This is a genomic window from Variovorax paradoxus NBRC 15149, from assembly GCF_001591365.1.
Classification (GTDB): domain Bacteria; phylum Pseudomonadota; class Gammaproteobacteria; order Burkholderiales; family Burkholderiaceae_C; genus Variovorax; species Variovorax paradoxus.
This window is the reverse complement of record NZ_BCUT01000001.1, coordinates 1,002,700-1,058,041: the sequence shown is the minus strand read 5'-3', so window position 1 is coordinate 1,058,041 and position 55,342 is coordinate 1,002,700. Positions and strand designations below refer to the sequence as shown.

54 protein-coding genes (2 of these 54 running past the window's edge) are annotated in these 55,342 nt (G+C 68.0%); 25 read left to right on the top strand and 29 right to left on the bottom strand.

Translation table 11 applies throughout. From position 1 onward, the window contains the following. Positions 1–493, bottom strand: partial view of an aromatic ring-hydroxylating oxygenase subunit alpha gene (locus tag VPA02S_RS05005; protein ID WP_062362491.1) — the 5' portion only. The gene continues 650 nt to the left of window position 1, outside the view; only the first 493 of its 1,143 coding nucleotides appear in the window; its start codon is at positions 491–493; its stop codon lies beyond the left edge, outside the window. Positions 494–705: 212 nt separating this feature from the next. On the opposite strand from VPA02S_RS05005, the gene VPA02S_RS05000 reads away from it, so the two are divergent. The 4 genes from VPA02S_RS05000 (at position 706) to VPA02S_RS04985 (ending at position 4,979) form a co-directional block, all read left to right on the top strand. After that, positions 706–972 carry an exodeoxyribonuclease VII small subunit gene (locus VPA02S_RS05000; protein ID WP_012746712.1) on the top strand — a complete coding sequence of 89 codons (267 nt, stop codon included), beginning with the start codon at positions 706–708 and terminating at the stop codon, positions 970–972. Further along, on the top strand, positions 969–1,886 hold the full coding sequence (locus VPA02S_RS04995) for a polyprenyl synthetase family protein (RefSeq protein ID WP_012746713.1): 918 nt from the start codon (positions 969–971) through the stop codon (positions 1,884–1,886). The genes VPA02S_RS05000 and VPA02S_RS04995 overlap by 4 nt, the downstream gene beginning before the upstream one ends. A gap of 38 nt (positions 1,887–1,924) precedes the next feature. After that, entirely contained in the window at positions 1,925–3,784 is a 1,860-nt protein-coding gene (gene dxs / locus VPA02S_RS04990; protein WP_062364423.1) for a 1-deoxy-D-xylulose-5-phosphate synthase, read from the top strand. Positions 3,785–3,896: 112 nt separating this feature from the next. Continuing rightward, positions 3,897–4,979 carry a TRAP transporter substrate-binding protein gene (locus VPA02S_RS04985; RefSeq protein ID WP_012746715.1) on the top strand — a complete coding sequence of 361 codons (1,083 nt, stop codon included), beginning with the start codon at positions 3,897–3,899 and terminating at the stop codon, positions 4,977–4,979. 115 nt (positions 4,980–5,094) lie between these two features. Here the strand turns inward: VPA02S_RS04985 and VPA02S_RS04980 are convergent, their stop codons facing one another. Beyond that, entirely contained in the window at positions 5,095–6,879 is a 1,785-nt protein-coding gene (locus tag VPA02S_RS04980) for a TRAP transporter large permease (protein ID WP_012746716.1), read from the bottom strand. A 13-nt stretch (positions 6,880–6,892) separates the two neighbouring features. Continuing rightward, positions 6,893–7,489, bottom strand: a complete 597-nt coding sequence (locus VPA02S_RS04975) for a TRAP transporter small permease subunit (RefSeq protein WP_012746717.1) — start codon at positions 7,487–7,489, stop codon at positions 6,893–6,895. Positions 7,490–7,687: 198 nt separating this feature from the next. On the opposite strand from VPA02S_RS04975, the gene VPA02S_RS04970 reads away from it, so the two are divergent. Further along, entirely contained in the window at positions 7,688–8,980 is a 1,293-nt protein-coding gene (locus VPA02S_RS04970) for an SUMF1/EgtB/PvdO family nonheme iron enzyme (RefSeq protein ID WP_018903115.1), read from the top strand. An 18-nt stretch (positions 8,981–8,998) separates the two neighbouring features. On the opposite strand, the gene VPA02S_RS04965 is transcribed toward VPA02S_RS04970, so the two are convergent. The 3 genes from VPA02S_RS04965 to aptA all read right to left on the bottom strand — a co-directional run bounded on the left by VPA02S_RS04965 (position 8,999) and on the right by aptA (position 13,018). Beyond that, positions 8,999–10,450: an MFS transporter gene (locus VPA02S_RS04965; RefSeq protein WP_062362488.1), complete on the bottom strand. Its 1,452-nt coding sequence runs from the start codon at positions 10,448–10,450 to the stop codon at positions 8,999–9,001. Positions 10,451–10,486: 36 nt separating this feature from the next. Then, positions 10,487–11,596: a substrate-binding domain-containing protein gene (locus tag VPA02S_RS04960; protein ID WP_012746720.1), complete on the bottom strand. Its 1,110-nt coding sequence runs from the start codon at positions 11,594–11,596 to the stop codon at positions 10,487–10,489. 66 nt (positions 11,597–11,662) lie between these two features. Then, on the bottom strand, positions 11,663–13,018 hold the full coding sequence (gene aptA / locus VPA02S_RS04955; RefSeq protein WP_062362485.1) for an omega-aminotransferase AptA: 1,356 nt from the start codon (positions 13,016–13,018) through the stop codon (positions 11,663–11,665). Between the two features lie 107 nt (positions 13,019–13,125). Here aptA and VPA02S_RS04950 point away from each other — a divergent pair, with 107 nt between their 5' ends. After that, positions 13,126–14,073: a LysR family transcriptional regulator gene (locus VPA02S_RS04950; RefSeq protein ID WP_062362482.1), complete on the top strand. Its 948-nt coding sequence runs from the start codon at positions 13,126–13,128 to the stop codon at positions 14,071–14,073. A 71-nt stretch (positions 14,074–14,144) separates the two neighbouring features. Here the strand turns inward: VPA02S_RS04950 and VPA02S_RS04945 are convergent, their stop codons facing one another. Next, a complete protein-coding gene (locus VPA02S_RS04945) occupies positions 14,145–14,930 on the bottom strand; it encodes a FadR/GntR family transcriptional regulator (protein ID WP_018903110.1) in 786 nt (261 codons plus the stop codon). 188 nt (positions 14,931–15,118) lie between these two features. On the opposite strand from VPA02S_RS04945, the gene VPA02S_RS04940 reads away from it, so the two are divergent. From VPA02S_RS04940 to VPA02S_RS04890, 11 genes are all read left to right on the top strand, one after another. Continuing rightward, entirely contained in the window at positions 15,119–16,324 is a 1,206-nt protein-coding gene (locus tag VPA02S_RS04940; RefSeq protein ID WP_062362480.1) for an ABC transporter substrate-binding protein, read from the top strand. 25 nt (positions 16,325–16,349) lie between these two features. Next, complete coding sequence (locus VPA02S_RS04935) at positions 16,350–17,210, top strand: branched-chain amino acid ABC transporter permease (RefSeq protein WP_062362478.1); 861 nt, start codon at positions 16,350–16,352, stop codon at positions 17,208–17,210. 8 nt (positions 17,211–17,218) lie between these two features. Beyond that, positions 17,219–18,178: a branched-chain amino acid ABC transporter permease gene (locus tag VPA02S_RS04930; protein WP_012746726.1), complete on the top strand. Its 960-nt coding sequence runs from the start codon at positions 17,219–17,221 to the stop codon at positions 18,176–18,178. After that, entirely contained in the window at positions 18,175–18,942 is a 768-nt protein-coding gene (locus VPA02S_RS04925; protein ID WP_018903107.1) for an ABC transporter ATP-binding protein, read from the top strand. Before VPA02S_RS04930 ends, VPA02S_RS04925 begins: the two co-directional genes overlap by 4 nt. Next, entirely contained in the window at positions 18,939–19,649 is a 711-nt protein-coding gene (locus VPA02S_RS04920) for an ABC transporter ATP-binding protein (RefSeq protein WP_018903106.1), read from the top strand. The genes VPA02S_RS04925 and VPA02S_RS04920 overlap by 4 nt, the downstream gene beginning before the upstream one ends. 34 nt (positions 19,650–19,683) lie before the next feature. After that, a complete protein-coding gene (locus VPA02S_RS04915) occupies positions 19,684–20,940 on the top strand; it encodes a Zn-dependent hydrolase (RefSeq protein WP_062362475.1) in 1,257 nt (418 codons plus the stop codon). Continuing rightward, positions 20,937–22,409: a M81 family metallopeptidase gene (locus VPA02S_RS04910; protein ID WP_062362474.1), complete on the top strand. Its 1,473-nt coding sequence runs from the start codon at positions 20,937–20,939 to the stop codon at positions 22,407–22,409. Before VPA02S_RS04915 ends, VPA02S_RS04910 begins: the two co-directional genes overlap by 4 nt. A 95-nt stretch (positions 22,410–22,504) precedes the next feature. Next, positions 22,505–23,260, top strand: coding sequence for an ABC transporter permease (locus tag VPA02S_RS04905; RefSeq protein WP_012746731.1), 756 nt, complete (start codon positions 22,505–22,507; stop codon positions 23,258–23,260). Further along, a complete protein-coding gene (locus VPA02S_RS04900) occupies positions 23,257–23,976 on the top strand; it encodes an ABC transporter ATP-binding protein (RefSeq protein WP_012746732.1) in 720 nt (239 codons plus the stop codon). Before VPA02S_RS04905 ends, VPA02S_RS04900 begins: the two co-directional genes overlap by 4 nt. Continuing rightward, a complete protein-coding gene (locus tag VPA02S_RS04895; protein WP_012746733.1) occupies positions 23,973–24,833 on the top strand; it encodes an ABC transporter substrate-binding protein in 861 nt (286 codons plus the stop codon). The genes VPA02S_RS04900 and VPA02S_RS04895 overlap by 4 nt, the downstream gene beginning before the upstream one ends. Positions 24,834–24,939: 106 nt before the next feature. Beyond that, on the top strand, positions 24,940–25,317 hold the full coding sequence (locus VPA02S_RS04890) for a nuclear transport factor 2 family protein (RefSeq protein ID WP_012746734.1): 378 nt from the start codon (positions 24,940–24,942) through the stop codon (positions 25,315–25,317). A 9-nt stretch (positions 25,318–25,326) separates the two neighbouring features. On the opposite strand, the gene VPA02S_RS04885 is transcribed toward VPA02S_RS04890, so the two are convergent. Next, positions 25,327–26,463, bottom strand: coding sequence for a helix-turn-helix domain-containing protein (locus tag VPA02S_RS04885; RefSeq protein WP_244883380.1), 1,137 nt, complete (start codon positions 26,461–26,463; stop codon positions 25,327–25,329). Positions 26,464–26,644: 181 nt separating this feature from the next. Here VPA02S_RS04885 and VPA02S_RS04880 point away from each other — a divergent pair, with 181 nt between their 5' ends. The 7 genes from VPA02S_RS04880 (at position 26,645) to VPA02S_RS04850 (ending at position 34,346) form a co-directional block, all read left to right on the top strand. Beyond that, positions 26,645–27,142, top strand: a complete 498-nt coding sequence (locus VPA02S_RS04880; protein ID WP_012746736.1) for a (2Fe-2S)-binding protein — start codon at positions 26,645–26,647, stop codon at positions 27,140–27,142. 13 nt (positions 27,143–27,155) lie between these two features. Next, positions 27,156–29,540, top strand: a complete 2,385-nt coding sequence (locus tag VPA02S_RS04875) for a xanthine dehydrogenase family protein molybdopterin-binding subunit (RefSeq protein WP_012746737.1) — start codon at positions 27,156–27,158, stop codon at positions 29,538–29,540. A 31-nt stretch (positions 29,541–29,571) separates the two neighbouring features. Continuing rightward, on the top strand, positions 29,572–30,363 hold the full coding sequence (locus VPA02S_RS04870) for an FAD binding domain-containing protein (RefSeq protein WP_018903097.1): 792 nt from the start codon (positions 29,572–29,574) through the stop codon (positions 30,361–30,363). Between the two features lie 70 nt (positions 30,364–30,433). Next, complete coding sequence (locus tag VPA02S_RS04865) at positions 30,434–31,420, top strand: AAA family ATPase (RefSeq protein WP_012746739.1); 987 nt, start codon at positions 30,434–30,436, stop codon at positions 31,418–31,420. 27 nt (positions 31,421–31,447) lie between these two features. Next, on the top strand, positions 31,448–32,662 hold the full coding sequence (locus tag VPA02S_RS04860; protein ID WP_012746740.1) for a vWA domain-containing protein: 1,215 nt from the start codon (positions 31,448–31,450) through the stop codon (positions 32,660–32,662). Between the two features lie 32 nt (positions 32,663–32,694). Continuing rightward, a complete protein-coding gene (locus tag VPA02S_RS04855; protein ID WP_062362470.1) occupies positions 32,695–33,309 on the top strand; it encodes an SRPBCC family protein in 615 nt (204 codons plus the stop codon). 14 nt (positions 33,310–33,323) lie between these two features. Further along, positions 33,324–34,346, top strand: a complete 1,023-nt coding sequence (locus VPA02S_RS04850) for an XdhC family protein (protein ID WP_018903096.1) — start codon at positions 33,324–33,326, stop codon at positions 34,344–34,346. 15 nt (positions 34,347–34,361) lie between these two features. Here the strand turns inward: VPA02S_RS04850 and mnhG are convergent, their stop codons facing one another. The 15 genes from mnhG to rpsA form a co-directional block, all read right to left on the bottom strand. Then, complete coding sequence (gene mnhG / locus VPA02S_RS04845) at positions 34,362–34,718, bottom strand: monovalent cation/H(+) antiporter subunit G (RefSeq protein ID WP_012746743.1); 357 nt, start codon at positions 34,716–34,718, stop codon at positions 34,362–34,364. Continuing rightward, entirely contained in the window at positions 34,715–34,993 is a 279-nt protein-coding gene (locus tag VPA02S_RS04840; RefSeq protein ID WP_012746744.1) for a K+/H+ antiporter subunit F, read from the bottom strand. The genes mnhG and VPA02S_RS04840 overlap by 4 nt, the downstream gene beginning before the upstream one ends. After that, the gene (locus VPA02S_RS04835; RefSeq protein WP_012746745.1) at positions 34,990–35,481 is read right to left on the bottom strand and encodes a Na+/H+ antiporter subunit E; all 492 of its coding nucleotides are present in this window, start codon (positions 35,479–35,481) and stop codon (positions 34,990–34,992) included. Before VPA02S_RS04835 ends, VPA02S_RS04840 begins: the two co-directional genes overlap by 4 nt. Beyond that, positions 35,478–37,136 carry a monovalent cation/H+ antiporter subunit D gene (locus VPA02S_RS04830; protein ID WP_174545070.1) on the bottom strand — a complete coding sequence of 553 codons (1,659 nt, stop codon included), beginning with the start codon at positions 37,134–37,136 and terminating at the stop codon, positions 35,478–35,480. Before VPA02S_RS04830 ends, VPA02S_RS04835 begins: the two co-directional genes overlap by 4 nt. A gap of 44 nt (positions 37,137–37,180) precedes the next feature. After that, a complete protein-coding gene (locus VPA02S_RS04825; protein ID WP_012746747.1) occupies positions 37,181–37,534 on the bottom strand; it encodes a Na+/H+ antiporter subunit C in 354 nt (117 codons plus the stop codon). Then, positions 37,534–40,491: a monovalent cation/H+ antiporter subunit A gene (locus tag VPA02S_RS04820; protein WP_062362467.1), complete on the bottom strand. Its 2,958-nt coding sequence runs from the start codon at positions 40,489–40,491 to the stop codon at positions 37,534–37,536. Before VPA02S_RS04820 ends, VPA02S_RS04825 begins: the two co-directional genes overlap by 1 nt. 91 nt (positions 40,492–40,582) lie before the next feature. Then, positions 40,583–40,960, bottom strand: coding sequence for a fluoride efflux transporter CrcB (gene crcB / locus VPA02S_RS04815; RefSeq protein WP_018903093.1), 378 nt, complete (start codon positions 40,958–40,960; stop codon positions 40,583–40,585). A 31-nt stretch (positions 40,961–40,991) separates the two neighbouring features. Then, positions 40,992–42,293 (bottom strand): TRAP transporter large permease, encoded by a 1,302-nt coding sequence (locus tag VPA02S_RS04810; protein ID WP_018903092.1) that lies wholly within the window; start codon positions 42,291–42,293, stop codon positions 40,992–40,994. Continuing rightward, the gene (locus tag VPA02S_RS04805) at positions 42,286–42,795 is read right to left on the bottom strand and encodes a TRAP transporter small permease (protein WP_018903091.1); all 510 of its coding nucleotides are present in this window, start codon (positions 42,793–42,795) and stop codon (positions 42,286–42,288) included. The genes VPA02S_RS04810 and VPA02S_RS04805 overlap by 8 nt, the downstream gene beginning before the upstream one ends. Positions 42,796–42,816: 21 nt before the next feature. Then, the gene (locus VPA02S_RS04800; RefSeq protein WP_012746752.1) at positions 42,817–43,785 is read right to left on the bottom strand and encodes a TRAP transporter substrate-binding protein; all 969 of its coding nucleotides are present in this window, start codon (positions 43,783–43,785) and stop codon (positions 42,817–42,819) included. Positions 43,786–43,997: 212 nt separating this feature from the next. Then, positions 43,998–44,339: a ComEA family DNA-binding protein gene (locus tag VPA02S_RS04795; RefSeq protein WP_012746753.1), complete on the bottom strand. Its 342-nt coding sequence runs from the start codon at positions 44,337–44,339 to the stop codon at positions 43,998–44,000. A gap of 149 nt (positions 44,340–44,488) precedes the next feature. Continuing rightward, a complete protein-coding gene (gene lapB / locus VPA02S_RS04790; protein ID WP_012746754.1) occupies positions 44,489–45,667 on the bottom strand; it encodes a lipopolysaccharide assembly protein LapB in 1,179 nt (392 codons plus the stop codon). Then, positions 45,657–45,995, bottom strand: a complete 339-nt coding sequence (locus VPA02S_RS04785; RefSeq protein ID WP_062362464.1) for a LapA family protein — start codon at positions 45,993–45,995, stop codon at positions 45,657–45,659. The genes lapB and VPA02S_RS04785 overlap by 11 nt, the downstream gene beginning before the upstream one ends. A gap of 45 nt (positions 45,996–46,040) precedes the next feature. After that, a complete protein-coding gene (locus VPA02S_RS04780; protein ID WP_012746756.1) occupies positions 46,041–46,355 on the bottom strand; it encodes an integration host factor subunit beta in 315 nt (104 codons plus the stop codon). Positions 46,356–46,426: 71 nt separating this feature from the next. After that, a complete protein-coding gene (gene rpsA, locus VPA02S_RS04775; RefSeq protein WP_012746757.1) occupies positions 46,427–48,115 on the bottom strand; it encodes a 30S ribosomal protein S1 in 1,689 nt (562 codons plus the stop codon). Between the two features lie 2 nt (positions 48,116–48,117). Here rpsA and VPA02S_RS31680 point away from each other — a divergent pair, with 2 nt between their 5' ends. Continuing rightward, positions 48,118–48,357: a hypothetical protein gene (locus tag VPA02S_RS31680; RefSeq protein WP_155736558.1), complete on the top strand. Its 240-nt coding sequence runs from the start codon at positions 48,118–48,120 to the stop codon at positions 48,355–48,357. Here the strand turns inward: VPA02S_RS31680 and VPA02S_RS04770 are convergent. The 6 genes in view from VPA02S_RS04770 to gyrA are tightly spaced (at most 24 nt apart) and all read right to left on the bottom strand, a layout consistent with a single transcriptional unit that may run on beyond the window. Next, a complete protein-coding gene (locus VPA02S_RS04770) occupies positions 48,344–50,356 on the bottom strand; it encodes a bifunctional 3-phosphoshikimate 1-carboxyvinyltransferase/cytidylate kinase (protein ID WP_027729745.1) in 2,013 nt (670 codons plus the stop codon). The two genes, VPA02S_RS31680 and VPA02S_RS04770, sit on opposite strands and share 14 nt — an antisense overlap. Position 50,357: 1 nt before the next feature. Then, complete coding sequence (locus VPA02S_RS04765) at positions 50,358–51,239, bottom strand: prephenate dehydrogenase (protein WP_062362462.1); 882 nt, start codon at positions 51,237–51,239, stop codon at positions 50,358–50,360. A gap of 14 nt (positions 51,240–51,253) precedes the next feature. Beyond that, on the bottom strand, positions 51,254–52,375 hold the full coding sequence (pheA, locus tag VPA02S_RS04760; RefSeq protein WP_062362458.1) for a prephenate dehydratase: 1,122 nt from the start codon (positions 52,373–52,375) through the stop codon (positions 51,254–51,256). A gap of 24 nt (positions 52,376–52,399) precedes the next feature. Further along, positions 52,400–53,533 carry a 3-phosphoserine/phosphohydroxythreonine transaminase gene (gene serC, locus VPA02S_RS04755; RefSeq protein WP_012746761.1) on the bottom strand — a complete coding sequence of 378 codons (1,134 nt, stop codon included), beginning with the start codon at positions 53,531–53,533 and terminating at the stop codon, positions 52,400–52,402. A 1-nt stretch (position 53,534) separates the two neighbouring features. After that, the gene (locus VPA02S_RS04750; protein WP_012746762.1) at positions 53,535–54,125 is read right to left on the bottom strand and encodes a DUF2059 domain-containing protein; all 591 of its coding nucleotides are present in this window, start codon (positions 54,123–54,125) and stop codon (positions 53,535–53,537) included. Next, positions 54,122–55,342: the 3' end of a DNA gyrase subunit A gene (gyrA, locus tag VPA02S_RS04745; RefSeq protein WP_012746763.1), read on the bottom strand. 1,425 nt of this gene lie beyond the right edge of the window; only the last 1,221 of its 2,646 coding nucleotides appear in the window; its start codon lies off the right edge, out of view; the stop codon is at positions 54,122–54,124. Before gyrA ends, VPA02S_RS04750 begins: the two co-directional genes overlap by 4 nt.

Genomic DNA, 55,342 nt, shown 5'->3' with positions numbered 1-55,342 from the left:
CGGCCATGTCGGCCGCCACGTCGCGCCCTGCGCCATCGGGACCGCGCTCGAACAGCAGGCCGTTCCACTCGGTGAGCGGGTAGTTGTGCAGGTTGAGGCAGGGGTCCTGCTGGAAGTGCGGCGCGCCGATCAGCGTGCCGGTGGTGCGCGCATCGCTGGCCGCATAGGTCCAGCGGTGCAGCGGGCAGACGATGTTGCCGCCGGCCTGGCTGTCGAGCTGGCCGCGGCCCTGGAGAATGAGCGCCTGGCGGTGGCGGCACACGTTGGAGATGAGTTCCACGCCCTTGGGCGTGTGCACCAGCGCGCGGCCCTGGTGCTCCTGCGGCAGGGTGTGGAAGTTGCCGGGCTCGGGCACGGCCAGGCGGTGGCCCACATAGCGCGGGCCCTGCGCGAACAGCGTTTGCATCTCGCGCGCATAGAGCGACTCGTCGAAGTACGCGGAAACTGGAAGTTGGCTCGTGGCCTGCTGCAGTTGAAGACTTAAATCAGACATGGAGGACCTGACCAAGCTCCCCACAGGGAGAAAAAAGAAAAGACGGAAGGCGCCGTCTGGAGGGCGACGGCCCGAAGAGTTGTGCCGGGTCGGCCGGCTTGGGAAGCTCGGATTGTACCCAAGGGGGCAGTGCAGTGCCGTTGGCTTGCCGCATGCCGGCGCCCGTTTGCTTCCCCGTCCTAAAATGCGCGGTTTCACACTCGTTCGCTCGCATGCCCAAGGTCCCTTCTTCCGCCACGTCCAGCCCGGCCGCCACGCCCGACACGGGGCCGCTGCCGGCCAGCTACGAAGCCGGGCTCCAGGAGTTGGAACAATTGGTTGCAGAACTCGAGTCGGGCCAATTGCCGCTCGACCAGCTGCTCGGCAGCTACCAGCGCGGCGCCGCGCTGCTCGCCTTCTGCCGCGAAAAGCTCCAGGCGGTCGAAGACCAGATCAAGGTGCTCGACGCCGGGAGCCTCAAGCCCTGGACTGCCGAATGAGCGCGGTTCAAGCGGTGGAATGGGATGCCGCGCGCCTGGCCAGCTGGAGCGACCCGCACCTGGCGCGCGTCGAGGCGGCGCTGTCGCGCTGGGTCGGCGTCGATGCGCCGGTGCTGCTCGGCGATGCCATGCGCTATGCCGTGCTCGACGGCGGCAAGCGGCTGCGGCCGCTCCTGGTGCTGGCCGCGAGCGAAGCGGTCGGCGGCAATGCGGCTGCGGCGCTGCGTGCGGCCTGCGCAACCGAGCTGATCCACGCCTACTCGCTGGTGCACGACGACCTGCCGAGCATGGACAACGACGTGCTGCGGCGTGGCAAGCCCACGGTGCACGTGAAGTTCGGCGAAGCCGACGCGCTGCTGGCCGGCGACGCCCTGCAGGCGCTGGCCTTCGAGCTGCTCACGCCCGAGGGCGACGAGATTCCCGCATCGATCCAGGCCGCGCTGTGCCGTCTGCTCGCGCGCGCCGCGGGCAGCCAGGGCATGGCGGGCGGGCAGGCGATCGACCTGGCCAGCGTGGGCCTCGCGCTGGACGAAGCACAGCTGCGCGAAATGCACCGCCTGAAGACCGGCGCGCTGCTGCAGGGCAGCGTCGAGATGGGCGCGGCCTGCGCCGGCGCCGTGGCGCCCGCGGCGCTCTCTGCCCTGCGCGACTACGGCGCCGCCATCGGCCTGGCGTTCCAGGTGGTCGACGACATCCTCGACGTCACGGCCGATTCGCAGACCCTCGGCAAGACCGCCGGCAAGGATGCGGCCGCCGACAAGCCCACCTATGTTTCGCTGTGGGGCCTGGACGGTGCGCGTGCGCAGGCAAGGCAGCTGCTGGCCGAATCGCTCGCGGCGCTGGACCGCAGCGGCCTGGCCGACACCGCGGCCTTGCGCGCGCTGGCCCACATGGTCGTCGACCGCGACCGATGAACAACTCACAGATGGACAAGAAGACCCACGACGATCCCATGGCTGCGCTGCTTCCCACGCTTCACGATCCATCGCCGATCCGCCAGTTCGACCGCGCCCAGCTCAGGCAGCTGGCGGCCGAGGTGCGCGCCTGCGTGCTCGACAACGTCTCGCGCACCGGCGGCCACCTGAGCTCGAACCTTGGCACGGTCGAGCTCACGGTCGCGCTGCACCATGTGTTCAACACGCCGCACGACCGCCTGGTGTGGGACGTGGGCCACCAGACCTATCCGCACAAGATCCTCACGGGCCGGCGCGAGCGCATGCCCACGCTGCGGCAGATCGGCGGCATCTCGGGCTTTCCGCAGAGGAGCGAGAGCGAATACGACACCTTCGGCACCGCGCACTCGTCGACCAGCATCTCGGCCGCGCTCGGCATGGCGATGGCGGCCAAGCAGAAGGGCGAGGACCGCCATTCCGTGGCCATCATCGGCGACGGCGCGCTCACGGCCGGCATGGCCTTCGAGGCGCTCAACAACGCCGGCGTGTGCGACTGCAAGCTGCTGGTGATCCTGAACGACAACGACATGTCGATCAGCCCGCCCGTGGGCGCTCTCAACCGCTACCTCGCGCAGCTGATGAGCGGCAACTTCTACGCCGCGGCCAAGAACGTCGGCAAGAGCGTGCTGCGCGCGGCGCCGCCGCTGTTCGAGCTGGCCAAGCGCTTCGAGCAGCATGCCAAGGGCATGGTGGTGCCGGCCACGCTGTTCGAGCAGTTCGGCTTCAACTACGTCGGCCCCATCGACGGCCACGACCTCGATTCGCTGGTGCCCACGCTCGAGAACCTCAAGCACCTGGACGGCCCGCAGTTCCTGCACGTGGTCACCAAGAAGGGCCAGGGCTACAAGCTGGCCGAGGCCGACCCGGTGGCCTACCACGGGCCTGGCAAGTTCGATCCGCAGGTGGGGCTGGTCAAGCCCACCGCGGTGGCCAAGCAGACCTTCACGCAGGTCTTCGGCCAATGGCTCTGCGACATGGCCGCGCACGACGGCCGGCTGGTGGGCATCACGCCGGCCATGCGCGAAGGCTCGGGGCTGGTCGAGTTCGAGCAGCGCTTTCCCGACCGCTACTACGACGTCGGCATTGCCGAGCAGCATGCCGTCACCTTTGCGGCGGGCCTTGCCTGCGAGGGCCTGAAGCCGGTGGTGGCGATCTATTCGACCTTTTTGCAGCGCGCCTACGACCAGCTGATCCACGACGTCGCGATCCAGAACCTGCCGGTGGTGTTCGCACTCGACCGCGCCGGCCTTGTGGGTGCCGACGGCGCCACGCACGCGGGCGCCTACGACATCCCGTTCCTGCGCTGCATTCCCAACATGAGCATTGCCTGCCCGGCCGACGAGCGCGAGTGCCGGCAGCTCCTGTCGAGCGCCTACGAGCAGAACCATCCGGTGGCGGTGCGCTATCCGCGCGGGGCCGGTGCGGGCGTGGTGCCGCACCTCGCACTCGACGCGCTGCCGTTCGGCAAGGGCGAAGTGCGCCGCGAGGGCAAGCGCATCGCCATCCTGGCCTTCGGCACTTTGCTGTACCCGGCGCTCACGGCGGCCGAATCGCTCGATGCCACGGTGGTCAACATGCGCTGGGCCAAGCCGCTGGACGTCGAGCTGCTGCTGAAGGTGGCGGGCACGCATGACGCCATCGTCACGCTCGAAGAGGGCGCCGTCATGGGCGGCGCGGGCAGCGCGGTGCTCGAGGCGCTGCAGGCGGCCCATGTGCAAAGGCCGGTGCTGCAGCTGGGCCTGCCCGACCGCTTCATCGAGCATGGCGACCCTGGCAAATTGCTCGCATCGATCGGTCTCGATGCGCCCGGCATTGCCGCTTCGATTGCGCAGCGCTTCGGCGCGGCCGCCGCAGGGTAAACCCCCGCCGGGCGGGTGTAAGTGCGTTTTTACAATATCCGGGACTTACAAAAGTCCTCGACGCGGCCACAAGCCGCGTTTCGTTTTTTCCAATGCACTCGGAGTGAATTCAATGGATCGTCGTTCCCTCATTAAAAACGCCGGCATTGCGGGCGTTCTGGCCGCCGGCATTGCGCCCGCAGTTCATGCGCAGGCGGCCGTCCGCTGGCGCCTGGCGTCGAGCTTTCCCAAGTCGCTCGACACCATCTACGGCGGCGCGGAAGTCTTCGCCAAGGCGGTCAAGGCCATGTCGGGCGGCAAGTTCGAAATCTCGGTCCATGCCGGCGGCGAGCTGATGCCTCCCTTCGGTGTGGTGGACGGCGTGCAGAACGGTTCGGTCGAGATGTGCCACACCGTGCCCTACTACTTCTACGGCAAGAACCCCGCGTTCGCGCTGGGTTCGGCCATTCCGTTCGGCCTGAACTCACGCCAGATGACCGCGTGGATGATGCACGGCAACGGCCGCAAGCTCATGAACGAGTTCTACGCCAAATACAGCATGGTGAGCTTCGCCGGCGGCAACACGGGCTGCCAGATGGGCGGCTGGTTCCGCAAGGAAATCAAGTCCGTGGCGGACTTCAAGGGCATGAAGATGCGCCTGGGCGGCGGCCTGATCGGCGAGGTCATGCAGAAGATGGGCGCGGTGCCGCAAAGCCTGCCGGGCGGCGAGATCTACCAGGCACTCGAAAAGGGCACCATCGATGCCGCCGAATGGGTGGGACCGTACGACGACCAGAAGCTCGGCTTCAACAAGGTGGCGCCGTTCTACTACTACCCCGGCTGGTGGGAAGGCGGTCCGGAAGTGGACTTCTTCATCAACCAGAAGGCCATGGACGGCCTCTCGGCCGAGAACAAGGCCATCGTGGAAGCCGCCGCGGCCGTGGCCTCGTCGGACATGCTGGCCAAGTACGACGCGCTCAACCCGATCGCGCTCAAGCAGCTCGTGGCCGCCAAGACCAAGGTGCTGCCGTTCTCGCAAGCCATGATGGACGCCGCCTACAAGGCTTCGCTCGAGGTCTATGCCGAGAACGACGCCAAGAGCCCCGAGTGGAAGAAGATCTACGCCGACTTCCGCAGCTTCCAGCGCGACCAGGTGCTCTGGTTCCGTTTTGCGGAATCGCGCTTCGACTCGTTCATGTCCACGCTCAAGCTCTGATCCGGGTTCGTTCCGGCCAGCAAAAAGCCCCGCATCGCGGGGCTTTTTTTTGGGGCTTCGGGGAAGGCCCGCGGCCGCCGCGTGCCCCGGAGGGCCTGCAGCGGCTTTCTTCGAACTACTTCTTGCCCGCGTCCCGGTCCAGCTGTTCCTGCATGGCCTTCATCGGGTCTTCTTCCGCGCCCGCAGGCGCTTCGCCGCCGGCCGGTGCCGAGGCGCCGGGTGCCGGCTCGGGAGCGGGCTGGGAGTCGTCCTTCGGCATGTTGGCCTGCATCTCGGCGCCGATCTTGTCGAGGTCGACTGCCACCTCCTTGTCGAGCCCGCTCGAGACGATGGCCGGGAACGCGATGATCAGGCCGACCATGATGATCTGGATCAGCACGAAGGGCACCGCCCCCCAGTAGATCTGCATGGTGGTGACGGGCTCGATGCGTTCGTTCGTGACCTTGTCGTTGTAGGCCTTGGTCGGCGCCACGCTGCGCAGGTAGAACAGCGCGAAACCGAAAGGCGGATGCATGAACGAGGTCTGCATGTTCACAGCCAGCAGCACGCCGAACCAGATCAGGTCGATGCCGAGCTTGTGCGCCACGGGTGCCAGGAGCGGCACCACGATGAACGAGAGCTCGAAGAAGTCCAGGAAGAACGCCAGGAAGAAGATCAGCACGTTCACCAGGATCAGGAAGCCGAGCTGGCCGCCGGGCATGCCGGTCAGCAGGTGCTCGACCCAGCGCGGTCCGTCCACGCCCTGGAACACCAGGCTGAAGATGGTCGAACCGATCAGGATGAACACCACGAAGCACGACAGCTTGGTGGTGGTGTTGAGCGCCTGCTTGAGCAGGCTCATGCTGAGCCGTCCGCGCACCATGGCCATGATGAAGGCGCCCAGGGCACCCATGGCGCCGCCTTCGGTGGGGGTGGCCACGCCGAGGAAAATCGTGCCCAGCACCAGGAAGATCAGCAGCAGCGGCGGGATCAGCACGAAGGTCACGCGCTCGGCGATGCGCGACAGCAGGCGCAGCCGCAGCAGGCGGTTGGCCACCGCGATCAGGAAGGCCAGCATCACGCCGACGCACATCGACACCACGATGGTTTCGTCGGTGGCCACGCTGGTCACGGGCTGGCCGGTCCACCAGGTGTGGACATCGGCAATGTGCTCGGCAAAGAACACGGCCGCCGCGGTGGCAACGGTGGTCAGCACCAGCAGCGAGGGCAGGCCGCTGCTGCCGCTCGGCTCGCGGAAGGTGCGTGCCTCGAGCGGCAGGGCCGGAACCCACTTGGGCTTGAAGATGGCCAGCAGGATCACGTAGCCCGCGTACATGGCCGTGAGCATGAAGCCCGGCACGAACGCGCCCTTGTACATGTCGCCCACGCTGCGGCCGAGCTGGTCGGCCATGATGATCAGCACCAGCGAAGGCGGAATGATCTGCGCCAGCGTACCCGAGGCCGCAATCACGCCCGAGGCGATGCGCCGGTCATAGCCGTAGCGCAGCATGATCGGCAGGGAGATCAGGCCCATCGAGATGACCGAGGCCGCGACCACGCCGGTGGTGGCCGCAAGCAGCGCACCCACGAAGATCACGGCCAGCGCGAGGCCGCCGCGCACGGGGCCGAAGAGCTGGCCGATCGAGTCGAGCAGGTCTTCGGCCATGCCGCTTCGCTCGAGGATCAGCCCCATGAGCGTGAAGAACGGAATGGCCAGCAGCGTGTCGTTCTGCATGATGCCGAACACCCGCAGCGGCAGCGCCTGCAGCAGCGCCTCGGGCAGGAGGCCGAGCTCCACGCCGACGAAGCCGAAGAACAGGCCGCAGGCGCCGAGGCTGAACGCCACCGGGAAGCCGAACAGCAGGAACACGATCAGCCCCGCGAACATGATCGGGGCGAAGTTTTGCGTAATGAATTCCATGGGGTGCTACCGCTCAGCCTTTGGCGTTGGATTCGGCGAGCCGGCGGATCGACTCGGCCAGTTCTTCTTCGGCGGTCTTTTCGTCGCGCTTCTGCGTGGGATCGTCGATGCGGCCCTGCAGGAACGCGATGCGCTTGATGAGTTCGGACCAGCCCTGGAGCATCAGCAGCGAGAAGCCCAGCGGGATCATGGCGTAGATCGGCCAGCGGATCAGGCCGCCGGCGTTGTTCGACATCTCGCCCGAGCGATAGCCCTGCAGGAAGAACGGAATGCCATACCAGAGGATGGCGAGGCAGACCGGCGTGAGGAAGAAGCTGAAGCCGATGATGTCGACCCAGATCTGGCCGCGCTTGGACAGGCGGCTGAGGATCACGTCGATCTTCACGTGCTCCTGGTTCAGGAGGGTATAGCCCGCGGCAATCAGGAAGGATGCGGCGAACAGGTACCACTGCACTTCGAGATAGGCGTTGGAGCTGACGTTGAACACCTTCCGGACCACGGCATTGACGCCGCTGATCACGGTGGATGCAAGGATGAGCCAGATCACGTACTTGCCGATCTGGCCATTGAGCCAATCGACCGCGCGCGAAAATCTGAGCAGGAAATTCATGCTCTTCTCCAGAGAGGAAATGGATGCTTGGATGCAGAAGCGGGCCGGGCTCCGCCGGCGGGCGGCGGTCCGGGGGCTTTCGGCGGACGCGCGATTTTATCGGCGCGCAAAGCCGTTTTCGGACGGGCGCGGGCGGTGTATTCCCGTAGGCGCGGCCGCCATGCGCCGCACTGGTGCGCCGGCTCGCGATAATGAAACATGCCCTCGTCGTCGCCGCCTCCGCTGCCCACGGGCTTGCCGCACTCCATCGACTCGCCCGACATGCAGCGCGCCGGCCGCGAGCTGCTCTCGCTGGCCCTGATCGATGCGCGCAACCACACGCTTCATCTGCTCTCGCTCTACGAGGAGGCACTGGGCTCGCCCGCGCTCGCGGTGGAGCGCACGGGCGATGCGGGCGTGGTGCCGCCGCTCTGGCTGGCGGGGCACATCGGCTGGTTCGCCGAATGGTGGATCGGGCGCAACACCCAGCGCGCCTTCGGCGCCGATTGCCCGGTGCGGCCGACCCGCCTGGCCGCCATCGAGCCCGCGGCCGACGACTGGTGGAACCCGGCCCAGGTCTCGCCCGCGCAGCGCTGGTCGCCCGGCCTGCCGGACCTCGCCCAGACCAAGGCCTACCTGCTCGAAACGCTGGAGAGCACGCTCGAACTGCTCGAGCATGCGGCCGAGACCGATCCGGGGCTTTACTTCTACCGCCTCGCGCTCTTCCATGAAGACCTGCGCGGCGAGCAGTTCATCGTGATGGCGCAGACGCTGGGGCTGCCTTTGGGCATCGATCCGATGCCCACGGCCGTCACGCGCGAGCCGCTGCTGCTGCCGGCCACGCAATGGGAGCTCGGCCTGCCCGAGGGCTGCGGCTTCGCCTTCGCGCAGGAGCAGGGCGCGCACCGCGTCGAGGTGCCCGAATTCGAGATCGACGCCCAGCCCGTGACCTGGAGCCAGTTCATCGAATTCGTCGACGAGGGCGGCTACGACCGCGAGGAGCTCTGGCATCCGCAGGGCTGGCGCTGGCTGGCCTCGCAGATCGAAGGGCGCCGCGGGCCGCGCCATATCGAGCAGATCGGTGTCGCGCGCAACGGCACCGGCGGCTCGGTGCTGCAGCACCGTTTTGGTGCCACCGTGCGTGCGGCCGGCCACCACAGCGCGGTGCACCTGAGCTGGTGGGAGGCCGATGCCTGGGCGCGCTGGGCCGGCCGGCGCATCGCGACCGAGGTCGAATGGGAGATTGCGGCGCACACGGCGGCGCGGCGCGGATTCCGCTGGGCCGACGTGCACGAGTGGACCGCGGGCACGCTGCGGCCCTGGCCCGGCTTTCGCGCCGATCCCTGGAGCGCGGGCAGCGAGTTCGATCCCGTGGCCGCATTCGGCGAGGCGCGCGTGCTGCGCGGCGCTTCGTTCGCGACCCGCTCGCGCCTGCGTTCGCCGCGGCGCCGCAGCTTTGCGCTGCCCGGGCGCGACGATGGTTTCTTCGGCTTCAGGACCTGTGCACTTTGAGCCTGCGCCGGGGCCTGCCTAGTCGCCGATCCCGGTGCTCCCGATCTCCGACGACAGCGGCGGCGCCACTTCCTCCAGCGGCTTGCACTCCGCATCGGCCGCATAGCGCAGCGCCAGCAGTCCCGCAATGATGACCAGCGTGGCGCCGATCGCGTAGCCCACCATCACCGCGCCGCGGCTGCCGGTCTCGATCAGCACGCCGAACAGCACCGGCGCCACGAAGCCGCCCGCGCCCATGCCGATGGCGTAGAAGATCGCGATGGCCATGGCGCGCATCTCGAGCGGGAACACTTCGCTGACCGTGAGGTAGGCCGAGCTCGCCGCGGCCGAGGCCAGGAAGAACACCGCCGACCAGCACAGCGCCTGGCTGCGCGCGTCGAGCCAGCCCATCATGAAGGCCCAGCCGGTGAACGCGAGCCCGACGCCCGCGAGCACGTAGGTCAGCGCGATCATCTTGCGCCGCCCCACGCTGTCGAACAGCGGGCCCAGCAGCAGCGGCCCGAGCACATTGCCAAGCGCGAACGGAAAGATGTAGAGCGCCACGTTGTCCTCGGCCACGCCGTAGAAGCGCGTGAGCACCAGCGCATAGGTGAAGAAGATCGCGTTGTAGAAGAAGGCCTGCGAGACCATCAGCGCCACCGCGACCACGCTGCGCGCGCGGTAGCGGCGCAGCAGCACGTGCGCCACCTCGCGCATCGACGGGCTGCGGTGGTGCCCGCCGCCGTAGGCCACGCGGCCCTCGGCCAGCGCCAGCGGGCCGTGCTGCGCGCGGACCTCGGCCTCGATGGTCTCGACGATGCGCAGCGCCTCGTCGGCGCGGCCATGCGCCATCAGCCAGCGCGGGCTTTCGGGCACGTGGCGCCGCACCAGCAGGATGGCCACCGCCAGCACCGCGCCCAGCGCGAAACCCGCGCGCCAGCCCCACACCGGACCGATCACGCGCGGATCGAGCAGCACCAGGCTGAGCCCGGCCCCCAGCGCCGCGCCGATCCAGAAGCTGCCGTTGATCGCGAGGTTGACGCGGCCGCGCACGCGCGCCGGAATGAGCTCGTCGATGGCCGAGTTGATGGCCGCGTATTCGCCGCCGATGCCCAGGCCCGTGATGAAGCGGCACAGCGCAAAGAAGGCGAAGTTCGGCGAGAACGCGGTGGCCAGCGTGCCCAGGGTGTAGACCACCAGCGTGACCAGGAACAGCTTCTTGCGCCCGAGCCGGTCGGTCAGGCGGCCGAAGAGCAGGGCGCCGATCACCGCGCCCGCGATGTAGATCGAGCCCGACCAGCCGATCTCGCCGGCGCTGAGCCCGAGCGTGTCGGGCCGCTCGAGCACGGCGCCGATCGAGCCGACAAGCGTCACCTCGAGGCCGTCGAGCACCCAGGCCACGCCGAGCGCAACCACCACGCGCCAGTGCCAGCGCGACCACGGCAGGCGGTCGAGACGGGCGGGAATATCGCTATGCACCGCAGCTGTCATGGGCACAACCTTAACCCATGTGCCCGGACCGCCTCTTCAATGCCCGTGAGCCTTCTTCTCGCGCGCGAAGGTCCACCACGGCAGCAGCGCGCGCAGCGACTGCACCTCGCCGCTGGCCGCGGCTTCGTAGCCGGGCAGCGTCTCCAGCAGGTGCTGCCAGCTTGCGCTCTGCAGCACCGCCACCAGCGCCTGCATGGCGGGCTGGTCGAGCGCCGACTTGAGGCAGGCCAGGTGGTAGCGCTCCCGCACCAGCGGCACGAAGTCGAGCCCCTCGGCGTGCGCGGCCGATTCGAGCCCGAGCCCCGCATCGGCCTGCCCGGACGCCACGGCATGCGCGACCGCCGCATGCGAGGTTTCGCAGCGTTCGTAGCCCGCGAGCGCTGAGGCGTCGAGCCCGGCTTCTGCCAGTAGTTCGTCCAGCAGCAGGCGCGTGCCGGTGCCGATGGCCCGGTTGACGTAGCGCGCGCGCAGCCGCGCCGCGTCGGCCAGCGAGCGCAGGTTGAGCGGGTTGCCCGGCGCCACGAGCAGGCCCTGTGTGCGCCGCGCGAATCCGATCAGCTTGTGCTGACCGGGCTTGAGCAGCGGCTGGTAGGTGCGCTGCGCCAGCGAGCCGCGCGGCGGGTGCTCCAGCGTATGGAAGCCCGCCATCACGCAGCGGCCCTGGTTGAGCGCGCGGATCGCATCGACGCTGCCGGTGAAGTGGATGTCCAGGTGCAGCTGCGCGGTGCCCGCCGCATGCGTGCGCAGCAGCGCGAGCGCGTCGTCGTGGCTCGCCTGCAGGCTCAGCACATGGGTGCGGTCATCGAAGGCGAGGGCGAAGGCGCGCTCGAGTTCGGCATGCAGCGCCTCGATCTGCGGCGCGAGCCGGGCCTGGGCCTGGCGCTCGGCCCACAGCAGCTTGTCGCCGAATTCGGAGAGCTGCGCACGCTGGCCCTGCTCGCCCTGTATCAGCGGATGGCCGAGCGCCTGCTCCCAGTGCTTGAGCTCGCCCCACACATGGCGGTAGGACAGGTCGAGCGCGCGCGACGCGGCCGAGATGGAGCCGTGCTCGCGCACCGCCTGCAGGATCTGCATCAGCGGATTGCGGATCTGCCGCGATCCGCTGCGGCGGGGCCGGATCGCGTAGGAAAGGTCGATCTGTTGCACGGGAGCTGGCGGGGAAATGGAGGCCGGCTCATTATGCAGAGCCGTCCATTGCCCGCCCGCCGTGCGTCAGGCTGTTTCGGCCAGCGCGTCGCCCAGCGCGTTGACGAGGCGGTCGATCTCGGCCTTCTCGGAAATGAAGGGCGGCGCGAGCTGGATCGTGTCGCCGCCGTAGCGCACGTAGAAGCCCTTCTTCCAGCAGTTCATCGCGATCTCGTACGGGCGGCGCGCCGGCTCGCCCGGCAGCGCGGCAATCGTCAGGCCCGCGGCCAGGCCGTAGTTGCGGATGTCCGTCACGTGCTTGCTGCCCTTGAGGCTGTGCACCGCGTTCTCGAAGTGCGGCGCGAGCGCCTGCACGCGGCCGATCATGTCTTCCTTCTGCAGCACGTCGAGCGCCGCGATGCCGGCGGCGCAGGCCACCGGGTGCGCGCCGTAGGTGTAGCCGTGCGGGAATTCGAGCATGTAGTCGGGACCGCCGGCCGCCATGAAGGTGTCGTAGATCTCCTTGCTGGCGATCACCGCGCCCAGCGGCTGCGCGCCGTTGGTCACCTGCTTGGCGATGTTCATGATGTCGGGCGTCACGCCGAAGGCATCGGCGCCCGTGAGCGCGCCGCAGCGGCCGAAGCCGGTGATGACCTCGTCGAAGATCAGGAGGATGTTGTTGGCCGTGCAGATGTCGCGCAGGCGCTTCAGGTAGCCCTTGGGCGGGATCACCACGCCGGCCGAGCCCGCGAAGGGCTCCACGATCACGGCCGCGATGTTCGAGGCGTCGTGCAGTGCGATCAGGTCGAGCAGGCGGTCGGCCAGCTCGGCGCCGTTCTCGGACATGCCGCGCGTGAAGGCGTTGGCCGCGATCTGCGTGTGCGGCAGGTGGTCCGCTTCCACGGCCTGGCCGAACAGCTTGCGGTTCGCCGCGATGCCGCCCACCGAAATGCCGCCGAAGTTGACGCCGTGGTAGCCCTTCTCGCGGCCGATCAGGCGCGTCTTGCTCGCGAGGCCCTTGGTGCGCCAGTAGGCGCGCGCCATCTTGAGCGAGGTGTCGGCCGCTTCGGAGCCCGAGCCGGTGAAGAACACGTAGTCCAGCCCCGCGGGCGTCAGCTCCTTGATCCTGTTGGCCAGCTCGAACGAAAGTGGGTGGCCGAACTGGAAGGCGGGCGAGTAGTCGAGCTTGGCGATCTGGCGGCTCACCGCTTCAGTGATTTCGGGGCGGCCGTGGCCCAGGCCCGAGCACCACAGGCCCGAGAGGCCGTCGAAGATCTTGCGGCCGTCGCCATCGGTGAAGTAGGCGCCCCTGGCCTCCACGATCATGCGCGGATCGGCCTTGAAGTTGCGGTTGCCGGTGTAGGGCATCCAGTGCGCGTCGAGCCAGGCGGCGTCAGTGCGCAGGGCGGGCGTCGGTTCGATGGCGGGCGTTGCAAGGGTCATGGCGCTTCCCGCGCAAGCGGGCTCCAAAAGGGTAATGAGGTGTGCCGATTGTTGGCAGAGCCTTCAGTGTGGAGAATGGCGCGATATCAATGTTCACTTGACACTTCATGCAAGTAAAGGCGAAGGCCCAAAACAGTGCCCGCAACCGCGCCGTCCTGGGGCAGCTCAGCGACATGGACCTGCGCCTGCTCAAGGTGTTCAAGAGCGTGGTCGACTGCGGCGGCATGGCGGCGGCCGAGCTGGAGCTGAACATCGGCACCTCCACCGTGAGTCGGCACGTGAAGGACCTGGAAACGAGGCTCGGCCTGGTGCTGTGCCGGCGCGGCCGCGCGGGCTTTGCGCTCACGGCCGAGGGCCAGCGCGTGTACGACGAGACGCTGCGCCTGCTGGCCTCGGTCGACGCCTTTCGCGGCAGCATCGACGACATCCACAACCGCATGGGCGGCCAGCTCGACGTGGCGCTGTTCGACAAGACGGCGACCAATCCGAAGGCGCGCATCGGCGATGCCATTGCGCACTTCACCGAACTTGCGCCCGAGGTGAACCTGGCGGTGCATGTGGGTTCGATCAACGCCATCGAGCAGGGCGTGCTGGAAGGCAATTTCCAGATCGGCATCATCCCGGCGCACCGCGCCTCGAAGAGCCTGGTGTACGCCGACCTGTTCGACGAGACGATGCTGCTTTACTGCGGCAATGGGCATCCGCTCTTCGAGAGCAACAACGCAAAGCTCACGTGGGCCAGGCTGCGCGAGCATCACTTTGCGGGCCTGGGCTACCACTCGCCCAACATGGAACTGAGCCATCGCGCGAAGCTGTCGCGCAAGGCGACGGGCTTCGACCAGGAGGCGATTGCCACGCTGATTCTTTCGGGGCGGTTCCTGGGCTTCCTGCCCGACCACTACGCGCAGGTGTTCGAGGAGCGCGGACTCATGAAGCCTGTGCTGCCGGCGCGGTTCAACTACGCGTGCCGGTTCGTGAGTTTGCTGCGGCGGTCGCCGAAGCCGTCACGGGCTGTGCTGGCGTTTCAGGAGTGCCTGGAGAAGGCGCACAAGTAACGCTTGTGCGCGAGTTCCCTCTCCCCAAGGGGAGAGGGGACAAGAAAAACGGCCTGCTCTCAACCCACCGGTCAACGCTGCCCACTAGGCAGCAACAGATGCTTCGCCCCGATGTGCGCCTCCATCTCATGCATGTGCGCCTCGGCATCGACCATGTGCTCGGCCATCAGCCGGCGCACCTCGTTCGCATCTTCCCGGCGATAGGCCGCCAGCAGCTGCGTGTGATAGTCGACATTGGCCTCGCCGAAGTGGTGGTGGTCCAGCGCCTTCTTGTAGACCACGAGGTCGCGCAGCAGGTCGTTCAGGAAGCGGCACATGAAGGACAGCACCGGATTGGGGCAGGCCTCGGCCAGCATGGTGTGAAACGCAAGCTCGGCCTCGCGTTGCGTGCGCAGCTCGTCCTCGTTGGTGGGCTCGAGCGTGCAAAGGCGCACGTTGGCTTCGAGCCGCTCGAACTGCTCGGGCGAGAGCTTGCCGACCACGCTCACGGCCAGCTCGGGCTCCAGCACCTTGCGCAGCTGGTAGATGTGGTGCCCGTCCAGGTGATGGAAGTGCAGGAAGTTGCGCAGCGGCTCCGACGCATGGTCGACCGACACCTGCTGCAGGTAGGCGCCGCCGCCCGGCCCGGTGCGGATGGAGACCAGCCCGCGCACCTCCAGCGCCTTCAACGCCTCGCGCACCGTGCTCTTCGAGTAGCCGAAGAGCTCGATCAGCTCCTTCTCGTTCGGCAGCCGGTCGCCCGGCTGCTTGCGCTCGGCCACGATCCAGCGCTTGACGTCCTCGACGATGACGTCGGAGAGCTTCTGCCGCTTGGCGCGGGTGTGGCCGAAGGTCATGGCGTCCTGCGTCGGTTTCATGCGTAGAGGGTCGTTTCGGGTGATTTAAGGGCGCTGGAGCAGGTATCGGGCCCGGGCCTTCCCGGATTTTGGCACGGGCATTGCTAGCGGGTTTTTACCAGCATATTAATCATATTTATCCGCTTAAATTCGTTGCCGACTTCAGGCAGCACCTTTCTCTTACCTCCCACCCACGTCCGGAGAATTCCATGCAACGCAGACACCTTCTTCAGCTCGCCGCCCTGTCGGCCGCTCCCGCTTCCCTGCTGGCCGGCCGCGCCGCCTTCGCCCAGTCGGCCGACGCGATCCGCTTCGGCTGCCCGGTGCCGATGTCGGGCGCCTTCGCGGCCAACGGCAAGTTCGCCGACCTGGGCATGAAGCTGGCCATCGAGCAGTACGGCAGCGTGCTCAAGCGCCCGCTGGCCTACACGGTGCTCGATACCGAAGGCAAGCCGGCGACCGCGGTGCGCAAGGTGCAGGAAGCCTCGCAGCAGCAGGGCGCCAAGTTCTTCGCGGGCGGCATCCTGTCGTCCGAAGCGCTGGCCATGGGCAAGGAGGCCGAGAAGGCCGGCGGCGTCTTCATCACCACCGCGGGTGCCGACGAGATCACCGGCAAGGACTGCAACCCGGCCACCTTCCGCTGGTCGGTGCCCACCTTCGGCGCGATCGAGCAGACGGTGCGCCCGCTGATCGCCAGCATGCCGAAGGCCAAGCGCTGGTACACCATCACGCCGCAGTACGTGTTCGGCGAAGGGCTCCTGGGCGCGGCCAAGAACATCTTCCAGGAGAAGGGCATCGAGCACGTGGGCAACAGCTACCACTCGCTCAACGAGAAGGAGTTCAGCGGCTACCTCACCAATGCGATGGCCGCGAAGCCCGACGTGCTGCTGCTCCTGAACTTCGGCGCGCAGTCGTCGGCCGCGCTGCGCCAGGCGGTGAGCTTCGGCATGCACAAGAACATGACGATCCTCATGGCCTGGGCCTCGGGCCTGGAGCAGTTCGACGAGCTCGGCGCGGACCTGTGCGACGGCGTCTACTTCGGCGCGCAGTACTGGCACACGGCCGACACCGCCCTCAACAAGGACCTGGTGAAGCTCACGGCCGACAAGCTCAAGATCGTGCCCAACTACAGCCTCGCGGGCTCGTATGTCTGCACCAAGATCCTGATCGACGGTATCGTCAAGGCGGGCACCGTGGACCAGAAGGCCGTGATCGCGGCGCTCGAAGGCATGAAGTACGAGGGGCTCACGGGCACGGAAGAAATCCGCAAGGCCGACCACCAGGTCATCAAGGACTACTACCTGCTCAAGGGCAAGGCCAAGTCGAAGATGAAGAACCCGGCCGACTATGTGGACGTGGTGAGTTCGGGCAAGTCCTTCCTTCCGCTCGACAAGACCGGCTGCAAGCTGGCCTGAGCACGCCAAGGACACCGACGCGCCCATGACCGTCTACCTGCTCCAGACCATCAACGGAATCGGCATCGGCATGCTGTATTTCCTGCTGGCCGTTGGCTTGTCCATCGTGTTCGGCCTGCTGCGCTTCGTGAACTTTGCGCACGGGGCCTTCTACCTGCTGGGCGCGTACCTGTGCTTCCAGGCCATGCAGTGGGGGCTCGACTTCTGGGCCGCGCTGGTGCTGGTGCCGCTGTTCGTGGGCGCGCTCGGCTGGCTGGCCGAGAAGCTGCTGCTGCGCCGCGTCTATGCCAAGGCGCACGAGTTCCACATTCTCGTGACCGTGGGCCTTGCGCTCGCGGTGCAGGAGATCGTCATCGTGTTCTGGGGGCCGCTGGGCAACAGCGTGCCGACGCCCGACCTGCTGCAGGGCGTGGTGATGTGGGGCAGCTTCATCTATCCCAAGTACCGCCTCTTCGTGATCGGCTTCACCGCCGTGCTCGCGGTGCTGCTGTGGTGGGTGCTCGAAGGCACGCGCCTCGGTAGCGCGGTGCGCGCTGGCAGCGAATCGACCGAGATGGTGTCGCTGCTCGGCATCAACGTGTTCCGCGTGTTCAGCCTGGTGTTCGCGCTGGGTGCGGCCACCGCGGCACTGGCCGGCGTGCTGGCCGCGCCGATCCGGGGTGCGGAGCCCTTCATGGGCGTGGAGGCGCTCAGCGTGGCTTTCGTGGTGGTGGTGATCGGCGGGCTCGGCAGCTTCGGCGGTGCGCTGGTCGGCGGCCTCTTGATCGGCATCGTGCAGAGCCTCATGAGCACCATCTGGCCGCCGGGCGCGAGCCTGATGATCTACGTGGCGATGGGGGCGGTGCTGCTGCTGCGCCCGCATGGCCTGCTCGGCCGCAGAGGATGAACATCGCCATGCCCAAAAAAATCACTTTCCTTTTGGCGCTCGTCGTTGCGCTGGTCCTGCCGCTGGTGCTGCGCTCGGGTTCGCTCGCGAGCGAGGTGCTGATCTACGCGCTGGCGGCCCTGGGCTGCAACCTGCTGCTGGGCTACACGGGACTGCTCTCGTTCGGTCAGGGCATCTTCTTCGGCCTCGGCAGCTACACCATCGCGATCCTGCTCACGCGGCTTTCGCTGCCGATGCCGCTTGCCTTGCTCGCGGCCGTTGCCATGGGCGCATTGGGCGCGGCGGTGGTCGGCTGGGTCGCGATCCGCCAGCGCGGCACCTACTTCGTGATGCTCACGCTGGCCTTCGCGCAGATGTTCTACTTTGTGGCGTACACCGCGTCGGGGCTCACGGGCGGCGACAACGGCCTGCTCGACGTGCCACGCCCCGCCTTCATGGACACGCCCTGGAAGTACTACGCCTTCGTGGCCGTGATGTTCCTCATCGCCTTCGGCCTGCTGCTGCGCGTGACCGATTCGGTGTTCGGCCGCACGCTGCTGGCCATCCGCGACAACGAGGACCGCGCCGCCGCAGTGGGCTACGACCTCAAGCGCTTCAAGCTGTTGGCCTTCGTGATCTCGGGCGCCGTCACCGGCCTCGCGGGTGGGCTGCACGCGATGATGACCGGCATCGCGCCGCTGTCGAATGCCGAGTACCACACGAGCGAGATGATCCTGGTCATCACGGTGATCGGCGGCACCGGCAACCTGTTTGCCTCGGTGCTGGGCTCGGCCTTCTATGTGCTGCTGGCCGACTGGCTCTCCACGCTGTGGCCGCGATGGCTGCTGCTGCTGGGGCTGATGCTGATTGCAGTGAGCATCGGCATGCAGCGCGGCCTCTGGGGCTTGGGCGAAAGCGCATGGCGCCGCGTATTCCGCAAGGTGCCGGCCGCCGCCAAGGCACCGGCCGTGCAGGGAGAACAGGCATGAGCGATATCCTCATCGAAGCCATTGGCGTCACCAAGCACTACGGCAAGTTCGCCGCGCTCGGCGGGGTCGACCTGAAGATCAAGCGCAATACCGTGCACTCGGTGATCGGTCCGAACGGCGCCGGCAAGACCACGCTGTTCCACATGCTCACGGGCACCGGCACCACCACGGGCGGCCGCATCCTGTTCGACGGCCACGACGTGACGCACGAGCCCGACCACAAGCGCGTGCAGCGCGGCATGGCGCGCTCGTTCCAGGTGACCAGCCTGTTCGCGAGCCTTTCGGTGCGCGAGAACCTGCGCGTGGCGGCGCAGGGCATCGCGCCGCGCCAGGCCATGAACTGCTGGCGCGCGCCGGTCGGCGAACGCGCCTGCGCCGAGACGGTGGCCGAGGTGCTGGAACGCGTGGGCCTGCAGCGGCTGGCCGACGTGCCCGCCAGCGAGCTGTCGCACGGCCAGCAGCGCCGCCTCGAAGTGGGCATGGCACTGGCCGCCAAGCCCAAGGCCATCTTCCTGGACGAGCCGACTTCGGGCATGGGCATCGACGACCTCGACGACATGAAGCGGCTGATCCGCGGCCTGCGCGATGCGCACACCGTGGTGCTGATCGAGCACAACATGAACATCGTGATGGACATCTCCGACACCGTGACCGTGATGCAGCTGGGCCGCGTGCTGGCCGAGGGGCTGCCGGGCGACATCCGGGCCGATGCGCGCGTGCGCACGGCCTACCTGGGCAACATGATCACCGGGGGCAAGGCATGAGCGGCAATATCCTCGAGGTCGAGGCGCTGCATGCCCACTACGGGAAGAGCCACGTGCTGCAGGGCGTGTCGATGACGGTCGGCGAGGCCGAACTGGTCACGCTGCTGGGCCGCAACGGCGCAGGCAAGTCGACCACGCTCAAGGGCATTGCCGGTGCGGTCACGCCCACCGGCGGCCGCGTGCGCTTCCGGGGCGCGGACATCGCGGGCCTGCCGCCGCACCGCATTGCCACGCGCGGCGTGTGCCTGGTGCCCGAGCACCGCGGGGTCTTCAAGCTGCTCACGGTGGAAGAAAACCTGCTGCTCGGCCAGCGCCGCGATTCGCCCTGGCAGCTGGACGACATCTACCGCATCTTCCCGCGCCTGAAGGAGCGGCGCCGCAATGGCGGCGGCCAGCTCTCGGGCGGCGAGCAGCAGATGCTGGCGATCGGCCGCGCGCTCATGAACCACCCGCGGCTGTTGATCCTCGACGAGCCGGTCGAAGGCCTCGCGCCGGTGATCGTGGAAGAAATCGTCGCGCAGCTCAAGCTCATCAAGGCGGCCGGCGTGGCCATCCTGCTGGTCGAGCAGAACCTGGAAGTCTGCGTGCAGCTGGCCGACCGCCACTACATCCTGGAGCAAGGCGTGATCGTGCACGAGGCGGGCAACGCCGCCTTCATGGCCGACCACGATGTGAAAGACCGATATTTGGGCGTGGGCCTTGCTTGAGGCTTCGCGCATCCCTTCTTCTTTTTGCAAAGCCATGAACTCACCCACCCCACTGCGCATCAACGGCGACCGTCTCTGGAATTCGCTGATGGAACTGGCGAAGCTCGGCGCCACCGAGAAGGGCGGCGTCTGCCGCATCGCGCTGACCGACCTCGACCGCCAGGGCCGCGACCTCTTCACCCGCTGGGCGCGCGAAGCCGGCTGCGAGGTGCGCGTCGACCGGATCGGCAACATCTTTGCGCGTCGCGCCGGCCGCGACAACACGCGGCCGCCGGTGGTCACCGGCAGCCACATCGACACCCAGCCCACGGGCGGCAAGTTCGACGGCAACTATGGCGTGCTGGCCGGGCTGGAGGTGATCCGCAGCCTCAACGATGCGAAGGTCGTGACCGAAGCGCCGCTGGAAATTGCGGTGTGGACCAATGAGGAAGGCTCGCGCTTCGTGCCCGTGATGATGGGCTCGGGCGTGTTCGCCGATGCCTTCACGCTCGAGCATGCCCTCGCGCAGCGCGACAACGACGGCATCAGCGTGGCCGAGGCGCTGGCTTCCATCGGCTATGCGGGCAGCGCGCCGGCTTCGGCCGCGGCCTCGCCCGTGGGCGCGTATTTCGAGGCGCACATCGAGCAGGGACCGGTGCTCGAGGCCAACGAGCGCGTGATCGGCGTGGTCGAGGGCGCGCTCGGCCAGCGCTGGTACGACGTGGTGGTGCAGGGCATGGAAGCGCATGCCGGCCCCACGCCCATGGAGCTGCGCAAGGACGCGCTGCTCGCGGCCTCCGAACTGGTGATCGAGGTCAACCGCATCGCGCTGGCCCATGCGCCGCATGCGCGCGGCACGGTGGGCTGGATCGACAACTATCCGAATTCGCGCAACGTGATCCCGGGCCGCGTGAAGCTCAGCGTCGACCTGCGCGCAGCCGACGACGTGGTGCTGTCGGCCATGGACGCCGAGCTGAAGGAGGCGGTACAGCGCATCGCCGCCAAGGGCAAGGTCGAGGCCACGGTGGAGCAGGTCGTCTACTTTCCGCCGCAGCCCTTCACGCCTGCGCTGGTGTCGGCCATTCGAGAGGCCGCGCAGCAGCAGGGCATGACCTGGATGAACGTGATCAGCGGCGCGGGCCACGATGCGGTGTACCTTGCGCGCGTGTGCCCCACGGCGATGATCTTCGTGCCCTGTCTCGACGGCATCAGCCACAACGAGATCGAGGATGCGCAGCCCGGCCACCTCGAGGCCGGCTGCAATGTGCTGCTGCAGGCGATGCTGCAAAGCGCGGGAGTGGCGTCGTCATGAAGGTGCTGGTCGCAAGGCTCAACCACGAGACCAACACCTTCTCGCCGGTGCCCACGCCGCTCGCGGCCTTCGGGCCCGACGGCCCCACGTTCGGAGCGCAGGCCTACAGGGACAACAAGGGCATGCGCACGGCGATGTCGGCCTTCATCGACCTGGCCGAGCAGGCCGGCGCCACGCTGGTCACGCCGGTGTCGGCCTCGGCCAATCCGAGCGGGCCTGTCGATGCCGGGGCCTACAGCACGCTCACCCAATGCATCGTCGATGCGGCGCCGGGCTGCGATGCCATCCTGCTCGACCTGCACGGCGCGATGGTGGCGCAGAACAGCGCCGACGGCGAAGGCGACCTGCTCGTGCGGCTGCGCGCCGCGGCGCCCGGCGTGCCCATTGGCGTGGCGCTCGACCTGCATGCCAATGTCACGCCCGCGATGGTCGGCAATGCCGATGTGATCGTCGGCTTCAAGACCTATCCGCACATCGACATGTACGAGACCGGCGCGCATGCCGGCCGCCTGCTGTTCGACCTGCTCGAAGGGCGCAGCAGGCCCGCGATGCGCTGGCATCCGCTGCCGCTGATGGCGCACACGCTGCGCAGCGCCTCGTTCACCGGCGCGATGCAGCGGGCCATCGAGGCAGCGCGCGAAGCCGAAAAATCGGAATCGCTCGCGGTGTCGATCTTTGCGGGCTTCTCGCTGTCGGACATCGAGGCGCCCTGCATGAGCGTGGTGGTGGTCGATGCAGAAGCGCCCGAACGCGCGCAGGCCACGGCCGACCGGATCGCCAGGCAGATGTGGGACGAGCGCGAGGCCTTCATCTACCGCAGCGAGCCGCTGGCCGAGTCGATTGCGCGCGCCAAGGCCATCGCCGAGGGCGCGACGCGCCCGGTGCTGCTGCTCGACCATGGCGACAACTGCATGTCGGGCGGCAGCTGCGACACCATGGACGTGCTGCAGGAGGCGCTGGCGCAGGGGCTCGATGGCATCGGTGTCGGTCCGCTGTGCGATCCGGAGGCCGTGGCCGCGCTGATCGCGGCGGGCGAGGGCGCAGAGGTGACGGTGGCCCTTGGCAACAAGGTGTCGCTCGAAGGCATCGGGCTGTCGAAGAAGCCCATGACGCTGACCGGCACGGTGCGCACCATCGGCAACGGCGAATACGTGATCACCGGCCCCACCTACACCGGCCAGCGCAGCAGCATGGGCCGCACGGTGCTGTTCGACATCGGCGCAGCGCGCATCGTGGTGACCGAGCGCACGCAGGAGCCCTGGGACATCGGCGTCTTCGAATGCGCGGGGCTCGATCCGCGCAGGGAACGTTTCCTGCTGCTCAAGTCGCGCATGTACTGCCGGCCGGTGTTCGAGCCGCTCTCGGCTGCGCTGGTGGAGTGCGACAGCCCGGGCGTGACCAGTTCGGACTACGGCCTGTTCCCTTTTTCCAAGGTGCGCAGGCCGGTCTTTCCGCTCGACCCGATCTGAGCCGGAGGGGGCTGGGCCTACCTATGCAAAATCCTGCATAGGTAATTGGAAGTACACCCCGATACTGCGGCGCTTCCACCCATGAAGCCCACCGCGTGAACACCTTTGCACAGAGCGCCGTCGCGGCCTGGCAACTGCTCGTGTCCGGCGATCCGGTGCTGCTGGCCATCGTCGGACGCTCGCTCGCGGTCAGCGCGAGCGCCTGCGTGCTGGCCTGCGGCCTGGGCCTGCTGCTGGGCGCCTGGCTGGGCGTGGCGCGCTTTCGCGGCCGCGCCGGCTTGCTCACGCTGCTGAACACGCTGCTGGCACTGCCGTCGGTGGTGGTGGGGCTGGTCATCTACCTGCTGCTGTCGCGCTCGGGCCCGCTCGGCTTCCTGGGCTGGCTGTTTTCGTTCAAGGCCATGGTGCTGGCGCAGACGGTGCTGGTGCTGCCGGTGGTGACGGCGCTCACGCGCCAGGCCATCGAGGACGCCGAGCGTGCGCATGGCGAGCAGCTGAGCTCGCTCGGCGCGGGGCCTCTGGCGCGCGCGCTGCTGCTGGTGTGGGACGAGCGCTATGCGCTGCTCACGGTGCTGATCGCCGCGTTCGGACGCGCGGTATCGGAGGTGGGCGCGGTGATGGTGGTGGGCGGCAACATCGACGGCTTCACGCGCGTGATGACCACCGCCATCGCGCTCGAAACCAGCAAGGGCGACCTGCCGCTGGCGCTGGCCCTGGGCATCGTGCTGCTGGGCGTGGTGCTGGTGCTCAATCTTGCGATTGCCGCCGTGCGGGGCTGGCGCGAGCGGGTCGACGGCGGCGGCGGCGCAGGCGGCATGGCGGCCTGGTGGCGGCCGGAGGCGCGCCCGTGAACGAACACGCGCAGCTCGCGAGCGCGGATGCCACCGTCTTTGCGCTCTACGGCGTCGACGTGCGCCTGGGGCGGGTGGCGGCGCTGCACGGCGCAACCCTGACCATCGCGGCCGGCGAGCGCGTGGCGCTCATCGGCGCCAACGGCAGCGGCAAGACCACGCTGCTGCGGCTGCTGCACGGCCTGGTGCCGCATGCGGCGGGGAGCTTCACCAGCGCCGCGCCGCGCCGGCAGCAGGCCATGCTGTTCCAGCGCCCGCACATGCTGCGCGCCTCGGTGACGGTCAATGTGGCCCTGGCGCTGTGGCTGCGCGGCATGCGCTGGCGCGATGCCCGCCGCGCCGCCATTCCGGCGCTGGCGCGCGTGGGCCTGGAAGACCTGGCCGAGCGCAACGCGCGTGCGCTGTCGGGCGGCCAGCAGCAGCGGGTGGCGCTGGCGCGCGCCTGGGCGCTGCATCCGGCGGTGCTGCTGCTCGACGAGCCCACGGCCAGCCTCGACCCCACTGCCAAGCGCGAGGTCGAGACGCTCATCGCCGAAGCCGCCGCCGGCCGCACGCTGGTGTTCGCGAGCCACAACCTCGGGCAGGTGAAGCGGCTCGCGAGCCGCGTGGTCTATCTCGAGCACGGCCGCGTGCTGGCCGACCTGCCGGTCCACGATTTCTTCCATGGGCCCCTGCCGGAGGAGGCCCGCCTGTTCGTCAAAGGAGAGTTGGCATGAATCCGTTCCTCAAGCAGCACCGCGCAGGCGCGGGCATCCGCGCCTCGCTGGCCGTGGCCGTTTTCTTCCTGGCCGCGGGCGCGGCGCGCGCCGAGACCATCACCATGGCCTCGACCACGTCCACCGAGCAGTCGGGCCTGTTCTCGCACCTGCTGCCGGCTTTCAAGAAGGCGAGCGACATCGACATCAAGGTGGTGGCGGTGGGCACCGGCCAGGCCATCGACATGGCCAAGCGCGGCGATGCCGACGTGCTGTTCGTGCACGACACCGCGGCCGAGGAAAAATTCGTGGCCGAAGGCTTCAGCGCCAAGCGCTACCCTGTGATGTACAACGACTTCGTGCTGGTGGGCCCGCAGGCCGACCCGGTCGGCGCGAAGGGCGGCGACATCGTCGCGGCGCTCAAGAAGATCGCAGCCGCCAATGCGCCTTTTGTGTCGCGCGGCGACAAGAGCGGCACCGACGCGGCCGAGCGCCGCCTCTGGACGCAGACCGGCGTGGCCGAGGCCGGGCAGCCGGTGCCCAACGAGCGCAAGGGCACGGGCTACAAGGAATGCGGCTGCGGCATGGGGCCGGCGCTGAACATCGCGGCCTCGTCCGGCGCCTATGTGCTGGCCGACCGCGGCACCTGGCTCAGCTTCAAGAACCGCGCCGGGCTGGCGGTGCTGGTCGAGGGCGACAAGCGCCTTTTCAACCAATATGGCGTGATGGTCGTGAGCCCGGCGAAATTCCCCTCGCTCAATAGCCGGGGCGCGCAGAAGTTCGTCGACTGGGTGATCTCGCCGGCCGGGCAGCAGACCATCGCAGCCTACAAGATCGGCGGCGAGCAGCTGTTCTTTCCCAACGCGCTGTCGAACTGAGCATCGTCGCATGACCTGCGAGGTCATCGACGCCGCGCGCGCCCGGCGCGACCATTCCTTCACCCCGCGATGTTGCGGGTCGAACCCCCGAAAGGAAATGGTCATCATGAACACCGCCGCACACGACGCCGCCACCATTGCCCAACGCTACATCGCGGCCTGGAACGAAACCGATGCCGCGCGCCGCGCCCAGCTGATCGAAGCCGCCTGGACCGCCGATGCGCACTATGCCGACCCGCTGGCACAGGCCAGCGGCCGCGAGCAGATCGGCGCGCTGATCGGTGCCGTGCACCAGCGCTATCCGGGTTTCCGCTTCAGCCTGTTCGGCACGCCCGAGGCGCACGGCGACAACCTGCGCTTCTCGTGGACCCTGGGCCCGAGCGGGGCCGAAGACCTGATCCAGGGCACCGATTTCGCCCGGCTCGATGGCGGCAGGCTGCAATCGGTGACCGGCTTCCTCGACAAGGTGCCCGTCGGAGCCTGAAGAGAGGCTTCAGTCCGCGGAGCCGGAAGCGCGGCCGCGCCAGAGCTTGCGGTAGACCGTGGCGCGGCTGATGCCCAGCGTGCGTGCGGCTTCGGCCACGTTGCCGCGGGCGTCGGCCACGGCCTTGCGGATCAGCGCGGCTTCCACGTCGCGCAGCCGCGGCCGGGCTTCGGGCACCACAACGGCCGAGCCCTTGCCGCCGCGCTGGGGCCGGACCTGCACGCGCAGGCCGGACCACAGCGGCACCTCGAGCACGGCGTCGCCGCGGCGGGCCGCATCGAACAGCATGTCCAGCGGCATTGCGAACAGGTCGTTGCAGTGCAGCGCATGCGGGCTGCGCGCCAGCGGCTCGTGCAGCATCTGGCGCGCCGCGGCATTGGCACCCGCCACCGTGCCGTCGGCATCGATGCACAGCAGCCCGTCGGTGGCTTCGCCGCGCGGGCAGCCCGGCCACGAGAGGTGCAGCCGCAGCTCGCAGGGCTGGTTCAGCACCAGCATGTTCTCGATGCTGCGCGCCGACAGCGTGGCCAGGTGCCGCAGCTCCGGCCGTTCCACCGCCTGCACGCCGGTCAGGTCGAGCATGCCGATGCAGTCGCCCCGCGGGCCGAAGAGCGGCGCCCCGGCGCAGCTGTAGATGCTGGTGTCCTCGAAGAAGTGCTCGCCGCGGTGCAGCCACACCGACTCCTGCTCGGCCAGCGCGGTGCTGATCGCACTGGTGCCGACCGCGCGCTCCGACAGGTCGACGCCCACGCGGGCGATGTTGCGGGCGTAGCGGCTGTCGGCCTCGGTGCCGTCGGGCAGCGGGCCCACGTCGACCACGATGCCCTCGGCATCGGTCAGCACGGCGAAATAGCGCGTGTCGGCAATGGCGCGCGACAGCCGCTCGATCACCGGCCGGGCCGCCGACACCAGCGCGCGGTTGCGCTCGGCCGCCTCGTGCTCGGCCGACCTGGCCACCGGCTCGAAGCTGATCCGCTGCTGCGGCTGCCGCCCCGCCGCCAGGCAGCGCTCCCAGGAACGCAGGATCCATGGCTCGATGCGCACCGCACTGCGCGAGCGGGGGGCTTCGCCGTGGATCAGCTCCCGGCGGGCCTGCGCAATGGCGGCGGAGCGTTCGGGCAGGGGCGCAACGAGGGAGGCGGACATCGGGATCGGTTCGCTCGGGTGGGGCGGTTTTTTCAGACTTGCCGGGGCCGCAAGCTGTTTCATTTTGAGAATTTCGTACGCGCTGCGCAAGCGGCAAGGGTTTTGCCTAGGATAGTGCACCGGGCCGGCATCCAAGATGCCTTTCGCTGAACCAGCCATCACCTTCAACGGAGACAGCCAAATGCAGGTAGCTTTCACGGTCAACGGCCGACCGGCCACGGTCGACGCGCCCCCCAATACCTTCCTGGTGCACGCCATCCGCGAGCATCTCCACCTGACCGGCACCCATGTCGGCTGCGACACCGCCCAGTGCGGCGCATGCACCGTCCACATGAACGGGCGCGCGGTGAAGTCGTGCAACATCCTGGTCGGGCAGGCGGCCGGTGCGCAAATCACCACCATCGAGGGCATCGCCCAGCCCGACGGCACCATGCACCCCATGCAGGCGGCCTTCAAGGAATGCCACGGCCTGCAGTGCGGTTTCTGCACCCCGGGCATGGTCATGAGCGCCATCGACCTGTGCACCCACCATCCCAGGTCGAGCGAATCGGAGATCCGCGAACTGCTCGACGGCAACCTGTGCCGCTGCACGGGCTACCAGAACATCGTGAAGGCCGTGCAGATGGGCGGCGAGGCCATGGCCTCGGGCACGCCGGTCAAGACCACCGCCACGGTGTGAAAGGAGCAACATCATGGGTGCCTCCGACTTCTCGAACCTGCCCCACATCGGCGAAGCGCTGCGGCGCAAGGAAGACTATCGCTTCCTGACCGGCGCGGGCAACTACACCGACGACATCACGCTGGCCAACCAGAGCCATGCGGTCTTCGTGCGCTCGCCGCACGCCCACGCGGTCATCAAGTCGGTCGACACCGCCGAGGCGCTCAAGATGCCCGGCGTGGTCGGCATCTTCAGCGGCAAGGACATCGAGGGCAAGATGGGCGGCCTGCCCTGCGGCTGGCTCATCAACAACCCCGACGGCACCCCCATGAAGGAGCCGATGCACCCGATCCTCGCGATCCACAAGGTGCGCTACGTGGGGGACCACGTGGCGATGGTGGTGGCCGAAACCGTCGAGCAGGCCAAGAACGCGGCCGAGGCCGTGGTGGTCGACTACGACGTGCTGCCCGCCGTCGTGAGCGTGGCCGATGCGGCCAAGAAGGCGAGCGGCGTCACGCTGCACGACGAGGCGCCCGACAACCAGTGCTACAAGTGGGCGCTGGGCGACAAGGCCGCGGTCGATGCGGCGTTTGCCAATGCCGCGCACGTCACCAAGCTCGACCTCGTCAACAACCGGCTGATCCCGAACCCGATCGAGCCGCGCGTGGCCATCGGCAGCTACAGCCGCGGCACCGACGACTACACGCTCTATGTGTCCAACCAGAACCCGCACGTCGAGCGCCTGCTGATGACGGCCTTCGTGCTGGGCCTGCCCGAGCACAAGGTGCGCGTGATCGCGCCCGACGTGGGCGGCGGCTTCGGCTCCAAGATCTTCCTCTACGCCGAAGACGTGTGCCTGACCTGGGCCGCCAAGCAGCTCAACCGCAACATCAAGTGGACGGCCGAGCGCTCGGAGTGCTTCCTGTCCGACGCGCACGGCCGCGACCATGTGAGCCATGCCGAGATGGCGATGGACAAGGACGGCAAGTTCCTCGCGATGCGGGTGCACACCGACGCCAACCTGGGCGCCTACCTGTCGACCTTCTCCACGGCCGTGCCCACCATCCTCTACGCCACGCTGCTCGCGGGCCAGTACACCACGCCGCAGATCTACGTCGAGGTCGATGCCTGGTTCACCAACACCGCGCCGGTCGATGCCTACCGCGGTGCGGGCCGGCCCGAGGCCACCTACCTGCTCGAGCGCCTGGTGTCGCGCTGCGCCTGGGAAATGAACCTCGGCCAGGACGAGATCCGCAAGCGCAACTTCATCACCACCTTTCCCTACCAGACGCCGGTGGCGCTGCAGTACGACACGGGCGATTTCCACGCCTGCATGGACAAGGCCCGCGTGCTGGCCGACGTCGATGGCTATGCGCAGCGCAAGTCGGCCAGCGAGGCCGCGGGCAAGCTGCGCGGCATCGGCTACTCGAGCTACATCGAGGCCTGCGGCATCGCGCCGTCGAACATCGCCGGGGCGCTGGGCGCGCGGGCCGGCCTGTTCGAGTGCGGCGAGATCCGCGTGCACCCCACCGGCAGCGTGACGGTGTTCACCGGCTCGCACAGCCACGGCCAAGGGCACGAAACCACCTTTGCGCAAGTGGTGGCGGCGCGCCTGGGCATTCCGGTGGACAACGTCGACGTGGTGCATGGCGACACCGGCCGCGTGCCCTTCGGCATGGGCACCTACGGCTCGCGCTCCATCTCGGTGGGCGGTGCCGCCATCATGAAGGCGCTCGACAAGATCGAGACCAAGGCCAAGAAGATCGCCGCGCACCTGATGGAGGCGAGCGATGCCGACATCGAGTTTGCGAACGGCGAGTTCACCGTGAAGGGCACCGACAAGAAGATCCCGTTCGGCCAGGTGGCGCTCACGGCCTACGTGCCGCACAACTATCCGCTCGACAAGCTCGAGCCCGGCCTGAACGAGACCGCCTTCTACGACCCGACCAACTTCACCTTCCCGGGCGGCACCTACATCTGCGAGGTCGAGGTCGACAAGCAGACCGGTGAAGTGCGCGTGGACCGCTTCACCGCGGTGGACGACTTCGGCACCATCATCAACCCGATGATCGTCGAGGGCCAGGTGCACGGCGGGCTGGTGCAGGGCATCGGCCAGGCGCTGCTCGAGAACTGCGTGTACGACAACGAGACCGGCCAGCTGCTCACCGGCAGCTTCATGGACTACGCCATGCCCAGGGCGGGCGACTTTCCGCAGTTCAAGCTCGACACCGTGTGCACGCCGTGCACGCACAACCCGCTGGGCACCAAGGGCTGCGGCGAGGCGGGGGCCATCGGTTCGCCGCCGGCCGTGATCAACGCCGTGCTCGACGCGCTGGCGCCGCTGGGCGTCAAGGACTTCGACATGCCCGCATCGGCCAGCCGCGTCTGGGAAGCGATGCAGGCGGCCGCCTCCCACTAGAACACACCAGAACAACGAAGGAACCCACACCATGTACGCCTTCACACTCGAACGGCCGGCCACCGTGGCCGATGCGGCCAAGCTCGTTGCCGCGGGCGCCAAGCCGCTGGCGGGCGGCCAGACCCTGCTCGCCTCCATGAAGCTCAGGCTGTCGGCGCCCGAGCAGCTCGTGGACCTGGGCGGCATCAAGGAGCTCACCGGCATCAGGAAAGATGCCGGCACGATCACCATCGGCGCGATGTCCCGCCACCTGGACGTGGCCAACAACGCCGACGTGAAAGCCGCCTTTCCGGCGCTGGCCGACCTGGCCGGGCGCATCGGCGACCGGCAGGTGCGCGCGATGGGCACCATCGGCGGCTCGGTGGCCAACAACGACCCGGCAGCCTGCTACCCCAGCGCGGTGCTCGGCTCCGGTGCAACGCTCATCACCTCGAAGCGCGAGATCGCGGCGGACGATTTCTTCCTGGGCCTCTTCAGCACGGCACTCGAAGAAGACGAGCTGATCACCGCGATCCGCTTTCCCATTCCGAAGCGCGCCGTGTACGAGAAGCTGCGCCAGAAGGCATCGAACTTTCCGCTCGTCGGCGTGTTCCTTGCGCAGTTCGACAGCGGCGTGCGCGTGGCCATCACCGGCGCGGGCAACGGCGTGTTCCGCCACGCGGGGCTCGAAGACGCGCTCAACAAGAGCTTCACCGCGGCCGCCGCCGCGGCCGTGAAGATCGACGCGAGCGATCTCAACAGCGACCTGCATGCCTCGGCGGCCTACCGCGCCAACCTGATCAGCGTGCTCACGCAGCGCGCCGTCACCAGGGCGCTGGGCTGAACCAGGCAGCGCCGCCACCGCTCGCGGGCCGGAAGGCGCGACAACCCCGCGTCTTCCGCTACGCTTCGCCATGATCTTCCCGACCATCGATTCCCTTTCCGAAGGCTTGATGCAGGCCGGCTACTTTGCCGACCGCCGCCTGGCCACGGCCGTGTTCCTCGCGCTCAGGCTGCAGCGTCCGCTGCTGCTCGAGGGCGAGCCCGGCGTCGGCAAGACCGAGCTGGCCAAGGCGCTGTCGACCGCGCTGAACCGCGAGCTGCTGCGCCTGCAGTGCTACGACGGGCTGGAACAGCGCGAGGCGCTCTACGAATGGAACTACGCCGCGCAGCTCTTGCACATGCGCGCGGCCGAGGCCACCGGCGCCATCGTGGCCCCCACGCTCGGCGCTGGCGCGTCCTCGCTGCCCCCCGAGGGGGCTCTCGCGCCTTCGGGCGGCCGGGCGGCGCTCGTGCGCGACGTGGAAGCCGAGGTCTACCAGCCGCACTACCTGATCCGCCGCCCGCTGCTGCAGGCCCTGCAGACCCCCGCGCCGGGTGCCGTGCTGCTGATCGACGAAGTGGACCGCGCCGACGAGCCCTTCGAGGCCTTCCTGCTCGAATACCTGGGCGAGTACCAGGTCAGCATTCCCGAGCTCGGCACCGTGCGCGCCGTGGTGCCGCCGGTCACCATCCTCACGAGCAACCGCACGCGCGAACTCAACGACGCGGTCAAGCGGCGCTGCCTCTACCACTGGCTCGACTATCCGGAGCGCGAACGCGAACTGGCCATCGTGCGGGCCCAGGTGCCGCAGGCCGGCGAAAAACTTTCGGCCCAGGTGGCGGCCTTCGTTGCGCGGCTGCGCGATGCGCCTTTCGTCAACGCCTTCCAGCGCGCGCCCGGCATCGCCGAAAGCGTGGAGTGGGCAAGGGCGCTGATCGCGCTCGACACCGTCGAGCTCGACCCCGAAGTGGTGGTCGACACGGCCGGCATCCTGTTCAAGCAGCGCGACGACGTGGCGGCGCTCACGCACGAACTGGCATCGGAGCTGCTGAAACCCGAGGAGCCGGTCGCGCCCTGAGCGCGTCCGAAGCGCAAGGCCTCCCGCATGGCCGGCATCCAGCAACTCGGCGACGTACGCAGCGGCAAGCTGGCCGGCAACATCACGGCCTTCGGCCGCGCACTGCGCCGCGCGGGCGTCCGCACCGATGCGATGCGCATTGCGCTGGCCGCCGAAGCGGCCACGCTGGTGGGCGTGGAAAGCAGGCTCGACCTGAGCGCCGCGATGGAAGCCGTCATGGTCAGCCGCGAGCAGGACCGCATGGTGTTCCGCGAACTCTTCGATGTCTGGTTCCGTGACCCCGAACTTGCCAACAAGCTGCTCGCGCAGATGCTGCCAAGCGCCGAGGGCAAGGCCGAGCCCTCCAAGCGGCGCCCGCGCGTGCGCGAGGCCCTCACGGCGCCGCGCGATCCCGCCAGGCCCGCCGTGGCCGCCAAGCCCGACAAGGAGGTCGAGTTCGATGCCGCCATGACATCGAGCGACCGGCAGCGCCTGCAGCATGCCGACTTCAATGCGCTTGGCGCGTCCGAGTACCGGCTGGTCGAGCGGCTCGCGCGCGATGTCAGCTTGCCCATTCCCTTGCTGCCGTCGCGCCGGTTGCGTGCTGCCAACGATGCAGGTTCGCAGCATGCGCGCATGCACTGGCCCGGCGTGCTGCACGAGGCGGCGCGCACGGGTGGCGAAATACTTCGCCTGCCGAAGCTGAGCCGGCGCGAGCAGCCCTTGCCGCTGCTGGTGCTGGTCGACGTGTCGGGCTCGATGGAGCGCTATGCGCGGCTGCTGCTGGCCTTTCTGCATGCGTCGACGCGGCGGGCCGGGCGGCGCGACGTGTTCGCCTTCGGCACGCGCCTGACCGATCTCACGCCGGCCTTCCGGCTGGCCGACACCGATGCCATGCTGGCGGCCGCCGGCCTGGCCATCGACGATTTCGCGGGCGGCACGCGGCTCGGCAGTTCGCTGGCCGAGCTTCGCCGCGCGCATGCCCGCCGCCTGACCGGCCGCCGCACGCTGGTGCTGGTGATCAGCGACGGGCTCGATACCGGCGAGCCGGCACTGCTCGAAAGCGAGCTGCTCTGGCTCAAGCGCCATTCGCGCCGCCTGCTGTGGCTCAACCCGCTGCTGCGCTTCGAGGGCTACGCCCCTTTGGCGCGTGGGGCCAGTGTGCTGCACCGGCATGCGGATGCGATGCTGGCGGTCCACAATCTCAGTGCCCTCGAACAGCTCGCAAGCAGCCTCGCCGCCCTGATGCGGTCCGGGCGCTAGGGACTTCACGGAAGCAAAAAAGGAAAACCACCATGGAAATGCTCGGCAACCGCCGCCTCGGCGTCACCCAACAACAGGCCTGGGAAGCGCTCAACGATCCCGAGACGCTCAAGAAGTGCATTCCCGGCTGCGACAAGTTCGAGCTCACGGGCGACAACCAGTACAGCGTGGCGCTGGCGGTCAAGATCGGTCCGGTGTCGGCCAAGTTCAGCGGCAAGGTCGCGCTGTCCGACATCGTGGCGCCCGATGGCTACAAGCTCAGCTTCGAGGGGCAGGGCGGCGTGGCGGGCTTTGCCAAGGGTTCGTCCAGCGTGACGCTGCGGCCGCTGGCCGGCGCCGCCGAAGCCGCGCCGGCCGCGGCCGGCTGCGAGCTCGACTACACCGTGCAGGCGCAGGTCGGCGGCAAGATCGCCCAGCTGGGCCAGCGCCTCATCGATGGCGCCGCCAAGTCGACCGCCGACGACTTCTTCAAGCGCTTCGAGGCCGAGATGCAGAGCCGCTACGGCCCGCCGCCGGCCGCCGCGGCCGAGGACACGGCCGAGGCGCCCGCCGAAAAGGCCGGCATGATGTCCGGCCTCATGAAGAAGATCGGCCTCGGCAAGAAGGACGACAAGGACGCGTCCGTCGCACCGGGCGACGCCAGCTAGGAGCGGACCGGGCGATGGAAAATCTCGACGTCATGGTGCTGCGCACGCTGCGCGACTGGCGGCGCGCCGGCAAGCGCGCGCTGCTCACGACCGTGGTGCGCACCTGGGGCTCGTCGCCGCGGCCGGTCGGTTCGATCATGGCGCTGGCCGACGATGGCGCGGTGGTGGGCTCGGTCTCCGGCGGCTGCATCGAGGACGACCTGATCGCGCGCTACAGCCATGCGCACGGCAACGGCGAACAGGTGCCCGTGGGCGCGCCGCCCGTGCTCGTGAAGTACGGCATCACGGCCGACGAGGCGCACCGCTTCGGCCTGCCCTGCGGCGGCACGCTGGAGCTGCTGCTCGAATACGACCCCGACGCGGCCTTGCTCGACACGCTCGTGGCCCAGCTGGAGCAAGGCCGGCTCATGCAGCGCACCGTCACGCTTTCGACCGGTGCCGTGCGCCTGGCCGAAGCCACCGCGCCCGATGCGCTCAAGGTGGACGACACCGAGCTCACCAACACCTTCGGCCCCGAATACCGCATGCTGCTGATCGGCGCCGGCCAGCTGGCCGAATACCTCGCGACCATGGCCAAGTTCAGCGGCTTTGCCGTGACGCTGTGCGACCCGCGTGCCGAATACCGCACCGCATGGACGCTCGCCGGCGTGGAGATCACGACCGAGATGCCCGACGACGCGGTGCTGGCCTTCAAGCCCGACCGCCGCAGCTGCGTGGTGGCGCTCACGCACGACCCCAAGCTCGACGACCTTGCGCTGCTCGAAGCACTGCAGAGCGAGGCCTTCTACGTCGGCGCGATCGGCTCGCGCCGCAATGCCGAGGCGCGGCGCGGCCGCATGATCGAGCACTTCGGCCAGACGGAGGAATCGCTCGCACGACTGCGCGGACCCATCGGCATCTACATCGGCAGCAAGACGCCGCCCGAGATCGCCGTGAGCGTGATGGCCGAGATCCTGGCCGTGAAGAACGCGGTGACGCTGCCGCGCGAAATGGAAGTGGCGCGCGCCAAGGGCATGCAGCAGCTCGCGATGAGCTGATCCCTGCCGCCGGTTTCAGCCCGGCTTGGCCGCCGGCGGCACGTCGCCGCCCTTTTGCCGTTCGCGGAAGAGCGCCGCGCGCATCAGGAAGATGGTGGTGATGGGCGCCGTGAGCGCAATGAACAGGACGATCAGCACGGCGTGCAGGAAGAGGCTGAAGCCCTGCACCGAGAAATAGACGATGGTGGCAATCGTCATGCACCACACGCCCACCGTGGCGCCGAGCGTCGGCGCATGGATGCGGCGGAAAAATGTGGGCAGCCGCACGAGGCCGAAGGAGCCGATGGCCGCAAAGGCCGCGCCGAGCACCGCGAACACGGCGGTGACGATTTCCGCCCACAGCGGCAGCGGCCCCACGATGAAATCCGTCATTCGATGACCTCCCCGCGCAGGAGGAACTTGGCCATCGCCGTCGACCCGACGAAGCCGAACAGCGCCGTCAGCATCGCGGCTTCGAAGTACACGTTGCTCGCATAGACGATGCCCAGCACCAGCATCATCAGCATGCCGTTGATGTAGAGGCAGTCCAGCGCCATCACGCGGTCCTGCGCGCTCGGGCCCACCAGCAGCCGGGCCAGCGCGCAGAGCATGGCCACCGCCAGCAGCAGCAGCGCGAATTTCAAGGCCCAGAAAAGTACAGGCGTCATGATTCGAAGATCTCCATCAGGGGGTGCTCGTAGCGCTGCTTGATCATGGCGATGAAAGCGGCTTCGTCGTCGACGTCGAACACATGGATCAGCAGCGTGCTGCTGTCGAACGCGATCTCGCCCCAGGCCGTGCCGGGCGTGAGGCACATGATCATGGCCAGCACCGCGAGCCCGTTCGGGTCGCGCAGGTCCAGCGGCACGTTGATGAACCGCGAGGCGATGCGCGAGTTGCGGCGCGTCAGCAGCCGCCGCGCCACGAAGAGCGCCGATTCCAGCATGTCGGCCACGGCCCGGCCCGCGAGCCGCAGCGCCACCCAGGGCTTGCGCATGCGCACGGTGGCGGGCCGCAGGCCCTTGGTGAGCAGCGGAACCGCCATGGCCAGCAGCGCGGCCGACAGCAGCGTGGCGGCGTCGAGCGACTGGTTGAGCAGCAGCCACACCGCAAACAGCGCCAGCGAGAGCGGCGGCGAAGGAAGCCAGCGCTTCATGGTGCCGGGCCTTTCGCGGGGCCCGCGGGGTTGGGCACCTGCCGCGCGCCCATCACGGCATTGCGGTAGGCGGTGGGCGTGCGCAGTCCTTCGGCGGTGGTGATGGCGTGGCGCATGACGGGGCCGGCCCAGACCGTGAGCGCCACGCTGGCCGCGAGCAATCCGGCCACGGGCAGCACCTCGAGCGCGGGCAGGGCCGGCATGGTGGGATGCGGCTGGGTCCAGAAGTGGCGCATGCCGGTGCGGCTCAGCGCAATCAGCGCGAGCAGGCCCGAAACGACGAGCAGCGCCAGGAAGATCCATGCGGGCACCGAGGTGCCGCCGGTGGAAAACGCGCCCGACAGCATCGCGAACTTGCCCACGAAGCCCGACAGCGGCGGCAGGCCCGCGAGCAGCAGCGTGCAGCCGATGAAGCTCAGCCCCAGGAAGGCCACGCCGGCCGGAATCGCGCGGCCGTAGAGCGCCTGCGCCTCGTCGTCGAGGTTCACGTCGTCGAGCACGCGCAGGTCTTCGGCGAGGAAAGGCGCATTGCCGGCCTTCTCATGCGGCGCCACGCTCATGCCGGCATTGCGCCAGCGCTCGATCATGTCGGTCAGCAGGAAGAAGGCGCTCACGGCCAGCGTCGAGCTCAGCAGGTAGTAGAGCGCGCCGGCCCACACGGCCGGCTCCCCCAGCCCGATGGCCGCGAGCAGCGTGCCCGCCGACACCAGCACGCTGAAGCCCGCGAGGTTGGAGAGCCGCTGCGTGCCCACGATGCCGATGGCACCCGCGAACAGCGTCGCGAGCCCGATCGCGAGGAGCGCGGATTGCCCGAACGCCGCCGAGCTGCCGGCATCCGGCGCGAAGAGCAGCGTCCACAGCCGCAGCAATGTGTAGACGCCGAGCTTGGTCAGGAGCGCGAACACGGCACCCACCGGCGACACCGCCGCGCTGTAGGCCGGCACCAGCCAGAAGTTGAGCGGCCAGGCGCCGGCCTTGGCGAAGAACGCCGTTGCCAGGATGGCGGCTGCCGCATGCACGAGGCCGCGGTCGGCCGGCGCGAGCTGCGCGATGCGCATGCCGAGGTCGGCCATGTTGAGCGTGCCGGTCGCGCCGTAGAGCAGCGCCGCGCCGATCAGGAAGAGCGACGATGCGGCCAGGTTGATGGCGATGTAGTGCAGCCCCGCCTGCACCCGCAGCCGGCCCGAGCCATGCAGCAGCAGGCCGTAGGAGGCCGCGAGCATCACCTCGAAGAAGACGAACAGGTTGAACAGGTCGCCCGTGAGGAAGGCGCCGTTCAGGCCCATGAGCTGCAATTGCAGCAGCGGATGGAAATGCACGCCGGCGCGGTCCCAGCGCGAGGTGGAATAGATCGAGGCCGCAAAGGCGACCACGCCCGTGAGCGCCACCATCATGGTCGACAGCCGGTCGGCCACCAGCACGATGCCGAAGGGCGCGCGCCAGTTGCCCGGCAGGTAGACGCCGACCGAGCCGGGGCCGTCGCCGGTCTCGGGCGCGTTCACCCAGCGCAGCAGCGCCAGCGCCGCCAGCAGGCCCACCAGGCCCGAGACCACGCTCAACGCCGACTTGGTGCGGCGCCGGCTTTCGCCCAGCAGCAGCATCAGTGCGGCCGTGAGCAGCGGCACCAGGATCGGCACCGCGACGAGGTGCGGCATGCTGAACTCGAGCAGCCGGTCGAGCAGCTGGACCAGTTGCCCCGTCACTCCGCTGCCTCCTGCCGCTCTTCGCCGTCCACGTGGTCGGTGCCGGTGAGGCCGCGCGAGGCCAGCAGCACCACGAGGAACAGCGCCGTCATCGCAAAGCCGATGACGATCGCCGTCAGCACCAGCGCCTGCGGCATCGGGTCGGCGGTGTTGGCCAGCGTGGCGGTGATGCCGTGGATCAGCACCGGTTCGCTGTCGAGCTTGAGCCGCCCCATGCTGAAGATGAACAGGTTGACCGCGTACGAGATGAGCGTGAGGCCCATGATCACCTGGAAGGTGCGGGGCCGCAGCAGCAGGTACACCCCCGAGCCGCTGAGTACGCCGATGGCCAGTGCGAGCACGATCTCCATCAGCGCGCTCCTTCCGGCATGGCGAGGGCGGCTGCTGCGGCTTCGGCCTCGGCTTCCTTCTCGCGCTGCTCGTCGGCCCAGCGGTGGCTGCGCACCGACTGGTGGGCCAGCGCGGTGAGGATCAGCATGGTGGCGCCCAGCACCAGCGCGAACACGCCGATGTCGAAGAACAGGGCGCTCGGCACGTGCAGCTCGCCCAGCACGGGAAGATGCAGGTGCGCGGTGTGGGTGGTCAGGAACGGATAGCCGAACAGCACCGCGCCGCTGCCCGTGGCCAACGCGAGCAGCAGGCCGGCGGCGATCCAGCGGCGCGGATAGATGCGCAGGTGCTCTTCCACCCACTCGGTGCCCGAGACGATGAACTGCAGCACCAGTGCCACCGACATCACCAGCCCCGCGACGAAGCCGCCGCCGGGTGCGTTGTGCCCGCGCATGAAGAAATAGACCGACACCAGCACCGCGAGCGGCAGCAGCAGCCGCACCAGCACGGCCGGCACCATCAGGTAGCCCACGGCCGTGTCCTTGGCCAGGCGCGGGTTCAGCAGGTCGCTGCTGCCATCGTCGGCCTGGGCGCGCTGCTGCACCGGCAGGGCCATCGATTCGCGCGCCGGCCGGAAGCGGCGCAGCAGTGCATAGACCGTGAGCGCCACCACGCCCAGCACGGTGATCTCGCCGAAGGTGTCGAAGCCGCGGAAGTCGACCAGCATCACGTTGACCACGTTGGTGCCGCCGCCCTCGGCCAGCGCATGCTCGAGAAAGAAGGGCGAGATGCTTTGCGGAAACGGGCGCGTCATCATGAGCCACGCCAGCGCCGCCATGCCGCTGCCGACGCCGGCCGCCACCAGCAGGTCGCGCCCGCGCCGGCCCCAGGGGCGCAGCCTGGCGCGCGCTGGCTGGACCGCGTCCTTGCTGCGCATCGGCAGCCAGCGCAGGCCCAGCAGGATCAGCACCGTGGTCACGGCCTCCACCACGAGCTGCGTCAGCGCCAGGTCGGGTGCCGAGAACCAGATGTAGGTCACGCAGCACACCAGCCCCGCGCCCGAGGCCAGCATCAGCGCGGCCAGGCGGTGGAACTTGGCCTGCCATGCCGCCGCCAGCGCGCAGACGCCGCCGATCAGCCAGGTCATCGCGAACATCGGCGAGAAGGGCAGCAGCTCGCGGCCGCCGCGGGCGACGGGTGCGGTCCAGAGCGAAGCCGCGGCGCCCGCCGCCGCCACCGCGATCAAGAGCAGCAATTGCGACTGCATGCGCCGCGTGCCCAGCAGGCGGCGGCTGCGCCGGCCGGCCTCGCTGAGCTGCGCGAGCAGGTGCTCGAAGATGGCCTGGCCGTCGAAGCGGTGCAGGAGCGGCGTGTGTTCGAGCTTGCCCTCCGCGCGGCGGCGGCGCTGCGACAGGTAGAGCGCCATGCCGCCCGCCAGCGCCACGAAGCTCATCGCCAGCGGCAGGTTGAAGCCGTGCCATACGGCCAGGCTGTATTCGGGCAGCACGCCGCCGACCACCGGCGTGGCGGCCGTGGCCAGCAAGGTGCCGACCGACCAGGCCGGCGCCACGCCCACCACCAGGCAGACCAGCACCAGCAGCTCGACCGGCACGCGCATCCAATGCGGCGGTTCGTGCGGCTGCCTCGGCACCTCGGGACCGCAGGGCGGGCCGAAGAACACGTCGAACACGAAGCGCGCCGAATAGGCCACGCTGAAGACGCCCGCCACGGTGGCAATGACCGGAAGGCTCAGGCTGATCCACGGCGTCGCCTGGATGAACACCGTCTCGGCAAAGAACATTTCCTTCGAGAGAAAGCCGTTGAGCAGCGGCACGCCGGCCATCGATGCGCTCGCGATGATCGCCAGCGTGCCGGTGATCGGCATCAGCCGCAGCAGGCCGCTGAGCTTGCGGATGTCGCGCGTGCCGCTCTCGTGGTCGATGATGCCGGCCGCCATGAAGAGCGATGCCTTGAAGGTCGCGTGGTTGATGATGTGGAACACCGCCGCCACTGCCGCCAGCGGGCTGTTCAGCCCCAGCAGCAGCGTGATGAGCCCGAGGTGCGAGATGGTCGAGTACGCGAGCAATGCCTTCAGGTCGCGCTGGAACATCGCGACGAAGCCGCCGAGCAGCAGCGTGATCGCACCCGCGCCGCCCACCAGCCAGAACCACTCTTCGGTGCCCGACAGCACCGGCCACAGCCGCGCCATCAGGAACACGCCAAGCTTCACCATGGTGGCCGAATGCAGGTAGGCCGAGACCGGCGTGGGCGCCGCCATGGCGCGCGGCAGCCAGAAGTGGAACGGGAACTGCGCGCTCTTGGTGAAGGCGCCCAGCAATATCAGCACCAGGGCCGCCGGATAGAGCGCATGCGCGCGGATCTCATTGCCCGAGGCGAGCACCACGTCGAGCTCGTAGCTGCCCGCGATGCGGCCCAGCACGATCACGCCCGCGAGCAAACAAAGCCCGCCGGCACCGGTGACCGTGAGCGCCATGCGCGCGCCGCGCCGCGCGTCGCGCCGGTGGTGCCAGTAGCCGATCAGCAGGAAGGAGAACAGGCTGGTGAGCTCCCAGAACAGCACCATCTGGATCAGGTTGCCCGAGAGCACCACGCCCGTCATCGCGCCCATGAACGCGAGAAAGAAAGAGAAGAAGCGCGGCACCGGATCGGACGCCGACATGTAGTAGCGCGCATAGAGCACCACCAGCGCGCCGATGCCCAGCACCAGCATGCAGAACAGCCAGGCAAAGCCGTCCATGCGGAACACGAGGTTGAGCCCGAGCTCGGGCAGCCACGCGATCTCCTGGCGCAGCACGTTGCCGCGCGCGATCTGCGGAAAGAACCATGCGGTCTGCAGCGCGCAGCCCAGTGCCACGAGCCCCGCCAGCGTCGACTCCCGGTTGCGCGCGTTCGACGGCATCAACGCGGCCAGCACGCTGGCAATGAAGGGGAGTGCGACGAGAAAGACCAGGGGCATTGCGGTCGATTCTATCGATCGACCCCTCGGAGGATTCCCCCGGAAACCCGCGAAGATCGACGGCCTTGCAGCCTGCCGATGAGGCGGCCGGTCAGCCCGCCAGGGCCTGCACGCTGCGTATGCCCAGCCAGGTCAGGAACAGCGATCCGCCGAGGTGGGCCGCTGCCGTGAGCAGCGCCACGCCCGGCCGGCCTTCGAGAAGCATGGTCACGACCTCGGCCGAGAAGCTCGAGAAGGTCGTCAGGCCGCCGAGAAAGCCCGTGACCAGCGCGAGCCGCCAGGCCGGATCGAGGTCGGGCAGCAGATGGAACGAGGCAATGGCCACGCCGACGAGGTAGCCGCCGACCAGGTTGGCGGCCAGCGTGCCCCAGGGCATGAACCCGCCCGCGCCGAACCACAGCGCAAGGCCCCAGCGCGCCAGCGCGCCCACGGAGGCCCCCATGCAGATGGCAAGAATCGGAAGCAGCATGGGCCTATTGTCGGGGCACGCCTGGCGCTGTTCAGGGCGCCATCTGCTGCGGCAGCCAGGTGACCAGCTGCGGCACGAAGTAGATGATCAGCACGGCCGCCACCATCAGGAAGAACATCGGCAGCGTGACGCGTGCGATGTAGAGCAGGTCTTTTCCGGTCATGCCCTGCAGCACGAACAGGTTGAAGCCCACGGGCGGCGTGATCTGCGCCATCTCGACCACCAGCACGATGAAGATGCCGAACCACACCGGATCGATGCCGGCGGCGGTGACCGTCGGCATGATGACGCCCATGGTGAGCACCACCATCGAGATGCCATCGAGGAAGCAGCCCAGCACCACGTAGAACGCCGCGAGCATCGCGATCAGCTGGAACTTCGAGAGCCCGAGCGAGCCGATCCATTCGGCCAGGTGGCGCGGCAGGCCGATGTAGCCCATGGCGAGCGTGAGGAAGGCCGCGCCCGCGAGGATCAGCGCCATCATGCAGTAGAGCCGCGTGGCGCCGAGCAGCGCTTCCTTGAAGCTGTGCCGGTTCAGCGAGCCCTGCGCGCCCGAAATGACCATGGCGCCGACCACGCCCACGGCCGCCGCTTCGGTGGCCGTGGCAATGCCCGCGTAGATGGACCCGAGCACCGACAGGATCAGGAGCGCGACCGGGATCAGCGACATCGAGGCCTTGAGCTTCTGACCGAAGGGCAGTTTCGCATCGGCCGGCGGAATAAGGTCGGGGTTGCGCAGCGCCCAGAACACGATGTAGCCCGAGAACAGCAGCGCGAGCAGGATGCCCGGGATCACGCCCGCAATGAACAGCCGGGCGATCGACACGTCGGCGCTCACGCCGTAGACGATCATGATGATCGAGGGCGGGATCAGGAGGCCCAGCGTGCCGGCGCCGGCCAGCGTGCCGATCACCATGTCGTCCGGATAGCCGCGGCGCTTGAGCTCGGGCAGGCTCATCTTGCCGATGGTGGCGCAAGTGGCCGCGCTCGAGCCCGACACCGCCGCGAACACCGCGCAGCCCACCACGTTGGTGTGCAGCAGCCGGCCCGGCAGGCTTTGCATCCAGGGCGCGAGGCCCTTGAACATGTCCTGCGACAGCCGCGTGCGGAACAGGATCTCGCCCATCCATATGAACAGCGGCAAGGCGGTGAGCGTCCAGCTCGAGGCCGAGCCCCAGATGGTCACGGCCATGGCGTCGCCCGCGGGCCGCGACGAGAAGATCTGCATGGCGATCCACGCCACGCCCGAGAGCGTGAGGCCGATCCACACGCCGCTGCCCAGGATCAGGAAGAGTGCGCCAATCAGCAGGGCCGCAACGGCAATGTCACTCATGGCGCAGGGCCTCCGTCCCGGCCGGCTTGGCCGGCCTTCCGCGCCACTCGATCACGAACTCGTCGAAGGCTGCGATGGCGAACACCAGCGCACCCACGGCCATCGAGAGCTGCGGCAGCCACAGGGGCGTGGCGTCGTTGCCGGTGGAAATGTCGTGGAAGTCGTACGACTGGAACACCAGCCGTGCGCTGTACCAGGCGAACAGCACCGCGAGCAGGGCGCCCGCACCCATCGCCCAGCGCTCCAGCCAGCGCTGCGCGGCCGGCGGCAGGTTCTGCAGCACCAGCGTCACGCGGATGTGCTCGCCGCGCTTGAGCGTGTGGGCGAGCGCAAGGAAGCCGGCGCCGGCCATCAGGTAGCCGGCATAGGCATCGATGCCCGGAACGTTGAAATGAAGCTGCCGCCCGACGATGGACAGCAGCACCATCACCAGCAGGCCGATCATGAAAAGCGCCGCCAGGGCGGCGGCGCTGTTGTAGAGGAAATCGAGCGTCTTTCGCATCGGTGGCTGTTCGGGGTTGCGTCACATCTTCTTGTACGCGTCGACCACCGCCTGGCCCTCGGGCCCGGCCTTTTCCAGCCATTCCTTGAGCATGGTGTCGCCGACCTTCTTCATGTCGGCCTTCAGGGCCGCGGAAGGCGCGTGCACGGTCATGCCATTTTTCTTGAGCAGGTCCAGGTACTCGAGGTTCTTCTTCTTCGAGAGCTCCCAGCCGCGCTTCTCCGCATCGGCGGCGGCCTTGAGCACGGCGTCCTGCGTGGGCTTGTCGATCGCGTCGAAGGCCTTCTTGTTCATGAGCACCGCGTTCTTGGGCAGCCAAGCCTGCGTGTCGTAGAAGTTCTTGATGTATTCGTAGGTCTTGGTGTCGTAGCCGGTGGAGCCGGACGACATGTACGACTCGATCACGCCCGTGGCCATGGCCTGCGAGAGCTCGGCCTGCTGCACCGTGACCGGCTGTGCGCCGACCAGTTCGCCGATGCGCGCGGTGGCGGGGCTGTAGGCGCGCCACTTCACGCCCTTGAGGTCGGCGGCCGAAGCGATTTCCTTCTTCACGAAGATGCCCTGCGGCGGCCAGGCCACCGTGTAGAGCAGCACGATGCCTTGCTCGGCCAACTTCTTTTCGAGCGCGGGCTTCTGCGCCTGATAGAGCTTCCAGGCGGCGTCGTAGCTGTCGGCGAGGAAGGGAATGCCATCGGCGCCGAACATCTGCCATTCGTTCTGGTAGTTGACCAGCAGGATCTCGCCGAGCTGCGCCTGTCCGCCCTGCACCGCGCGCTTGATTTCTGGCGCCTTGAACAGCGAGGCGTTGGCATGCACGGTGATCTTGAGCTTGCCGCCGCTGCCCTTTTCGACATCGTTGGCGAACTGGGTGATGTTCTCGGTGTGGAAGTTGGTCGCCGGGTAGGCGGTGGGCAGGTCCCACTTGGTTTGCGCGAAGGCTGCGGCGCCAAGGGTGAGGCCAGCCAGTGCAATGCCGAACTTGTGATTCATGAGCGCTCCGGAACGTATGAAATTGAAAACGAGTGCGAGCATACGTGCAAATTCCGGGCCACTCCTGAGGCATTTCCCTGCCACGCGGCGCGGCGCTGCGCCCTCCCTTGCCGCTGCGGCGCACGCAAAAAAGCCGCCTTTGCGGCGGCTTTCACTGTGTTGCGGGCCTGACGCGAGCGCGGCATCGGCCCGCCGGCCCCGGGGCGTTTCGATCAGGGCTTGGCCGGCTTGGCAGCGGCTGCCTTCGCGGGCTTTTCTGCCTTGGCGGCCACTGCTTCGCCTGCGGTGCCGCCGAAGGCCTTGCCGTTGACCGTGAGCCCTTCGGCCGACAGCTTCCCGGCCTTCTTTTCCTTCACGCCCTTCACGCGCTGCATGAAGTCGGGCCAGTCCTTGAACTCGCCTTCCTTGCGTGCGTCGAGGATGCGCTTGGACATGGCAGGGCCGACGCCCTTGATGCCGTCCAGATCGGCAGCCGTGCCCTTGTTGGCATCGACCGCGGCGAACGAGACAGCCGCAAACAGCATGGCCATCACGGCCAGGATTTTCTTCAGCATGATTTTCAACTCCCTGATTTGTTGAGATGACAGTTCGCCGGCAGAAGGTGCCGGCTCGCGTTCAACGGTTCAGGGTAGGGCGGGTTGACGGCCTCGCGCCCTGCGGAGAGCGCGTTCACCATTGTTCCGAAACGTGTTCGGAATGTGGCTCAGAGCTCCTCGACGCGCCGCGGCGGATAGCTGTCCCAGGCCTGGCAACCGGGGCAGTGCCAGAAGTGCTGGTGCGCCTCGAAGCCGCATGCGGCGCAGCGGTAGCGCATCAGCGGCCGGGTGGCCTGGTCGAGCGCGCGCTGCACCTGCGGGTGGAACTGCTCGTGCTCGAAGCGCTCGCCGGCCAGCCAGCGCGAGGCGGCCACCAGCGAGGGCTGCTGGGCGAGGTGTGCGATGTAGCCGTCGCGCGGAGCGAGCGGCTGGCCGTTGGCCGCCGGAATCGCGCTGGTCGGCGAGCCGCCGAGCGCGATCAGCGCTTCGAGCACGTCGATCGATGGCGAATCGGCATAGTGCCGCTGCAGCAGCGCGAGTGCTTCGCCCTCGCGGTGGGCGGCGACCGCGGCCTGTTGCAGCGCAGCGGCATACAGCGGCAGGGCGAGCGGGGCGGTGTCGCTCAGCGCGACGAGGGTGTCGAAGGCCTTGGCGCCGTCGCCATTGCGCAGTTGCAGCGTGGCGGAGTCGATGGCGGGGCGGGGCGCCTGCGGGGCCAGCGCCACCGCTTCGGAGAGCAGCCGGCCGGCCGCGGCCAGGTCGCCGGCCGCCACCTGCTCGGAGGCCTGCTCGCAAAGGTGGTGGGCTCGGCGCGTGCTGTAGCTGGCCTGGTCGGATTCGTCGAGCTTCTGTGCCACGGCGGCGGCCTGGGCCCATTCGCGCGATCGTTCGTAGATGGCCAGGAGCGACAGCCGCGCCTCGTTCTCGTAGCGCGTGCCCTCGAGTTTTTGCAGCGCGGCTTCGGCGCGGTCGAGCAGTCCGGCGCGCAGGAAATCCTGCGCCAGCGCGTGCTGGGCGCGCTCGCGGTCGCTGCGGCTCAGGTCGCCGCGCCCCAGCAGATGCTCGTGCACGCGCACCGCACGCTGGTATTCGCCGCGCCGGCGAAACAGGTTGCCGAGCGCGAAGTGCAGCTCCTGCGTGTCGGGGTCGTTCTGCACGGCCTCGATGAAGGCGTCGATGGCCTGGTCCTGCTGTTCGTTGAGAAGAAAGTTGAGGCCGCGGAAATACGCCTTGGGGGCTTGCCGGTTCTCGAGCTTGAGCTGCCGGATGTCGAAGCGCGAGGCGAGCCAGCCCAGCACAAAGGCGACGGGCAGGCTGATCAGCAGCCAGCTGGGATCAAAGTCCATGTTGGCGTACGGTGGGTAGGTCGGTGGCGGAAATGGACGGCGGCGCCGCTGCCGGAGCAGGCGTGGATGGCACAGGCGCCGCGGCTTCGTCGCCGCGCGCGGCCGGAACCTGCGCCGCCGCCGCACGGTGCTTCCACCATCCGGGCAGCATGCCGAGCGCACCCACCACGAGGCCGCCGGCGAAAGCCGCGAGCACGACGAGCACCAGGGGCGCGCGCCAATGCGTGCCGAAGAAGAAATAGACGGTCGCGTCGTGCTGGTTGTTCAGCGCGAAAGCAAAAAGCGTAAAAAAAATGGCTGCCTTGAGCAGCCACAGGAGGTATTTCATAGCCGTTCCCGTTGCCGGGAGCATTCTACGTTTGCATCCATGCGATCAGGCCTTGCGGCCCTTGGCGTCGAGCTCGGCGGTCTTGGCGTCGACGGCCTCGCGCAATGCCTTGCCCGGCTTGAAATGAGGCACCCGCTTTTCGGGGATCTGAACGCTCTCGCCCGAACGCGGGTTGCGGCCGATGCGCGGCGGACGCCGGGTGACCGAGAAGCTGCCGAAGCCGCGGATCTCGATGCGGTGCCCGCGCACCAGCGCGTCGCTCATCGCGTCCAGGATGGTCTTGACGGCGTATTCGGCATCGCGGTGCGTCAGCTGCGCGAAGCGCGCTGCGAGTTCTTCGACGAGGTCAGAGCGGGTCATAGGCCAAACAAAAACGTGGACGAAAAAAAAGACAGAGCGGCCCCAGGGCCTGCTCTGTCTTCGGGGGCAGCTTACTTGCTGTCGTTGTTGTCGAGCTTGGCGCGCAGCAGGGCGCCCAGGCTCGTCGTGCCCGCGTTTTCGCGTGCCGACTGCTGGCTCAGGTTGGCCATGGCGCCTTGTTCGTCGACCATGTCCTTCTGCTTGATGGACAGCTGGATGTTGCGGGTCTTGCGATCCACGTTCACGACGATGGCGGTGACTTCGTCGCCTTCCTTCAGCACGTTGCGGGCATCTTCGACGCGGTCGCGCGAGATTTCCGAAGCACGCAGGTAGCCGATGATGTCTTCGCCGAGGTCGATCTCGGCGCCGCGGGCGTCAACCGTCTTGACCTTGCCGGTCACGATCTGGCCCTTGTCGTTCACCGTGGTGAAGGTGGTGAACGGGTCGCTGTCGAGCTGCTTGATGCCCAGGCTGATGCGCTCGCGGTCGACGTCGACGGCCAGCACGATCGCTTCGACTTCCTGGCCCTTCTTGTAGTTGCGAACGGCGGTTTCGCCGGCTTCGTTCCACGAGAGGTCCGACAGGTGCACCAGGCCGTCGATGCCGGCAGCCAGGCCCACGAACACGCCGAAGTCGGTGATCGACTTGATCGGGCCCTTGACGCGGTCGCCGCGCTTGGTGTTCTGCGCGAACTCTTGCCACGGGTTGGCCTTGCACTGCTTCATGCCCAGGCTGATGCGGCGCTTGTCTTCGTCGATTTCGAGGACCATGACTTCGACTTCGTCGCCCAGCGAGACGATCTTGTTCGGAGCGATGTTCTTGTTGGTCCAGTCCATTTCGGAGACGTGCACCAGGCCTTCGATGCCGGGTTCGAGTTCGACGAACGCGCCGTAGTCGGCAATGTTCGTGACCTTGCCGAACAGGCGGGTCGATTGCGGGTAGCGGCGCGAAACGCCCATCCAGGGATCGTCGCCCATTTGCTTCAGACCCAGCGAGACACGGTTCTTCTCGGTGTCGAACTTGAGGATCTTGGCGGTGATTTCCTGGCCGGCCTGAACGACTTCGCTCGGGTGGCGGACACGGCGCCATGCCATGTCGGTGATGTGCAGCAGGCCGTCGATGCCGCCGAGGTCCACGAACGCACCGTATTCGGTGATGTTCTTGACCACGCCGCGCACGACTGCGCCTTCCTTCAGGGTTTCCATCAGCTTGGCGCGCTCTTCGCCCATGCTGGCTTCGACCACGGCACGGCGCGACAGCACGACGTTGTTGCGCTTGCGGTCGAGCTTGATGACCTTGAATTCGAGGGTCTTGTTCTCGTACGGGGTCAGGTCCTTGATCGGACGGGTGTCGATCAGCGAGCCCGGCAGGAAGGCGCGGATGCCGTTGACGAGCACCGTGAGGCCGCCCTTGACCTTGCCGCTGGTGGTGCCGGTGACGAAGTCGCCCGATTCCAGGGCCTTCTCCAGGGCGAGCCACGAAGCGAGGCGCTTGGCGGTGTCGCGCGAGAGGATGGTGTCGCCGTAGCCGTTTTCAACGCTGCCGATGGCAACGGAAACGAAATCGCCGGCCTGGACTTCGAGCTCGCCCTTGTCGTTCTTGAACTCCTCGATCGGCACATACGCTTCGGACTTGAGGCCGGCGTTGACCACCACGTGGTTGTGTTCGACGCGCACGACTTCGGCCGTGATGACCTCGCCGGTGCGCATTTCGGAACGCTTCAGGGACTCTTCGAATAGGTCGGCAAAAGATTCAGACATTTATGGTTCCTTCCGTCAGGCAGGGTTGGCAGGCGCTCATGCGAAATTGCGTGCGGCTGCTGTGGATCTGGAGACGGCGGTTTTGTGGGCAGGTGCCCGGTTGGTTGAACAACCAGCAGGCCGGTGCGCTGTCGCGCGAGAAGAGCCTGCTGGAGCGGTATGCGCTGCCCCGGAATCCGGTTGGCGCGAGCCTTTCAGGCGGACCTGAAAGGCTGTACTTCAAACCGTTCAAGCGGGCTTGAACGGCTGCTTTTCCTGCCACCAGTTCAGCACCTGGTCGATCGATTGCTCGATGGACAGCTGGGAGTTGTCGAGGTGGCGGGCATCCTGCGCCGGCTTGAGCGGAGCGACGCTGCGGGACGAGTCCCTGGCGTCGCGCGCTTCCAAGTCGGAGCGAAGGCTGTCAAGTGTAGTTGAAATACCCTTTGAAATCAACTGCTTATGCCGGCGTTCGGCCCTCTGGGCGGCGCTGGCCGTGAGAAAGACCTTGAGCGCCGCGTCGGGGAAGATCACGGTGCCCATGTCGCGGCCGTCGGCGACCAGGCCCGGGAGCTGCCGAAAGCGCTGCTGCAGGGCCAGGAGCGCTGCGCGCACCGCGGGAAGCGTGGAGACGCGGGAGGCGTCCATGCCGGCGGCTTCGGTGCGGATCTCGTCGCTCACGTCCTCGCCGGCCAGCAGCACCTTGCCTTCGGTGAAATGCAGCGGCAGGGCGGCCGCCAGGGCGGCGATCTGCGCCTCGTGCTGCGGCTCGGCGCTGAGCCCGGCGCGCCGCATGGCCAGGCCGGTCACGCGGTAGAGCGAACCCGAATCCAGGTAGTGGTAGCCCAGCAGGCGCGCCACCTCGGCCGCAAGCGTGCCCTTGCCCGAGGCGGTGGGGCCGTCGATGCAGATCACCGGCACCTCGGGCGCCTGGGCCACCGAGAACAGCGTCTCGAAATAGTCCGGGAAGGTCTTGGCGACGCAGTGCGGCTCCAGGATGCGCACCGGCAAGCCCGCCGGATTGAAGGCCGCGAGCGAAAAGCACATGGCCACGCGGTGGTCGTCGTAGGTGCGGATGCTTGCCGCCTGCCAGCCCGGGCGCTCCAGCGGATGGACCCGGATGAAATCGGGGCCGGAGTCGACAGTGGCGCCGAGCTTCCGGAGTTCGTTGGCCATGGCGTCGATGCGGTCGGTTTCCTTGACCCGCCAGCTGGCGATGTTGCGCAGGGTGCTGGGGCCGTCGGCATAGAGCGCCATCACGGCCAGCGTCATCGCGGCATCGGGGATGTGGTTGGCGTCCAGGTCGATGGCCTTGAGCGGCCAGGCGCCGCGGCGCACGTCGAGCCAGTTCGGCCCGCTGTCGACCTGCGCGCCCATTTGCCGCGCCGCCTCGATGAAGCGGATGTCGCCCTGGATCGAATCGGCGCCCACGCCTTCGATCCGGATGCTGTCCTGGCCGGAAGCACCCGTGGCAATGGCGCCGAGCGCGATGAAATAGCTGGCAGAGGAAGCGTCGGCCTCGACGTGGATGTCGCCCGGCGAGCTGTAGCGGCTGCCCGCGGGGATGGTGAAGCGCTCCCAGCCCTCGCGCTGCACGGCAATGCCGAAGCGCGCCAGCAGGTTGAGCGTGATCTCGATGTAGGGCTTGGAGATCAGCTCGCCGACTACCTCGATCACGATGTCCTTGCGGGCGGCGAGAGGCAGCGCGAGGAGCAGCGCGGTCAGGAACTGGCTCGAGACATCGCCGCGCACGCGGATCGGCGCATCCAGCACCAGCGCGCCGTGATCGACCGGGCGGATGCGCAGCGGCGGGTAGCCGGGGTTGCCCAGGTAGTCGATGCGGCAGCCGAGCTGGGTCAGCGCATCGACCAGGTCGCCGATCGGCCGCTCGTGCATGCGCGGCACGCCGCTCAATTCGAATTCGCCGCCGAGCAGCGACAGCGCGGCGGTCAGCGGACGCATCGCGGTGCCGGCGTTGCCGAGGAAAAGCGGCAGCATCGGCCCGCCTGGCTTCAGCTGGCCGCCGATGCCGGTGATGCGCAGCGTGCTGCCGGCCGCATCGATGCCGCAGCCGAGCGCGCGCAGCGCATCCAGCATCACGCGGGTGTCGTCGGAATCGAGCAGGTCGTGGACCGTGGTGGTTCCGCTCGCCAGCGCGGCCAGCAGCAGCACGCGGTTCGAAATGCTCTTGGAGCCCGGCAGCCGCACGGTGCCCGATGCCCCGGCCAGCGCAGGAATGTCGAGGAATGCCGTCGAGAACATGTCAGGAGTCCTGGGGCGCGTCGGTGTTGGGCTGCCAGGCGGCGCGGGCCTTGCTGGCGGCGGCGATCGAGTGCTCGAGCGCCTGGGCATCGCCGGCCGTGATCAGCGCCTCCAGATCGCAGAGCGACTTGCGCAAGGCCTGCGATTGCAGCAGCACCTGCTCGCGGTTGGCGAGCAGCACGTCGCGCCACATGACCGGATCGCTGGCCGCAATGCGCGAAAAATCGCGGAACCCTGGCCCTGCAAGGCGCAGGAAATCGTCGCCCTGCGGCTGCGCGATCAGCGCGTTGAGATAGGCAAAGGCCAGCAGGTGCGGCAGGTGGCTCACGGCCGCGAAGGCGCTGTCGTGCTCCTCGTGCGTCATGGTGACGACGTGGGCGCCGATGCCGCTCCAGATCTGCGAGGCGCGCTGCACGTTCGAGCGCAGCGTGGCCTTGACGGGCGTCAGCACGACCTTGCGGCCGGCGTAGAGCGAAGCATCGGCATGCTCGATGCCCGACACCTCCTTGCCGGCGATCGGGTGGGCCGGAACGAAGTGGGCGAACTGGTCCTGCAGGCCGTTGCGCGCGGCTTCGATCACGTCGCCCTTGGTCGAGCCCACGTCCATCACCAGCGTGTCGCTCGAAATGCCATGGCGGATGGCCTTGAAGGTGGCTTCCGAGGCCGCCACCGGCACCGCCAGCAGCACGAGGTCGGAGCCCGAGACCGCCAGCAGCGCGGAAGGCGCCGCCACGTCGATCACGCCGAGCTGGCGCGCCCGCTCGGTGGTGGAAGGCGACTTGCTGTAGCCGACCACGCGTTTCACGAGCTTCGCGCGCTTGAGCGCGAGCGCAAAGGAGCCGCCCATGAGGCCGCAGCCGATCAATCCCAATTGCTCGAACATGGTGCTTGTCCGGCTCAGGCTTTGACGGGATAGGCGCCCAGCACCTTGTAGAACGCGCAGAGGCCGCGCAGTTCGGCCAGCGCGGCAGCCACGTTGGGCTGCGAGGGATGGCCGTCCAGGTCGATGTAGAAGTAGTACTCCCACTGGCCGGTGCGCGCCGGGCGCGACTCGAACCGGGTCATGGACACATTGTTGACCTTCAGCGGCACCAGCAGGTCGTGCACGGCGCCGGGACGGTTGGGCACGGAGACGATCAGGCTCGTGCAGTCGCGTCCCGAGGCCGGCGGCATGGCCAGCGTCTGCGGCAGGCAGATCACGGAGAAGCGCGTGCGGTTGTACGAATCGTCCTGGATTGCATGCGCCACGATGTGCAGGCCGAAGCGGGTGGCGGCGCGTTCGCCGGCCAGCGCGGCCCAGGCCGGGTTGGTGGCCGCGAGCCGCGCGCCTTCGGCGTTGCTCGAAACGGCACGCCGCTCGGCATTGGGCAGGTGCTTCGACAGCCAGGTCTGGCACTGCGCCAGCGCCTGCGGGTGGGCCAGCACGGCCTCGACGCCATCGAGCGAGTTGCTGCTGCGCAGCAGATGGTGGCGCACCAGCAGGCTGACTTCGCCCACCACGTGGGTCGGCGAATGCAGGAACAGGTCGAGCGAGCGCGTGACCACGCCCTCGGTCGAGTTTTCGACGCCCACCACGCCGTACTGGGCGCTGCCGGCCGCCGTGGCGTGGAACACCTCGTCGAAGCTGGCGCAGTAGATCAGGTCGGCCGCGCCGCCGAAGTATTCGATGGCCGCCTGCTCGCAGAAGGTGCCCTCGGGACCGAGCACGGCGACGCGCTGCGGCGATTCGAGCGCCAGGCAGGCCGACATGATTTCGCGCCAGATGGCGGCCACATGCAGGTCCTTGAGCGGGCCCGCATTGCTCTTTTGCATCTTCTCGATGACCTGGGCCACGCGGTCGGGGCGGAAATACGGGGTGCCTTCGCGCTTCTTGACCTCGCCCACCAGCTCTGCCACGTGGGCCCGCTCATTGAGCAGGCCGAGCAGTTGCTGGTCGAGCGAGTCGATCTGCACGCGCAGATCGGCAAGGCTTTCGGAGTTGTCGGGAGAGGAGGGCGGTGTTGGAGCGGAGGCGGTCATCGGTGCGAGCAGCTGGGCATGCGCCTAGGCATGCGATCGCTCGAATTCTCGCATGTAGCTCACAAGTGCCTGTACGCCTTCCAGCGGCATGGCGTTGTAGATGCTCGCGCGCATCCCGCCGACCGACTTGTGGCCCTTGAGCTGCAGCAGGCCGGCCTCGCGCGCACCGGCCAGGAAGGCGTCGTTGCGGCTCTCGTCCGCCAGGAAGAACGGCACGTTCATGCGCGAACGGCAACCCGGGTCGATCTTGTTGACGTAGAACGGGGAGGCGTCGATGAAGTCGTACAGCAGCCTGGCCTTGGCGATGTTGCGCTGCTCCATGGCGGCCACCCCGGTGAGCGTGCCTTCGGTCTGCTGCAGCAGCCACTGGAACGTCAGCCCCGCCATGTAGATGCCCCAGGTCGGCGGGGTGTTGTACATGGACTTGTTGTCGGCCACGATCTTGTAGTTGAACGCGCTCGGGCAGATCTCGAGTGCATGCCCGAGCAGGTCGTCGCGCACGATCACCAGGGTGAGCCCGGCCGGTCCGAGGTTCTTCTGGGCGCCGCCGAAGGCAAGGCCGACACGGCGCCAGTCGACGCTGCGCGAGGCCACGTGCGACGAAAAGTCGATGACCAGCGGCGCATCGCTGCCAAGGGCCGCGAGGTCGGGTAGCTGCTGGAACTCGATGCCGTTGATGGTTTCGTTGGTGCACAGGTGCACGTACGAGGCGTTCTTGCTGAGCTGCCAGGTCGAAGGGTCGGGCAGCCGCGTGTGATGGTCGCCGGCGTTGCTCGCGGCGATGTTCGCCGTGCAGTAGCGCTGCGCTTCCTTCTGCGACTTGATGCTCCAGCTGCCGGTGATGACGAAGTCGGCGGCGGTGCCGCGCGACAGGTTCATCGGCACGATGGCATTTTCGCCGAGGCCGCCACCCTGCATGAAGAGGATGTGGAAGTGCTCCGGCACGGCCAGCAGCGTGCGGATGTCGGCTTCGGCCTGGGTGCAGATCGCGCCGAATTCCTTGCCGCGATGGCTCATTTCCATCACGCTCATTCCGCTGCCCTGCCAGTCGAGCATTTCGGCGGCGGCGCGTTGCAGCACCGCCTCCGGCATGGCGGCCGGGCCGGCGGAAAAGTTGTACGGGCGCGTGCCGGCCGGCTGGTGCTGCTGCTGGGTCACGTCACTTCTTGGCGGGAGCCTTGGCCGGTGCCTTGGCGGGGGCGGCGCCTTGCTGCGAGCCGCCGGTCGGTGCACCCAATGCCTTGGCCACGTTCTCGTCCAGCGCGCGCATCTTCGGCTCGATGGTGGCGCGCGTGTCGTTCACGAGCTTTTCGGTCAGCGCGGTCTGCATCTTCGGATTGAGGTCCTGGTACTTCTTGCTGAGCGGCGAGTTGATCCAGGCCAGCAGCTGCTTGAGTTCTTCTTCGCTGAAGTTCTGCTCGAGCAGCGGGGTCAGGGCGCCGGGGGCCAGTTGCACGGCCTTGTCGCGCACGATCGGGTAGGCCTCGTCGAAGTACTTCTTGAGTTCGGCGTCGGCAGCCTTGGCGGCCGATTCGCGCTTGGCTTCGGGCACTTGCGTCTGCAGGTATTGCGAGCCGGCTTGCGCGATGGGGGCGCTCGATTGCTCGACCAGGCCGCGGGCCAGCGATTCGATGCCGGGGCGCTGCACGTCGATGAATTGCTTGATGAGCGCAGCCTTGTCCTGCGCCATGGCGGCCATGGAGCTGCCGGCCAGGGCGACGGTCAGAAGTGCGAGCTTGAATTTTTTCACTGAGGATTCTCCGTTGAAGATGAGGAAGTATCGTCTGCGCCAGGCTCACTCTCGCCGTTGGCGTCGTTTTCGACGATACGTTGTAGCCCGCTGAGTTTGGCGCCTTCGTCGAGCCCGATCAGCGTAACGCCTTGCGTTGCGCGACCCAGTTCACGAATCTCGGCTACCCGGGTGCGCACGAGCACGCCCTTGTCGGTGATGAGCATGATCTCATCGTCCGCATGCACGAGGGTGGCGGCAACGACCTTGCCGTTGCGCTCACTCTGTTGAATCGCAATCATGCCTTTGGTTCCGCGGCCATGGCGCGTGTACTCGGTAATGCTTGTGCGCTTTCCGTAACCATTTTCGGTGGCGGTGAGCACGCTTTGCTGCTCGTCCTCGGCCACCAGCATGGCGATCACGCCCTGTCCCGGATCGAGCGACATGCCGCGCACGCCGCGTGCATTGCGGCCGAGCGGTCGCACGTCTTCCTCGTCGAAGCGCACGGCCTTGCCGCCGTCGCTGAACAGCATCACGTCGTGCTTGCCGTCGGTCAGTGCCGCGCCGATGAGGTAGTCGCCCTCGTCGAGGTTCACGGCGATGATGCCGCCCTTGCGCGGGTTGCTGAATTCGTCGAGCGTGGTCTTCTTGACCGTGCCCATGGAGGTGGCCATGAACACGTACTGGTCGGCCGGGAAGTTGCGCTTCTCGCCGGTCAGCGCGAGCGCCACGTTGATCTTCTCGCCTTCCTGCAGCGGGAACATGTTGACGATGGGGCGCCCGCGCGAGCCGCGCGAGCCCGCCGGCACTTCCCACACCTTGAGCCAGTACAGCCGGCCGCGGTTGGAGAAGCACAGGATGTAGTCGTGCGTGTTGGCGATGAAGAGCTGGTCGATCCAGTCGTCTTCCTTGGTGACGGTGGCCTGCTTGCCGCGCCCGCCGCGCTTTTGCGCGCGGTATTCGTTCAGCGGCTGGCTCTTGATGTAGCCGCTGTGCGAAAGCGTGACCACCATGTCGGTGGGCGTGATCAGGTCTTCGGTCGAGAGGTCGTAGGCGCTGTGCTCCACCAGGCTGCGGCGCGCGCCGAGCTTGGACTGGCCGAACTCCTGCTTGATGGTGCCGAGTTCCTCGCCAATGATGACCGAGACGCGCTCCGGCTTGGCCAGGATGTCGAGCAGGTCGTCGATCTCGGCCATGACCTCCTTGTACTCGGCAACGATCTTGTCCTGCTCGAGGCC

Excerpts from the sequence above, each read along its gene's own strand:
- VPA02S_RS04870 (WP_018903097.1), top strand. The coding sequence starts at position 29,572 with ATGTACGCCTTCACACTCGAACGGCCGGCCACCGTGGCCGATGCGGCC.
- VPA02S_RS04945 (WP_018903110.1), bottom strand. The coding sequence starts at position 14,930 with ATGAAACCGACGCAGGACGCCATGACCTTCGGCCACACCCGCGCCAAG.
- crcB (WP_018903093.1), bottom strand. The coding sequence starts at position 40,960 with ATGCTGCTTCCGATTCTTGCCATCTGCATGGGGGCCTCCGTGGGCGCG.
- lapB (WP_012746754.1), bottom strand. The coding sequence starts at position 45,667 with ATGGACTTTGATCCCAGCTGGCTGCTGATCAGCCTGCCCGTCGCCTTT.
- VPA02S_RS04850 (WP_018903096.1), top strand. The coding sequence starts at position 33,324 with ATGGAAAATCTCGACGTCATGGTGCTGCGCACGCTGCGCGACTGGCGG.
- VPA02S_RS04920 (WP_018903106.1), top strand. The coding sequence starts at position 18,939 with ATGAGCGGCAATATCCTCGAGGTCGAGGCGCTGCATGCCCACTACGGG.
- pheA (WP_062362458.1), bottom strand. The coding sequence starts at position 52,375 with ATGACCGCCTCCGCTCCAACACCGCCCTCCTCTCCCGACAACTCCGAA.
- VPA02S_RS04805 (WP_018903091.1), bottom strand. The coding sequence starts at position 42,795 with ATGCGAAAGACGCTCGATTTCCTCTACAACAGCGCCGCCGCCCTGGCG.
- VPA02S_RS04865 (WP_012746739.1), top strand. The coding sequence starts at position 30,434 with ATGATCTTCCCGACCATCGATTCCCTTTCCGAAGGCTTGATGCAGGCC.
- VPA02S_RS04830 (WP_174545070.1), bottom strand. The coding sequence starts at position 37,136 with ATGCCGCACCTCGTCGCGGTGCCGATCCTGGTGCCGCTGCTCACGGCC.
- VPA02S_RS04895 (WP_012746733.1), top strand. The coding sequence starts at position 23,973 with ATGAATCCGTTCCTCAAGCAGCACCGCGCAGGCGCGGGCATCCGCGCC.
- VPA02S_RS04825 (WP_012746747.1), bottom strand. The coding sequence starts at position 37,534 with ATGGAGATCGTGCTCGCACTGGCCATCGGCGTACTCAGCGGCTCGGGG.
- VPA02S_RS04980 (WP_012746716.1), bottom strand. The coding sequence starts at position 6,879 with ATGGAATTCATTACGCAAAACTTCGCCCCGATCATGTTCGCGGGGCTG.
- VPA02S_RS31680 (WP_155736558.1), top strand. The coding sequence starts at position 48,118 with ATGGTTCCTTCCGTCAGGCAGGGTTGGCAGGCGCTCATGCGAAATTGC.
- VPA02S_RS04915 (WP_062362475.1), top strand. The coding sequence starts at position 19,684 with ATGAACTCACCCACCCCACTGCGCATCAACGGCGACCGTCTCTGGAAT.
- VPA02S_RS04780 (WP_012746756.1), bottom strand. The coding sequence starts at position 46,355 with ATGACCCGCTCTGACCTCGTCGAAGAACTCGCAGCGCGCTTCGCGCAG.
- VPA02S_RS04925 (WP_018903107.1), top strand. The coding sequence starts at position 18,175 with ATGAGCGATATCCTCATCGAAGCCATTGGCGTCACCAAGCACTACGGC.
- VPA02S_RS05000 (WP_012746712.1), top strand. The coding sequence starts at position 706 with ATGCCCAAGGTCCCTTCTTCCGCCACGTCCAGCCCGGCCGCCACGCCC.
- aptA (WP_062362485.1), bottom strand. The coding sequence starts at position 13,018 with ATGACCCTTGCAACGCCCGCCATCGAACCGACGCCCGCCCTGCGCACT.
- VPA02S_RS04820 (WP_062362467.1), bottom strand. The coding sequence starts at position 40,491 with ATGCCCCTGGTCTTTCTCGTCGCACTCCCCTTCATTGCCAGCGTGCTG.
- VPA02S_RS04800 (WP_012746752.1), bottom strand. The coding sequence starts at position 43,785 with ATGAATCACAAGTTCGGCATTGCACTGGCTGGCCTCACCCTTGGCGCC.
- VPA02S_RS04765 (WP_062362462.1), bottom strand. The coding sequence starts at position 51,239 with ATGTTCGAGCAATTGGGATTGATCGGCTGCGGCCTCATGGGCGGCTCC.
- VPA02S_RS04935 (WP_062362478.1), top strand. The coding sequence starts at position 16,350 with ATGACCGTCTACCTGCTCCAGACCATCAACGGAATCGGCATCGGCATG.
- VPA02S_RS04885 (WP_244883380.1), bottom strand. The coding sequence starts at position 26,463 with ATGTCCGCCTCCCTCGTTGCGCCCCTGCCCGAACGCTCCGCCGCCATT.
- rpsA (WP_012746757.1), bottom strand. The coding sequence starts at position 48,115 with ATGTCTGAATCTTTTGCCGACCTATTCGAAGAGTCCCTGAAGCGTTCC.
- mnhG (WP_012746743.1), bottom strand. The coding sequence starts at position 34,718 with ATGACGGATTTCATCGTGGGGCCGCTGCCGCTGTGGGCGGAAATCGTC.
- VPA02S_RS04855 (WP_062362470.1), top strand. The coding sequence starts at position 32,695 with ATGGAAATGCTCGGCAACCGCCGCCTCGGCGTCACCCAACAACAGGCC.
- VPA02S_RS04785 (WP_062362464.1), bottom strand. The coding sequence starts at position 45,995 with ATGAAATACCTCCTGTGGCTGCTCAAGGCAGCCATTTTTTTTACGCTT.
- VPA02S_RS04860 (WP_012746740.1), top strand. The coding sequence starts at position 31,448 with ATGGCCGGCATCCAGCAACTCGGCGACGTACGCAGCGGCAAGCTGGCC.
- VPA02S_RS04965 (WP_062362488.1), bottom strand. The coding sequence starts at position 10,450 with ATGACAGCTGCGGTGCATAGCGATATTCCCGCCCGTCTCGACCGCCTG.
- VPA02S_RS04810 (WP_018903092.1), bottom strand. The coding sequence starts at position 42,293 with ATGAGTGACATTGCCGTTGCGGCCCTGCTGATTGGCGCACTCTTCCTG.
- VPA02S_RS04950 (WP_062362482.1), top strand. The coding sequence starts at position 13,126 with ATGCAAGTAAAGGCGAAGGCCCAAAACAGTGCCCGCAACCGCGCCGTC.
- VPA02S_RS04970 (WP_018903115.1), top strand. The coding sequence starts at position 7,688 with ATGCCCTCGTCGTCGCCGCCTCCGCTGCCCACGGGCTTGCCGCACTCC.
- VPA02S_RS04985 (WP_012746715.1), top strand. The coding sequence starts at position 3,897 with ATGGATCGTCGTTCCCTCATTAAAAACGCCGGCATTGCGGGCGTTCTG.
- VPA02S_RS04890 (WP_012746734.1), top strand. The coding sequence starts at position 24,940 with ATGAACACCGCCGCACACGACGCCGCCACCATTGCCCAACGCTACATC.
- VPA02S_RS04910 (WP_062362474.1), top strand. The coding sequence starts at position 20,937 with ATGAAGGTGCTGGTCGCAAGGCTCAACCACGAGACCAACACCTTCTCG.
- VPA02S_RS04880 (WP_012746736.1), top strand. The coding sequence starts at position 26,645 with ATGCAGGTAGCTTTCACGGTCAACGGCCGACCGGCCACGGTCGACGCG.
- VPA02S_RS04840 (WP_012746744.1), bottom strand. The coding sequence starts at position 34,993 with ATGACGCCTGTACTTTTCTGGGCCTTGAAATTCGCGCTGCTGCTGCTG.
- VPA02S_RS04975 (WP_012746717.1), bottom strand. The coding sequence starts at position 7,489 with ATGAATTTCCTGCTCAGATTTTCGCGCGCGGTCGATTGGCTCAATGGC.
- dxs (WP_062364423.1), top strand. The coding sequence starts at position 1,925 with ATGGCTGCGCTGCTTCCCACGCTTCACGATCCATCGCCGATCCGCCAG.
- VPA02S_RS04875 (WP_012746737.1), top strand. The coding sequence starts at position 27,156 with ATGGGTGCCTCCGACTTCTCGAACCTGCCCCACATCGGCGAAGCGCTG.
- VPA02S_RS04835 (WP_012746745.1), bottom strand. The coding sequence starts at position 35,481 with ATGAAGCGCTGGCTTCCTTCGCCGCCGCTCTCGCTGGCGCTGTTTGCG.
- VPA02S_RS04930 (WP_012746726.1), top strand. The coding sequence starts at position 17,219 with ATGCCCAAAAAAATCACTTTCCTTTTGGCGCTCGTCGTTGCGCTGGTC.
- VPA02S_RS04795 (WP_012746753.1), bottom strand. The coding sequence starts at position 44,339 with ATGCTGAAGAAAATCCTGGCCGTGATGGCCATGCTGTTTGCGGCTGTC.
- VPA02S_RS04995 (WP_012746713.1), top strand. The coding sequence starts at position 969 with ATGAGCGCGGTTCAAGCGGTGGAATGGGATGCCGCGCGCCTGGCCAGC.
- VPA02S_RS04770 (WP_027729745.1), bottom strand. The coding sequence starts at position 50,356 with ATGTTCTCGACGGCATTCCTCGACATTCCTGCGCTGGCCGGGGCATCG.
- VPA02S_RS04940 (WP_062362480.1), top strand. The coding sequence starts at position 15,119 with ATGCAACGCAGACACCTTCTTCAGCTCGCCGCCCTGTCGGCCGCTCCC.